Source organism: Paraburkholderia xenovorans, assembly GCF_046030735.1.
Lineage (GTDB): Bacteria > Pseudomonadota > Gammaproteobacteria > Burkholderiales > Burkholderiaceae > Paraburkholderia > Paraburkholderia xenovorans_A.
In genome coordinates this window covers 1-55,869 of the sequence record NZ_JAQQBV010000007.1, presented here as the reverse complement: position 1 = coordinate 55,869, position 55,869 = coordinate 1, and the positions used below count along the sequence as shown (strand labels likewise).

The 55,869-nt window shown below is 62.9% G+C and carries 51 protein-coding genes and 2 pseudogenes (1 of these 53 only partly in view); 30 read left to right on the top strand and 23 right to left on the bottom strand.

The genetic code is table 11. From position 1 onward, the window contains the following. Positions 1–496, bottom strand: the 5' portion of a protein-coding gene (locus PQQ51_RS08865; RefSeq protein WP_408496399.1) for an ABC transporter substrate-binding protein. Its footprint begins 287 nt before the window's first position; only the first 496 of its 783 coding nucleotides appear in the window; it begins with the start codon at positions 494–496; its stop codon lies beyond the left edge, outside the window. 320 nt (positions 497–816) lie between these two features. Next, a complete protein-coding gene (locus PQQ51_RS08860; RefSeq protein ID WP_408496398.1) occupies positions 817–1,038 on the bottom strand; it encodes a hypothetical protein in 222 nt (73 codons plus the stop codon). Positions 1,039–1,109: 71 nt separating this feature from the next. On the opposite strand from PQQ51_RS08860, the gene PQQ51_RS08855 reads away from it, so the two are divergent. The 3 genes from PQQ51_RS08855 (at position 1,110) to PQQ51_RS08845 (ending at position 4,456) form a co-directional block, all read left to right on the top strand. Then, positions 1,110–2,246, top strand: a complete 1,137-nt coding sequence (locus PQQ51_RS08855; protein ID WP_408496397.1) for an ABC transporter substrate-binding protein — start codon at positions 1,110–1,112, stop codon at positions 2,244–2,246. Further along, on the top strand, positions 2,246–4,057 hold the full coding sequence (locus PQQ51_RS08850; protein ID WP_408496396.1) for a diguanylate cyclase domain-containing protein: 1,812 nt from the start codon (positions 2,246–2,248) through the stop codon (positions 4,055–4,057). The genes PQQ51_RS08855 and PQQ51_RS08850 overlap by 1 nt, the downstream gene beginning before the upstream one ends. An 87-nt stretch (positions 4,058–4,144) precedes the next feature. Beyond that, positions 4,145–4,456: a hypothetical protein gene (locus tag PQQ51_RS08845; RefSeq protein ID WP_408496395.1), complete on the top strand. Its 312-nt coding sequence runs from the start codon at positions 4,145–4,147 to the stop codon at positions 4,454–4,456. Between the two features lie 16 nt (positions 4,457–4,472). Here PQQ51_RS08845 and PQQ51_RS08840 read toward each other — a convergent pair whose 3' ends face one another. The 7 genes from PQQ51_RS08840 to phnG are packed head-to-tail and all read right to left on the bottom strand — an operon-like array spanning position 4,473 to position 10,407. Further along, positions 4,473–5,606: an alpha-D-ribose 1-methylphosphonate 5-triphosphate diphosphatase gene (locus PQQ51_RS08840; protein WP_408496394.1), complete on the bottom strand. Its 1,134-nt coding sequence runs from the start codon at positions 5,604–5,606 to the stop codon at positions 4,473–4,475. A gap of 27 nt (positions 5,607–5,633) precedes the next feature. Next, complete coding sequence (gene phnL, locus PQQ51_RS08835; RefSeq protein WP_408496393.1) at positions 5,634–6,464, bottom strand: phosphonate C-P lyase system protein PhnL; 831 nt, start codon at positions 6,462–6,464, stop codon at positions 5,634–5,636. Positions 6,465–6,472: 8 nt separating this feature from the next. Then, positions 6,473–7,243, bottom strand: coding sequence for a phosphonate C-P lyase system protein PhnK (gene phnK / locus PQQ51_RS08830; RefSeq protein ID WP_408496392.1), 771 nt, complete (start codon positions 7,241–7,243; stop codon positions 6,473–6,475). Beyond that, entirely contained in the window at positions 7,240–8,163 is a 924-nt protein-coding gene (locus PQQ51_RS08825; protein ID WP_408496391.1) for an alpha-D-ribose 1-methylphosphonate 5-phosphate C-P-lyase PhnJ, read from the bottom strand. Before PQQ51_RS08825 ends, phnK begins: the two co-directional genes overlap by 4 nt. Then, positions 8,160–9,311, bottom strand: coding sequence for a carbon-phosphorus lyase complex subunit (locus PQQ51_RS08820; protein ID WP_408496390.1), 1,152 nt, complete (start codon positions 9,309–9,311; stop codon positions 8,160–8,162). The genes PQQ51_RS08825 and PQQ51_RS08820 overlap by 4 nt, the downstream gene beginning before the upstream one ends. Continuing rightward, positions 9,311–9,922, bottom strand: coding sequence for a phosphonate C-P lyase system protein PhnH (gene phnH / locus PQQ51_RS08815; protein ID WP_408496389.1), 612 nt, complete (start codon positions 9,920–9,922; stop codon positions 9,311–9,313). Before phnH ends, PQQ51_RS08820 begins: the two co-directional genes overlap by 1 nt. Next, entirely contained in the window at positions 9,922–10,407 is a 486-nt protein-coding gene (gene phnG / locus PQQ51_RS08810) for a phosphonate C-P lyase system protein PhnG (RefSeq protein WP_408496388.1), read from the bottom strand. The genes phnH and phnG overlap by 1 nt, the downstream gene beginning before the upstream one ends. A 185-nt stretch (positions 10,408–10,592) precedes the next feature. Here phnG and phnF point away from each other — a divergent pair, with 185 nt between their 5' ends. Genes phnF through phnN form a run of 3 tightly spaced genes read left to right on the top strand, consistent with a single transcriptional unit; the run spans position 10,593 to position 12,636 of the window. Next, a complete protein-coding gene (phnF, locus tag PQQ51_RS08805; RefSeq protein ID WP_408496387.1) occupies positions 10,593–11,351 on the top strand; it encodes a phosphonate metabolism transcriptional regulator PhnF in 759 nt (252 codons plus the stop codon). Next, positions 11,348–12,070, top strand: a complete 723-nt coding sequence (locus PQQ51_RS08800; protein ID WP_408496386.1) for a DUF1045 domain-containing protein — start codon at positions 11,348–11,350, stop codon at positions 12,068–12,070. The genes phnF and PQQ51_RS08800 overlap by 4 nt, the downstream gene beginning before the upstream one ends. Positions 12,071–12,072: 2 nt before the next feature. After that, a complete protein-coding gene (gene phnN, locus PQQ51_RS08795; RefSeq protein WP_408496385.1) occupies positions 12,073–12,636 on the top strand; it encodes a phosphonate metabolism protein/1,5-bisphosphokinase (PRPP-forming) PhnN in 564 nt (187 codons plus the stop codon). Between the two features lie 6 nt (positions 12,637–12,642). Here the strand turns inward: phnN and PQQ51_RS08790 are convergent, their stop codons facing one another. Next, on the bottom strand, positions 12,643–13,551 hold the full coding sequence (locus PQQ51_RS08790) for a LysR family transcriptional regulator (RefSeq protein ID WP_408496384.1): 909 nt from the start codon (positions 13,549–13,551) through the stop codon (positions 12,643–12,645). Between the two features lie 134 nt (positions 13,552–13,685). On the opposite strand from PQQ51_RS08790, the gene PQQ51_RS08785 reads away from it, so the two are divergent. The 3 genes from PQQ51_RS08785 (at position 13,686) to PQQ51_RS08775 (ending at position 17,594) form a co-directional block, all read left to right on the top strand. After that, on the top strand, positions 13,686–14,876 hold the full coding sequence (locus PQQ51_RS08785; protein WP_408496383.1) for a M20 aminoacylase family protein: 1,191 nt from the start codon (positions 13,686–13,688) through the stop codon (positions 14,874–14,876). A 106-nt stretch (positions 14,877–14,982) separates the two neighbouring features. After that, positions 14,983–16,281 (top strand): MFS transporter, encoded by a 1,299-nt coding sequence (locus PQQ51_RS08780; RefSeq protein WP_408496382.1) that lies wholly within the window; start codon positions 14,983–14,985, stop codon positions 16,279–16,281. A gap of 161 nt (positions 16,282–16,442) precedes the next feature. Beyond that, positions 16,443–17,594, top strand: coding sequence for a DUF3443 family protein (locus PQQ51_RS08775; protein WP_408496381.1), 1,152 nt, complete (start codon positions 16,443–16,445; stop codon positions 17,592–17,594). Between the two features lie 96 nt (positions 17,595–17,690). Here PQQ51_RS08775 and PQQ51_RS08770 read toward each other — a convergent pair whose 3' ends face one another. After that, on the bottom strand, positions 17,691–18,515 hold the full coding sequence (locus PQQ51_RS08770) for an IclR family transcriptional regulator (RefSeq protein ID WP_408496380.1): 825 nt from the start codon (positions 18,513–18,515) through the stop codon (positions 17,691–17,693). Between the two features lie 219 nt (positions 18,516–18,734). On the opposite strand from PQQ51_RS08770, the gene PQQ51_RS08765 reads away from it, so the two are divergent. From PQQ51_RS08765 to PQQ51_RS08730, 8 genes are all read left to right on the top strand, one after another. Continuing rightward, complete coding sequence (locus PQQ51_RS08765; protein ID WP_408496379.1) at positions 18,735–19,439, top strand: FadR/GntR family transcriptional regulator; 705 nt, start codon at positions 18,735–18,737, stop codon at positions 19,437–19,439. Between the two features lie 50 nt (positions 19,440–19,489). Further along, on the top strand, positions 19,490–20,380 hold the full coding sequence (ltnD, locus tag PQQ51_RS08760) for an L-threonate dehydrogenase (protein ID WP_408496378.1): 891 nt from the start codon (positions 19,490–19,492) through the stop codon (positions 20,378–20,380). 17 nt (positions 20,381–20,397) lie between these two features. After that, positions 20,398–21,720 (top strand): 3-oxo-tetronate kinase, encoded by a 1,323-nt coding sequence (otnK, locus tag PQQ51_RS08755; RefSeq protein WP_408496377.1) that lies wholly within the window; start codon positions 20,398–20,400, stop codon positions 21,718–21,720. After that, positions 21,717–22,379 carry a 3-oxo-tetronate 4-phosphate decarboxylase gene (otnC, locus tag PQQ51_RS08750; RefSeq protein WP_408496376.1) on the top strand — a complete coding sequence of 221 codons (663 nt, stop codon included), beginning with the start codon at positions 21,717–21,719 and terminating at the stop codon, positions 22,377–22,379. The genes otnK and otnC overlap by 4 nt, the downstream gene beginning before the upstream one ends. Positions 22,380–22,404: 25 nt before the next feature. After that, positions 22,405–23,205, top strand: coding sequence for a 2-oxo-tetronate isomerase (gene otnI, locus PQQ51_RS08745; protein WP_408496375.1), 801 nt, complete (start codon positions 22,405–22,407; stop codon positions 23,203–23,205). A 59-nt stretch (positions 23,206–23,264) separates the two neighbouring features. Beyond that, positions 23,265–24,245, top strand: coding sequence for a D-erythronate dehydrogenase (denD, locus tag PQQ51_RS08740; RefSeq protein ID WP_408496374.1), 981 nt, complete (start codon positions 23,265–23,267; stop codon positions 24,243–24,245). A gap of 310 nt (positions 24,246–24,555) precedes the next feature. Then, positions 24,556–25,758 carry a 3-oxoadipyl-CoA thiolase gene (gene pcaF / locus PQQ51_RS08735; RefSeq protein ID WP_408496373.1) on the top strand — a complete coding sequence of 401 codons (1,203 nt, stop codon included), beginning with the start codon at positions 24,556–24,558 and terminating at the stop codon, positions 25,756–25,758. Between the two features lie 546 nt (positions 25,759–26,304). Next, complete coding sequence (locus PQQ51_RS08730; protein ID WP_408496372.1) at positions 26,305–26,889, top strand: hypothetical protein; 585 nt, start codon at positions 26,305–26,307, stop codon at positions 26,887–26,889. Between the two features lie 210 nt (positions 26,890–27,099). Here the strand turns inward: PQQ51_RS08730 and PQQ51_RS08725 are convergent. Next, a pseudogene (locus tag PQQ51_RS08725) lies at positions 27,100–27,258 on the bottom strand (DUF2917 domain-containing protein); the annotation flags it as partial. A 68-nt stretch (positions 27,259–27,326) separates the two neighbouring features. Then, positions 27,327–28,331, bottom strand: a complete 1,005-nt coding sequence (locus PQQ51_RS08720; RefSeq protein ID WP_408496371.1) for a DUF535 family protein — start codon at positions 28,329–28,331, stop codon at positions 27,327–27,329. 292 nt (positions 28,332–28,623) lie between these two features. Between PQQ51_RS08720 and PQQ51_RS08715 the strand changes: the two genes are divergently transcribed. Further along, the gene (locus tag PQQ51_RS08715) at positions 28,624–29,328 is read left to right on the top strand and encodes a response regulator (protein WP_408496370.1); all 705 of its coding nucleotides are present in this window, start codon (positions 28,624–28,626) and stop codon (positions 29,326–29,328) included. 140 nt (positions 29,329–29,468) lie between these two features. Further along, positions 29,469–30,596 (top strand): ATP-binding protein, encoded by a 1,128-nt coding sequence (locus PQQ51_RS08710; protein ID WP_408496369.1) that lies wholly within the window; start codon positions 29,469–29,471, stop codon positions 30,594–30,596. A 24-nt stretch (positions 30,597–30,620) separates the two neighbouring features. On the opposite strand, the gene PQQ51_RS08705 is transcribed toward PQQ51_RS08710, so the two are convergent. Next, a complete protein-coding gene (locus tag PQQ51_RS08705) occupies positions 30,621–32,879 on the bottom strand; it encodes a patatin-like phospholipase family protein (RefSeq protein ID WP_408496368.1) in 2,259 nt (752 codons plus the stop codon). Positions 32,880–33,037: 158 nt separating this feature from the next. Beyond that, a complete protein-coding gene (locus tag PQQ51_RS08700) occupies positions 33,038–33,874 on the bottom strand; it encodes an EAL domain-containing protein (RefSeq protein ID WP_408496367.1) in 837 nt (278 codons plus the stop codon). A 933-nt stretch (positions 33,875–34,807) separates the two neighbouring features. On the opposite strand from PQQ51_RS08700, the gene PQQ51_RS08695 reads away from it, so the two are divergent. From PQQ51_RS08695 to PQQ51_RS08685, 3 genes are all read left to right on the top strand, one after another. Then, positions 34,808–35,722: a LysR substrate-binding domain-containing protein gene (locus PQQ51_RS08695; protein ID WP_408496366.1), complete on the top strand. Its 915-nt coding sequence runs from the start codon at positions 34,808–34,810 to the stop codon at positions 35,720–35,722. Between the two features lie 263 nt (positions 35,723–35,985). After that, positions 35,986–36,345, top strand: a complete 360-nt coding sequence (locus PQQ51_RS08690) for a response regulator (protein WP_408496365.1) — start codon at positions 35,986–35,988, stop codon at positions 36,343–36,345. After that, positions 36,329–37,696: an acyltransferase family protein gene (locus PQQ51_RS08685; RefSeq protein ID WP_408496364.1), complete on the top strand. Its 1,368-nt coding sequence runs from the start codon at positions 36,329–36,331 to the stop codon at positions 37,694–37,696. Before PQQ51_RS08690 ends, PQQ51_RS08685 begins: the two co-directional genes overlap by 17 nt. Here the strand turns inward: PQQ51_RS08685 and PQQ51_RS08680 are convergent. After that, a complete protein-coding gene (locus tag PQQ51_RS08680; RefSeq protein WP_408496363.1) occupies positions 37,683–38,576 on the bottom strand; it encodes a LysR family transcriptional regulator in 894 nt (297 codons plus the stop codon). The genes PQQ51_RS08685 and PQQ51_RS08680 overlap by 14 nt on opposite strands. An 85-nt stretch (positions 38,577–38,661) precedes the next feature. Between PQQ51_RS08680 and PQQ51_RS08675 the strand changes: the two genes are divergently transcribed. After that, entirely contained in the window at positions 38,662–39,444 is a 783-nt protein-coding gene (locus PQQ51_RS08675) for an NAD(P)H-dependent oxidoreductase (RefSeq protein WP_408496362.1), read from the top strand. A 148-nt stretch (positions 39,445–39,592) separates the two neighbouring features. Next, positions 39,593–40,435: an alpha/beta hydrolase gene (locus tag PQQ51_RS08670; RefSeq protein WP_408496361.1), complete on the top strand. Its 843-nt coding sequence runs from the start codon at positions 39,593–39,595 to the stop codon at positions 40,433–40,435. A 96-nt stretch (positions 40,436–40,531) separates the two neighbouring features. Here PQQ51_RS08670 and PQQ51_RS08665 read toward each other — a convergent pair whose 3' ends face one another. From PQQ51_RS08665 to PQQ51_RS08645, 5 genes are all read right to left on the bottom strand, one after another. Then, positions 40,532–41,500 carry an alpha/beta hydrolase gene (locus PQQ51_RS08665; protein WP_408496360.1) on the bottom strand — a complete coding sequence of 323 codons (969 nt, stop codon included), beginning with the start codon at positions 41,498–41,500 and terminating at the stop codon, positions 40,532–40,534. A 27-nt stretch (positions 41,501–41,527) separates the two neighbouring features. Beyond that, positions 41,528–42,013, bottom strand: a complete 486-nt coding sequence (locus PQQ51_RS08660; protein WP_408496359.1) for a thioesterase family protein — start codon at positions 42,011–42,013, stop codon at positions 41,528–41,530. Positions 42,014–42,068: 55 nt separating this feature from the next. Continuing rightward, a complete protein-coding gene (locus PQQ51_RS08655) occupies positions 42,069–43,034 on the bottom strand; it encodes an L-carnitine dehydrogenase (RefSeq protein ID WP_408496358.1) in 966 nt (321 codons plus the stop codon). Between the two features lie 66 nt (positions 43,035–43,100). Further along, on the bottom strand, positions 43,101–44,030 hold the full coding sequence (gene cdhC, locus PQQ51_RS08650) for a 3-dehydrocarnitine:acetyl-CoA trimethylamine transferase CdhC (RefSeq protein ID WP_408496357.1): 930 nt from the start codon (positions 44,028–44,030) through the stop codon (positions 43,101–43,103). A gap of 62 nt (positions 44,031–44,092) precedes the next feature. Continuing rightward, a complete protein-coding gene (locus PQQ51_RS08645; protein WP_408496356.1) occupies positions 44,093–45,046 on the bottom strand; it encodes a choline ABC transporter substrate-binding protein in 954 nt (317 codons plus the stop codon). Positions 45,047–45,379: 333 nt separating this feature from the next. Here PQQ51_RS08645 and PQQ51_RS08640 point away from each other — a divergent pair, with 333 nt between their 5' ends. Together PQQ51_RS08640 and PQQ51_RS08635 are read left to right on the top strand one after the other, a co-directional pair. Further along, positions 45,380–46,402: a GlxA family transcriptional regulator gene (locus PQQ51_RS08640; RefSeq protein ID WP_408496355.1), complete on the top strand. Its 1,023-nt coding sequence runs from the start codon at positions 45,380–45,382 to the stop codon at positions 46,400–46,402. Between the two features lie 124 nt (positions 46,403–46,526). Beyond that, positions 46,527–46,853, top strand: coding sequence for a DUF4148 domain-containing protein (locus PQQ51_RS08635; RefSeq protein WP_408496354.1), 327 nt, complete (start codon positions 46,527–46,529; stop codon positions 46,851–46,853). Between the two features lie 170 nt (positions 46,854–47,023). Here PQQ51_RS08635 and PQQ51_RS08630 read toward each other — a convergent pair. Further along, a pseudogene (locus tag PQQ51_RS08630) lies at positions 47,024–47,912 on the bottom strand (LysR substrate-binding domain-containing protein). A gap of 111 nt (positions 47,913–48,023) precedes the next feature. On the opposite strand from PQQ51_RS08630, the gene mdlC reads away from it, so the two are divergent. From mdlC to PQQ51_RS08610, 4 genes are all read left to right on the top strand, one after another. Continuing rightward, a complete protein-coding gene (mdlC, locus tag PQQ51_RS08625) occupies positions 48,024–49,646 on the top strand; it encodes a benzoylformate decarboxylase (RefSeq protein WP_408496353.1) in 1,623 nt (540 codons plus the stop codon). A gap of 51 nt (positions 49,647–49,697) precedes the next feature. Continuing rightward, a complete protein-coding gene (locus PQQ51_RS08620; protein ID WP_408496352.1) occupies positions 49,698–51,149 on the top strand; it encodes an aldehyde dehydrogenase in 1,452 nt (483 codons plus the stop codon). A gap of 431 nt (positions 51,150–51,580) precedes the next feature. Further along, a complete protein-coding gene (locus PQQ51_RS08615) occupies positions 51,581–52,852 on the top strand; it encodes an MFS transporter (protein WP_459252345.1) in 1,272 nt (423 codons plus the stop codon). Between the two features lie 172 nt (positions 52,853–53,024). Then, positions 53,025–54,161, top strand: coding sequence for a porin (locus PQQ51_RS08610; protein WP_408496350.1), 1,137 nt, complete (start codon positions 53,025–53,027; stop codon positions 54,159–54,161). A 129-nt stretch (positions 54,162–54,290) separates the two neighbouring features. Here the strand turns inward: PQQ51_RS08610 and PQQ51_RS08605 are convergent, their stop codons facing one another. After that, positions 54,291–55,745: an NAD-dependent succinate-semialdehyde dehydrogenase gene (locus tag PQQ51_RS08605; protein WP_408496349.1), complete on the bottom strand. Its 1,455-nt coding sequence runs from the start codon at positions 55,743–55,745 to the stop codon at positions 54,291–54,293. Between the last annotated feature and the right edge of the window lie 124 nt (positions 55,746–55,869).

Sequence of the window (55,869 nt, the reverse complement as noted above, 5' to 3'; positions counted from 1 at the left end):
CCTGGTTCTGATACGGGACGACCTTCGTGCCCTTCGCTTCCCAGTACGTCTTCGCGTAGGTTTCCTGGATCGTGCCCTGTTCGACGCCAACCGTCTTGCCCTTCAACGAATCGGCCGTCGGCAGGATGCCCGAACCCTTCTTCGCGACGAGGCGCGTCGGCGTGTTGAACAGTTTCGATGAGAACGCAACCTGTTCGGCGCGTTGCGGCGTCATGGACATCGACGACAGCACGCCGTCGAACTTCTTCGCCTTCAGGGCCGGGATCATGCCGTCGAAGTCGTTTTCGACCCACACGCACTTGGCCTTCAGGCGCGCGCAGATTTCATTGCCGAGGTCGATATCGAAGCCAACGAGCTTACCGTCCGAGCCCTTCGATTCGAACGGGGGGTAGCTGGCGTCAACGCCGAAACGGATGGTCGACCAATCTTTCGCGTGTGCGCCAATCGAGACGGTAGCAAGCAGAGCAACCGTCAAAGCCGCTAGCAGTTTTTTCACTGTTTAACTCCTCGGTGTAGTTCAAATACTCCCGTATGCGGTTGTACCGCTGCGGGACGCCCGGCGCGACTTACGGCCGGGCTTGGGGTCATGCTGCCGGCCGGGGCGGCCAGCAGCGCGCGCCAAGCTTATCAGTTCAAAAAGATTGGGTAGCTAGTGAAACACCGGATAGGCGGCGAGGATGGCTTCTAAAGCTCGAATATGGTGGAGATCGATATTTCTCGCGATGCCTCTTGCATAGTCACGTAACGGCGACGTAAAGAAGTTGACTAAGGGTGGTGGCGAGCCGGACGCTGCGAAACTACAGCCTCGGCACCGCTTCACATCTGTACCGTTTGGTTAAAGAATTCTGATGAATTACCGTTAATGCGACTGAGCGTATTTGTCGCATGCGCAAACCGGCGTAATCGACCGAACGGCGGCGAAGCCTGACCAAAAATGGTTTGCTTGGCGCTATCATCGACGCTCGGTTCGCTGCGCCACGCAGCGAAAATGCGCGTTTCTGTCTGAACAAAGTCATCGGGCAACACGTCCGCGGTCACAAGCCGCGAGCCTGTGCATGCTCGTCGTATTGGCCTTTCGCTAAGCGGTGTTGTATATGCACATGATTTCGATGGCAGATGAAAGGCGTGGTTGCAGGCCATCTCGCTCGCCGTCGCAAACAGCGGCTGCCGCGCGCGTGCAGGTTTCTCGCCGCGACGTTTTCCAGCACATTTTCACGGCCTTGCTGGCCGTCACCGTGTTCTTCCCGGCGTTCGTGCTGTCGACACCGGCCGCGGCTGCCGAAAAAGTGCTGCGTGTTCTCGCATGGCCCGGCTATGCAGACGCCGATGTCGTGAAGCGTTTCGAAGCACGCTACAACGCAAAAGTCGAAGTCACGCTGGTCGATTCCGACGAGGCGTTATGGGCGCAACTGCATGCCGCGCCGAAGCCGCCATTCGACGTACTCGCGGCCAATACCGCGGAAATCCAGCGTTATACCCATGCCGGCTTGCTGGCGCCGCTCGATCTCGCGAGCTTGCCGAATACGAAGAAGCAACTGCTGCGCTTTCAGGCGCGCGCATCGATCGTCGGATTGACTTCCGGCGGGCACGTGTACGCGATTCCGTTCACGTATTCGTCGATGGGACTGATTTACGATCGCAAGCAGTTCCCCGTCCCGCCGCATTCGATGCGCGAATTGTGGAATCCTGGCTATCAGGGCAAGGTGCTCGACTTCAACAGCGCGCAGCATAATTTTTCGTTCACGGCGCTCGCGCTCGGCTACCCGCATCCGTTCCAGCTCGACGCCGCGCAGATGCGCCAGATCGCGCACAAGCTCGTCGATCTGCGCCGCAATCTGTTGACGTACTACACGTTGCCTGAAGAGGCGACCGCCTTCTTCATCCGGCACAAAGTTGCGCTGATGTTCGGCAATTACGGCACCCAGCAGGTCGAATTGCTGCGCCGTGCCGGTGCGGACGTCGGCTACGTGATTCCCGACGAAGGCGCGCTCGCGTGGCTCGATTGCTGGTCGATGACGAGTTCGGCGGCCGATCGTCCGCTCGCGTTGGCCTGGATCAACTACATGCTCGAACCGGATGTCAGCGCATTGCTGACGCGACGCCAGGGGCTCGCCAATACGTTGACGGCGCCGGAGGACAACATCGAAAACGCGCACATCGTCTGGATCGAACCCGTGGAGGATATTCAACGGCGCGAGGCGCTGTGGAGCAAGATCGTGTCCGGCGACCGGTCGGAGCGCTTCTGATGATGCGCCAGGGGCTGACCTTCAAGCTATCCGTGCTGCTCACGTGCATGGGCGTGCTCGCGTCCGGCGCGACCGGCTACTACGCGTACCGGGCCAATCGCTCAATGCTCGTGAACGAGGCGGAACACAGCCTGCTGACCTCGACGGAACTGTTGGGCCAGCGCTTTTCCGTCGCCATCGACGATGTGGGCGCCGACGCACTCGTGCTCGCCAGCATGCCGACCACCGCGGACATCGCGCAGTCCGACGACGGTCTGCGCGCCAACGAAGCGCGCGAGCGGCTCGCGCAGGTGTATTCCAGCTTCATGATTCATCACCCGGAATACCTGCAGATCCGGCTGATTACCCGCAAACAGCACGGACTCGAGCTGATCCGTTTCGATCGCGACGGCGACGGGGTGGCGCGCGTCGAGGGCAACGATCTGCAGGAGAAAGGTCAGTTTGCCTATGTGTTCGATACGCTCGCATTTTCGCCGGGCCGTGTTTACACCTCGCCGATTTCGGTGAATCACGAGTACGGCGTGCATTCCGCCGAGGGCAAACCGACGCTGCGTCTCGGTACGCCGGTGGCGAGCGCGAGCGGCGCAGTGGTGGGCGTCGTCATCATCGACATCGATCTGGCCGGTTTGCTGCAACGCTTGCAGAGCGATTTGCCGAGCGACTATCAGGTCTATCTGGCGAACGAGTGGGGCGATTTTCTCGTGCATCCGGATGCGTCGAAAACCTTCGGTTTCGACAAGGGCCGCCGCGTGCTGATGCAGGATAGCTTCGCCGCCACGAAGTTCCTGTTCGCGCAGACGCAAAGCGAAATACTGCTGAACGGGCTGACCCGGCCGAGCGAGGCGCCCGGTCAGGTGCTCGCGTTCGTGCGCCGCACGTTCGGCGCGTCCGAAGGCAATCGCTTCATCGTGCTGGGTCTCGGCAAGCCGCTTTCCGACGTGCTGGCGGGCGCGCATCTGCTGGGCAACAGCATCGTCCGCATCGTGCTGACCTTCAGCGTGGTGGGATTCTTCCTCGCGATCCTGTTCGCGCGCGCATTGACCAAGCCGTTGCAGAGTCTCGCGCATGCGGCCACGCATCTGTTCGCCGAGCATGCGATGGAACCGCTGCCGCTCAAACGCACCGACGAAATCGGCGTGCTGGCGCGCTGCTTCGATCGCTTGCGCCGCGAAATCAAGGCGCAAATGGATGTGCTGCACAAGAAGCAGCATGAGCTCGCGCATCTCGCGACTCACGACGTATTGACCGGTTTGCCGAACCGCATGCTGTTCATGCAGAAGCTCGAATCGGCGATCGACGAGGCGACGCGTCGTCACGAACAGCTTGCGGTGCTGTTCGTCGATCTCGACCGCTTCAAGCAGATCAACGACCAGTTCGGGCATTCCGTCGGCGACAAGGTGCTGGTGACGGTGGCGCGCCGGCTGAAACAGGCGCTGTGCAGCGCGGATCTCGCGGCCCGGCTCGGCGGCGACGAGTTCATCGTGCTCATTGAAGGTCCGCGCTCCGCCGAAGCTGCACCGGGCATCGCGTCGCGCATCATGGACACCGTCAACGAAGAACTGGCGATCGACGGGCAGCGTATGACGGTGGGTGCGAGCATCGGCATCAGCCAGTTTCCGGTCGATAGCGCAAACGCGGAGGAGTTGCTGCTGCACGCCGACGCCGCGATGTACGCGGCGAAATCCGATGGACGTTGTGCGTATTTGCGTTATCAGGATCTGCTCGAGTTGCGCGAGGCTCAGCGGATACAGGCGCAAACCGGTGAGAGCGCGACAGAAGGGCGCGAGGCAGAGCCGACCGCCCCGAACTAGTGCATCGTCTGTAATGTTGCGGTGCAGCACGAAAGAGGTTTTTGCGTTATATTTCGGAGGTGCGGCTCATGTCCAGAGAGGTACAGAATGTACGACGCCGAAATCGCTGCCACTCTCCTGAATCGATGGGCTTCGCGCCCATCCACGCCTGACTTCGACGCCTTTCTCGACTTGCTGCGGGAAGGTAACCTCAATTTCACCTATCAATCCGGCCATGTGCGCGAAGCGGGGCTGGCCGAAGGGCGCGCGCTGACCATCGAATCGCTGGTGTTCAACGACGGCTCGCGCACGCTGCGCGTCGAGGCGCCCGACAAACACGTCGAAGCGCCCGACCGCACACCGCGCTGGACTCGCTGGGCCGCGGTCGAACCGTTGCTGCCCGTGCCCAGCGAGGCCTGACCCAAGTTTTCTTCTTTCAAACGATCCGCGCGCCGGCGCGATAGGTCGCGCGCGGCACCGGCAGCGTGTCGAGCATCGTCACGCGCACGAAATCGGCGCGCAGACCTGCTTCGATCGCGCCACGATCATGCAGGCCCGCGGTGCGCGCGGGTTCGGCCGATACGGTCGCCATCGCGCGCGGCAGGCTCCAACCGGCCTTGTCGACCAGTTCGAAAACCGCCGTCAGCAAACTGGACGGCACATAATCCGACGACAGAATATCCAGCAGGTCCGCCTTCGCCAGTTCGAGCGCCGACACATTGCCCGAGTGCGAACCGCCGCGCACGATGTTCGGCGCACCCATGATCGTCGAGATGCCATGCTCGCGCGCCGCTTCGGCGGCGATGCGAGTGGTCGGGAATTCGGCCAGCACGATGCCTTCTGCCTTCGCCTGTTCGACGTGCTCGATCAGCGTGTCGTCGTGGCTCGCCACCGGAATGCCGAGCCGGTTGCAGCGCTTCACGATCTCGTGGCGGTGCGCGTCGGCGTAACGTTCCTGTTCTGCCGACAACTCCACCAGTGCCGTCGCCACATGTTCGTCCGTGAGCTTGCCGTTGCGCTCCTGGAAGCGGCGCCACTGATCGCGGTCGTGCCATTGGCGCTGGCCGGGTGTGTGATCCATCACCGAAGCGAGCCGCAGCAACGGATGCGTGCATAGCGAATCGAATAGCTCCACCACGTCGGGCGTCGCGATTTCGCAGCGCAGATGCAGAAAGTGTTCGGAGCGCAGCAGCTTGCGCTCCGAGAACCGTTGCAGTGAAGCCGCGCATTGCGTCTGCATCTCGCGGCCGCGCAGCCCGACGTTCGAGCGCGAGCCGATCGCGAGCGCGTCGAACACCGTGGTGATGCCGGCCGCCGCGACTTGCGCGTCGTGGATCACGAACGCGGCGTCGGTGTTCCAATGAACGCCCGGACGCGGCACGAGATGCTTCTCGAGGTTGTCCGTGTGCAGTTCGATCAGACCGGGCAACAGATAGTCGCCGTCCCAATCTTCCGCGTCGGGCGCCGACGTGGTGCCGCGTTCGATATCGCGAATCACGCCGTCTTCGACGCGTACCACGCCGGTGAATACTTCGTCTCGCGTCACGACGCGAGCGTTTCTGATCAACATCGACTTGCTCCGTAGTCAGTCAGACTTTCAGTGTGTGTCAGTGTAGTGCCGTTTCGTGTCATCTGATTGCGCGCCGGTGGCGCTAGCTTGGTGACGCAACGGCGGCTGGAGTTCGAGGCGGCGCGTCGCCACCTTGTTACGCGTGTCTTCGTCATGGAAGATGCCGACGATCGCCGCGCCGCGCTCGCGGGCTTCGACGATCAGATCGGCGACCACGTCGCGGTTTTCCGCATCGAGTGAAGCGGTCGGTTCGTCGAGCAGCAGCAGCGGATGCTCAGCGATCAAACCGCGCGCGATGTTCACGCGTTGTTGTTCGCCGCCCGAGAACGTGGCGGGCGCGAGCGACCACAAGCGTTCCGGCACGTTTAGCCGCGCCAGCAGGGCCGCGGCCCGCGAGCGCGCTTCGTCTTCCGCCACGCCGCGCGACAGCAGCGGCTCGGCGACGAGCGTGAGCGTTGTCACACGGGGAATCACGCGCAAAAACTGGCTCACGTAGCCGACCACGCTGCGCCGCAGACGCAACACGTCGTGCGGTTCGGCGCCGGTGATCGACACCGCTCGTCCTTCTCCACCCGCCGTATCGCGAATCGCGATCGAGCCGGTGCTCGCGAGGTAATTGCCATACAGGCAACGCAACAGCGTGCTTTTTCCCGCGCCGGACGGACCGACCAGCACCACGCATTCGCCGCGCTCGACTTCGAGCGAGACGCCCGCGAGCGCTTCGATCCGCACGCCGCCCTGGCCGTGCAGCGTGAAGGTTTTGCGGATGTCGACGGCGCGCAGCATCAGCGCCGCGTTGTCCGTGAATGCGCGATCGGCGAATGCGTGCGAATCGGCGCCTGTTTCAATGGATCGCATAGTGAGCCTCAAACCGGCAGAACCGAGGAAACGAGTGTTTGCGTGTACGGATGCTGCGGATCGTCGAGCACCTGGTCGGTCAGACCCGACTCGACCACCGCGCCGCCTTGCATGACCATCAGACGATGCGCGAGCAGACGCGCCACGCCGATATCGTGCGTGACGATCAGCACCGACAGATGCAGCGTGGAAGTCAGCGTGCGCAGCAGATCGAGCAGACGCGCCTGCACGGAGACGTCGAGGCCGGCGGTCGGTTCGTCCATGAAGACGAGACGCGGACCGGTGACGAGATTGCGCGCGATCTGCAAACGTTGCTGCATGCCGCCGGAAAACGCCGCCGGAAATTCGTCGATACGCGAGGCGTCCAGTTCCACGCGCTCCATCCATTGCGTTGCCGCGTGCCGGATATCGCCGTAGTGGCGCGCGCCGACCGCCATCAGCGGCTCGCCGATGTTCGCGCCGGCGGACACGCCGCTGCGCAAGCCGTCGCGCGGATTCTGCTGCACGAAGCCCCACTCGGTGCGCATCAGCAAACGGCGGCGCGGTTCGGACAGTGCGAGCAGATCGAACTGGTCGCCATGCGTGGCCGTGTAATGCAGCGTGCCGCTATCGGCTTCGGTTTTCAGCGCGAGCGTATTCAACAGCGTGGTCTTGCCGGAGCCGGATTCGCCGACGATGCACAGCACCTCGCCCGGATACAGATCGAAGCTGACGTTCCTGCAGCCGTTACGGCCGCCATATTGTTTGGTGAGCGAGCGGGCGCTCAACAGCGGGGTCATGCCGTTTCTCCTTTGCGCGCTTCGTAGGCCGGTAGTTCGAGGTCCTGATCTCCGCGGCGTTCGTGGCAGTAATCGCTGTCCGAACAGACGAACATGCGCTTGCCTGCATCGTCGACGATCATTTCGTCGAGGAAGCTTTCCGTCGAGCCGCACAACGCGCACGCGTGCTGCCACTTCTGTATTTCGAACGGGTGATCGTCGAAGTCGAGGCTGCGCACCGGCGTGTACGGCGGAATCGCGTGGATGCGCCGTTCGCGGCCGGCGCCGAACAGTTGCAGCGCCGGGTTCATGTGCATCTTCGGATTGTCGAACTTCGGAATCGGCGACGGCGAACTCAGATAGCGGTTGTTGACGATCACCGGATAGTCGTACGTGGTGGCGATGCTGCCGTGATGGACGATGTCCTCGTACAGCTTCACGCTGATCAGCCCGTAATCGGCGAGCGCATGCAGCTTCTTGCATTCGGCGACGCGCGGTTCGAGCCGGTACAACGGTTCGGGCATCGGCACCTGGTAGACCAGAATCTGCCTGTCGGTGAGCGGTGCTTCCGGAATCCGGTGACGGGTCTGCACGATCGTCGCTTCGGTCGTGCGGCGCGTGGTCGCCACGCCGGTGGTGCGCGCGAAAAAGCGGCGGATGTTGACCGCGTTCGTGGTTTCGTCGGAGCCCTGATCGATCACCTTCAGCGTATCGTTGCGGCCGATGATCGCCGCCGTCACCTGAATGCCGCCTGTGCCCCAGCCGTACGGCAACGGCATTTCGCGCGACGCGAACGGCACCTGATAACCGGGCACGGCGACCGCTTTCAGCAGCGCGCGGCGCAGCATGCGCTTGGTTTGCTCGTCGAGGTAGGCGAAGTTGTAGCCGTCCGCCGCGCTGTCGTACGAAGCGGGGGCGAGGGATGTGTCGGGCGCGTTCATGCTGCCTGCTCCTGTTGATCGCTGCCGTGGTCTTCAGCTTGCTCGGGGCGCTGTGCAGCGTGCTGTTCCCGCAAGCGCCGCACGAGTTCGAGTTCGGACTGGAAGTCGACGTAGTGCGGCAGCTTCAGATGCTGGACGAAGCCGGATGCTTCCACGCTATCGCTATGCGACAGCATGAATTCGATGTCCTGCGTCGGCGACGCGAGCGTTTCGCCGAGTTCCTCGGCGCGCAGCGCGCGGTCCACCAGCGCCATCGCCATCGTCTTGCGTTCCGAGTGGCCGAACGCGAGGCCGTAGCCTTGCGTGAAGGTCGGCGGCACGTCGCCGCTGCCGGCGAACTGGTTGATCATCTGGCATTCGGTGATGTCGATGTCGCCGATTTCCACCGCTTCGCCCAACTCGTCGAGCTCCATTTCCACGGTCACTGTGCCGAAGCGGATTTCGCCGGCAAACGGATGCGTGTGCGAGTAGCCGCGTTGCGTCGCGTAGCCCATCGCGAGCAGAAAGCCTTCGTCGCCGCGTGCGAGATTCTGTAGACGCGTGCTGCGGTTCGCGGGAAAGGCGAGCGGTTCGCGCGACAGGTCGCCGGGTTCCGCCGCGTTCGGCGTGGGGCGTTCCTGTTCGATCAGACCTTCCTTGTCGAGCAGCGAGACCACGCGCGGCATGGCTTCGCCCTCATGCGGCGCGCTGCGTTGCGGCGCTGCGTACGACGCGCGACTCGCACTCATATCTGCGTCGCCTTCGGCGAGCAACGCAAAATCCAGCAGACGTTGCGTGTAATCGTAAGTCGCGCCGAGCAACTGGCCGCCCGGCACGTCTTTAAACGTCGCCGAGATGCGGCGCTGCACCTGCATCGCTTCAGTGTCGATTGCCTGCGTGTAGCCGAAACGCGGCAACGTGGTGCGATAGGCGCGCAGCAAAAAGATCGCTTCGACCAGATCGCCCGCGGCCTGTTTGATCGCGAGCGCGGCGAGTTCTTCGTCGTAGACCGAGCCTTCGGTCATCACGCGCGCGACCGCGAGACGCATCTGCTCGCGAATCTGCGCGACGCTGAGCTCGGGCAGCCGCGTATCGCCGCGGCGCGCCTTGTCGAGCAGACGCCACGACGCTTCGATCGCGCGTTCTCCACCCTTGACGGCAACGTACATCAGTTCACCTTCGCTTGAGTTGTGCGCGGCAAGCCGACCAGCTTGTTGCCGCAGACGAGGTAGCAATCGATGCCGCACGGAAAGAGCGGCGCGAGGGCGGCGCGTTCACGCCAGAAATGCTCGGGCAGGCCGACGGGGGCGATCGTGGCAGTGTGCTGGATGCCAGGGCCGCTCAGCTCGACAGGTGCGCCGCCGCTCATCGCGTCCACACGGATCAGCAACGTGACCGAGTGTTCCGGCGACTCCGCTTCGCCCAGCGCAAAACGCTCGAGGGACGGCAGTGCGTTCGCGTCGTGAATATAGGCAAACGCGGCCTGTTCGGGTTCGTCGACGAGCGGCGCGCCGGTGTGAAAGCGCAGCGCGGAGCCGAGCGCGGTGTCCGGCTGCGCGAGCCACACCGGCGTCGCGTAGTCGCACAGCGTGAGCAGCGCGGCGAACGCAGCCAGTTCGGCGCGCGTGGCGCGCACTTCGGGCAGCACGTTCTCGACGACGCCGACCGTGCCCGGCCGCGACAACGCGTCGAGCAGCGTGCGAAATACCGCTTGAGTGTCGTGCACCGGGTCGGCAAAACCCGGCGTCAATGTCGACAATGCAATCTGTGAGTTTTCCATCAGTCGCCCCGGACCATCGTAAAGAATTCGACGCGCGTGGTGGCCGCGTCCTGCTGCCGTTCGGCGCGCCGAGCGGCCTGTTGCGCGGCGAACGGTTCGATCAGCTCGCCATACAGTTCCGCGTGACGCTCGGGCATTTGCAGCAGCGCGTCTGCCAGCGCAGCCAATTCGGCGCGGCGGCGATCGCGGCCCAGGTGGCACGCCACGCCGACCGCGGGCGAACCGGAACCTGCGCCGCGCAAGCGCAGCGTGGCCCGCGTGACGGTGGCTTCGCCGAGATTGAACGGGTCGCCGCTGCCGCCGATGCGGCCGCGCACCATTGCGAGGCCGATTTCAGGCGGCCGGAGCCACTCATAGACCGGCGGCGGGGAGCCTTGCAGCGCGCGTTCCAGCGCGGCTTCCAGATCGGCGCGCGGCGTGCGCGCCAGCACGGCCATCCATGCGCGCCGCAAGGCGGAGGACGGCGAGGCGGAGGTAGCACTCATCGAAGTTCCTGTTGGTCCAGCAAGGCGGTCATTTGAGCATCTATTCGTCTAAACGTCTAGACGTTTAGAGGTAGACTTGTGCCGCGTCATAGCACGTGGCTGCCGTTTCACATTTTCATCACGGCTTGCGCACTACAATGCAGCACGAAACAGCGATTATTTGAACTCAAGGGAATGACAGCACCATGACATCGAACGACAACGCGACGCCGGGCACGTTGCTCGAACGCGGCGCGGGCGTTGCCGTCTGGCGGCAGATCGAGCAGATTCTGGCGGCGGAAATCGCGGCTAGCGGCTTCGGCGAAGAGGGGCGCTTGCCGAGTGAAGGCGAACTGGCCAAACGCTTCGACGTGAACCGGCATACCGTGCGCCGCGCGATGCTCGGGCTCGCGGCATTGGGCCTCGTCAGCGTGGAGCAGGGGCGCGGCACGTTCGTGCAACCGGGCGCCATCGACTATACGATCGGCCGCCGCACGCGCTTTACAGAAAACTTGCGGCAACAGCATCACGCGGCGGCCGGCAAGATCCTGTCGTCCGCGCGCGTGAAGGCCGAGCCGAATGTATCGAAGACACTCGGCCTGCGGGCCGGCGCGCCGGTTTATCGGATCGAAACGCTGCACGAGTCGGACGGCGTGCCGCTGACCTTCGCGCGTAACTGGTACCCGGCCGTGCGTTTCGCGGAGCTGCCTGACGTGATGGCGCGCACCGGCAGCTTCACGACCGCGATGGCTGAATTCGGTGTGACCGATTATCTGCGCAAGTGGAGCCGTATCGGCAGCGTGTTGCCGGAGCCGGAAGTTGCGCGGCGGCTGAACATCAACCGGCAGCAGCCGGTGCTGTGGGTCGAAAACGTCGACGTGGATCTGGAAGGCACGCCGGTCAAATATGGCGTCACGCATTTCGCGGCGGACCGTGTGCAACTGATGGTGGAGCACGAGGTATGAGCGGCGGCGTATGGGGTGACGACGCACGGTTTGCGCTGTACTACGCGCCTGCGCGCGAGTCGGCGTGGTGGGAAGCCGGGTCGACGTGGCTCGGCCGCGATGCACAGAGCGGCGAGTCGCGTGTGGCGCCGCAGCCGGACGGCTTGACGAGGCCGCTTGCACAACTCACCGGAGCACCGCGCCGTTATGGCTGGCACGGCACGCTGGTCGCGCCGTTCCGGCTTGTCGAAAGCGTGGCGCAGCAAGACGTGTTGAATGCGACGCGGCAATGGGCGCACAGGCAAAAGCCGTTTGCGCTGCCCGTGGAAGCGGCTACGCTCGGCGATTTCGTCGCGCTGCGTCCGGCCGGTCAGCAAGCGGAAGACGCCATGCGCACGCTGGCCGGCAGCGCGTTGCAAACGCTGGATGTGCTGCGTGCGAGGCCGTCGGCTGACGATCTCGCGCGTCGTCTCGCCGCGCCGTTGACCGTGCGGCAACGGGAGTTGCTGGTCGAATGGGGCTACCCGTACGTGCTCGACGAATTCCGTTTTCACATGACGTTGTCGAACTCGCTCGCCGATGCGCACGAACGCGCGACGCTGCTCGCATGGTGGCAGCGCGAGGCGCCCGCGCTCGGGCCGCTCGTCGTCGATCATGTTGCGCTGTTCGTCGAGCCGGCTCCTGGCGAGCCGTTCGTCGTGTGGGAACGCGTGCCGTTTCAGATCAACGAGGTGAACTAAGCATGGCAGGTCGCTTGATTTATGTAATGGGGCCTTCCGGAGCGGGTAAAGATTCGCTGCTGGGTTTCGCACGCAAACATCTGATGGGCGAGCCGGTTCTGTTCGCGCATCGTTACATCACACGGCCTAGCGGCCATGGCGAAGAGCATGTCGCGTTGAGCGTCGAGGAATTCGCAGCGCGCTCGGTGCTGGGTCTGTTCGCGCTCGAATGGTCGAGCCACTCGCTGCGCTATGGCATCGGAATCGAACTGGATGCGTGGCTCGCGCGCGGCTGCACGGTGGTCATCAACGGTTCGCGCCAGCATTTGCAGCACACGCTCGCACGCTATCCATCCACGGAAGTCGTGCACGTGGATGCCGCGCCGCATATTCTCGAAGCGCGGCTCGGCGCCCGCGCGCGCGAATCGGCGGAACAGGTCGCGGCAAGACTCGCGCGCCGCGCGCCGTTTTCGCTGCCGGACGGCGTTCGCTGTACGACGATCGATAACTCCGGCACGCTGGAGGAGGCGGGGCACGCGTTGATCGACTTCCTCAAGGCCACGAGCGACGTGCAGCACGCCCGCTAGCAACCGCTACGCGGGCGTTGCCATCCTTTCCCGTGTCGCGTCCTGCAAGCAAGCGATGAAATGCAGCACCGCGGGCGTGGGCAGCAGATCGCGCCGCGAAATGATGCTGATGTCGTAACTCGGCAGCGCCTCCTCGATCGGCGCGACCTGGATGCCGAGCGGCGCGACCCGCTGCGCGAGCGGCAGCGTGAAGCAGCCGATCACGTCGGTTTGCGACACGAGGCCGAGCGTCACCGCGAACGACGACGGCGCGCGCAACAACCGCTTCGGCACCGGCAAGCCGTGCGTGCCGAACATCGTCATCATCACGCTATGCGGGAATTGATCGGCGCCGACGGTCAGGATCCATTCGGCGTCGACCAGTTCATGCAGCCGCGTGCATGTCGCGAGCGGATGGCCGTTACGCATCGCGATTACGAACTGCGTCGAAATCAACGGTGTCTGCACGAGGTCGCTATCGAGCGTTTGCAGATGATGGATCGCCGCGAGATCCAGCGTGCCGTTGCGCAACTGCGCCAACGCTTCCGGCACCGTCACTTCTTGCAGATGCAGATTGACGAGCGGCATCGCATTACGGAACTTCGACACCGCATGCGGCAACGCGGTCAGCGCGATCGACGGCATCGTGCCGACGCTCACCTTGCCGGCCAGTTCCCCCTTCACCTGCCCGACCGCCTCGACGGTGCGGCGCATATCGCCCAGCAACTGCTCGGCGCGCGGCAGCAGCGCCAGCCCGCAGGCCGTCAATTCGATGCCGCGCACGCTGCGCACCATCAACTCCGCATTCAACGCGCTTTCCAGTTCACGAATCGTATGCGTGACGGCCGGCTGCGTGACGCCGAGTTCGCGCGCGGCGGCGCGCAAGCTGCGGTGATGCGCGGCGGCAACGAACGCCTGCAAGTGCTGCAACTTCATGAGGGTATTCCCGTATATAAAGCTTGTTAATCACGGTGAAAAAAACAGCATCTTATTCGAACAAAACGGCGTGGCTATAGTGCTCGCCTGTTTGCCGCGTTTCTGGTGCGGCACGAACCTTATGGAGCCTGAAGATGAGCGAAACCGCGCGTTTTACCGAAGTGTCCGACCTGGTGCCCGCCGCCGAGAGCCTGCGCGAGATTCGCCACCACATTCACCATCATCCGGAACTGGCTTACGAGGAAGTGCAAACCGGCGCGCTGGTCGCGGAAAAACTCGAACAATGGGGCTGGCAGGTGACGCGCGGCGTCGGTAAGACCGGCGTGGTGGGCACGCTGACAGTGGGCGACGGCACGCGCCGCATCGGCATTCGCGCCGATATGGACGCGCTGCCGATCATCGAGCAAACCGGCCTGCCGTATGCGAGCGGCACGCACGGCAAGATGCACGCGTGCGGTCACGACGGCCACACGACGATGCTGCTCGGCGCCGCGCAACACCTCGCGAAAACGCGCAATTTTTCAGGCACCGTGCATCTGTATTTCCAGCCGGCCGAGGAAAGCGGGATCGACAGCGGCGCGGTGAAGATGATCGAAGACGGCCTGTTCGAGCGCTTTCCGTGCGACGCCGTGTTCGGCGTGCACAACCATCCGGGCGCGGAGCCGGGCGTGTTGTTGTTCCGCAAGGGACCGTTCATGTCGGCGGGCGACAAGGCGATCATCACGATCGAAGGGGTTGGCGGCCATGCGGCGCGTCCGCATCTGACGGTCGATCCGGTGGTTATCGCGGCGAGCATCGTGATGGCGTTGCAGACCATCGTCGCGCGCAACGTCGATCCGTCGCAACCGGCGGTGGTGACGGTCGGTTCGATGCATGCGGGCACCGCCAACAACGTGATCTCGAGCAGCGCGAAACTGGAACTGAGCGTGCGTTCGTTCAGCCCGGAAGTGCGTACGCTGCTGAAAAAACGCATCACCGAACTGGCCGAAGGGCAGGCTGCGAGCTATGGCGGCAAGGCGGTGGTCGAGTATATTGAGGGCTATCCGGTAGTAATTAATTCGGATGCCGAAACGGATTTCGCGGTTGAAGTGGCGCGCGAACTGGTGGGCGACGACAAGGTGGTCGCGCAAACCGACATCCTGATGGGCAGTGAGGATTTCGCGTTCATGCTGCAAAAGCGGCCCGGTACGTTCCTGCGGATCGGCAATGGCGCCGGTGAGGACGGCTGCATGGTGCACAACCCGCACTACGATTTCAACGACCGCAATCTGCCGGTCGGCGCGGCGTTCTGGACGCGGCTCGTCGAGCGTTATCTGGCGCAGTGAATCAGGTAGTGAGTCAGGCAGTCAAGCCCGCAGCGGAGCTGTGCGGCGCGTGGTGAACCCGCGCCGCGGCCACGCCCTATAACCATAACGACAAGGAAGACCATCCATGAGTACCACGACCGGAACGAGTGCCGCCGCCGGTGTAACCCGAACCAGCCGCGGCGCGATCGCCGCGGCGGTGATCGGCAACTGGCTCGAGTTCTTCGACTTCACCGTGTACGGTTTTTTTGCCGTGATCATCGGCAAGCTGTTCTTCCCTTCGGCGGATCCGACCACGTCGCTGCTTTTGTCCGTCGCGACCTTCGCGGCCGGCTTCATCACGCGCCCGCTCGGCAGCGTGATGCTCGGCGTCTACGCGGACCGCAAAGGCCGCAAGGCGGCGCTGAATCTGACCATCATGCTGATGGCGGTCAGCACCGGTCTGATCGCCATTGCGCCGACCTACGCGCAGATCGGTCTGGCAGCGCCGCTGCTGGTCGTGTTCGCGCGTCTCGTGCAGGGTTTCTCGCAGGGCGGCGAGTTTGGCGCGGCTACCTCGACGTTGCTGGAACAGGGCGGCGGCACGCGGCGCGGGTTTCGCGCGAGCTGGCAACTGGCTACGCAAGGCGGCGCGGCGCTGATGGGCTCGGGCATCGCGGCGGCGCTGTCGGGCGCGCTGCCGAAGGAGTCGCTGGAAAGCTGGGGCTGGCGCATTCCGTTTCTGCTCGGCGTGCTGATCGCGCCGGTCGGCATCTATCTGCGCCGCCGTCTCGCCGACGATTCGTCGAGCGCGCATAGCCACGCGATCGAGCGCGGCGTGCTGCACGAACTTTTCACCGAGCATTTGCGTCCGCTCGTGCTGATTACGCTGACGGTAATGGGCGGCACGGTTTCGACCTACATCCTCACGTTCTACATGCCGACGTACGCGATCCACACGCTCGGCCTGCCGATGTCGTTGTCGATGCTGGTCGGCGTGGCGGCGGGTCTGGTGATGTTGATCACGTGTCCGCTGTTCGGCATGTTGTCGGACCGCATCGGCAGCCGTAAGCGGCCGATTCTGTTCGGGCGCGGCGTGCTGGTCTTGCTGCTGTTTCCGGCTTTCATGCTGATCAACCGCTTTCCGCAATTGCCCGTCATCATGTCGCTGACCGCGCTGATGCTGCTGTTCTACTCGATGGGTTCGGCGTCGGAATTCGCGTTGATGTGCGAATCGTTTCCGCGGCGCGTGCGGGCCACCGGCATTTCGATCGCTTATGCGGCGAGCGTGTGCCTGTTCGGCGGCACCGCGCAACTGGTCGCGACGTGGCTGATCAAGTTGACCGGCAGCAAGCTCGCGCCGGCGGGTTACGTCGCCGCGTGTGTGGTGTTGTCGCTGATCGCGGTGTCGATGTTGAAAGAGACGGCGGACCAGGCAGTGGACTGATAACGTGCGCCGGACACCGTCCGCTATGGCGGGAACGTGCGTGTGCTGCGAAATAAGTCTATGACTTTGCACAATTTAGTACGGATATCTACATATTTGCACAGACCTCGCTGCAGAAACTCGCGATACTGATTTTTGGGCAATCAGACGCGAGACCTCGGATGAAGGCAGGGATAGTTGTGGCATTCAGCGTGGCACTGTTGTTAAGTGCCTGTGGTGACGATCTTTCTAGTACGCCAGCCGTTGAGAAAGTGAATAACGTCGTACCCGTGACAGTGGGTAAGGGCGATGGAACGGCGGGCGGAAACCTGCCAACGACGACCGTCACGATTTGTGTGCCTGGTACATCGCAATGTCAGTCGATCGACAATGTGCTGATCGATACCGGTTCATCCGGATTACGGCTTTTCGCGAGAGATGTTTCTTTGTCTTTACCAGCCGTTACTTTGAACGGCAGTTCATTGAGCGCGCAGGCAGGCTTCCTTGACGGTACTTTGTTGCGCGGAGACGTCAAACGGGCCGACATCAAGCTCGCGGGCGAAATCGCGACGAGTGTTCCTATTCACGTCGTGACGGATCGTTCGTTGCCGGGCGATCCCGCCGCGGCTCAGGCGAAATTGGGATCCCCTACCAATGGGATTCTGGGCGTCAGTCATGCTATCCAGGATTGCGGCGACAAATGTTCCGGTGACGCCACTCAATACGAGACGTACTATGTTTCTGAGCAAGGGAAGACCAGATTTGTGCCGGTACCTCTGGCTGATCAGGTGACAAACCCGATTGCCTTGTTTCCTGTCCATAACAATGGGTTCTTGCTGGATTTACCGCCCTTGACGGATGGACGTCCCGACAAATTGACCGGGACCATGGTGTTCGGAATCGGCACGGCGTCGAACAATCAACTGGGCAGTGCGAGTGTCCTGACCTTGGACGCGTCGGGAAATATATCCACCGTATTCAACGGCCGAAGCTTGCCGAATAGTTTCATCGACAGTGGCACGCAGATACTGATTTTTCCGTTCGAGGGCGGGCCTGTCTGTGCGAGCGAACCTGATTTTTATTGTCCCACGAGTACCCAAACGCTATCGGCGGAAATGGTTGGAGCCAACGGCGTGCATAAACTGGTCAGTTTCCAGATTGAGTCGCCGGAATCTGTGGATCCAAACAGGTCAGCGGCGAATATAGGGAAATCATCCGATCTGGCTCAAGGATCGTTCCTTTGGGGAATGCCGTTCTTCTTTGGTAGAAAAGTGTTTGTTGCGCTTGACGGAAAGGCAACGCCCGGTGGCGTCGGTCCTTACAACGCGTTTTGACGTGTGGGTGGCAAGCGAGGTGGGGGTGAAGTTGCCACGCCGCCGCGGCCCCGTGGTAACCCGTGCGCCGCAGGTGGGATTTCCGCGGCAGCCCGCTCACCCGCGCCGCGCCACCATCTCCGACACCGTTTGCGCCGCATGTTGCAGCGGTTCGAGAAACGCCTTCACCATCTGTTTTGCCGAATTGCGCTGCGCATTGCCGCTGATGTTCATCGCCGCGATCACGCGGCCCTGGCGATTGCGAATCGGCGCGGACAACGAAATCAGTCCGCCTTCCAGTTCCTGATCGACGATCGCCCACCCCTGGCGGCGCACCTGCGCGATCACTTTCTTCAGCTCTTCCTTGTCGGTGACGGTGCGCGGCGTGTGCGCGTAAAGCGGCGCCGAGTTCAGCGTGGCGTCGAGCGTCGCGTCGTCGAGCGCGGACAGCAACACGCGGCCCATCGACGTGCAATAAGCCGGCAAGCGGCTGCCGATCGACAGGTTGATCGTCATGATCTTGTGAGTCGGCACGCGCAGCACGTAGACGATCTCGGTGCGATCGAGCACGGCCGCCGAACAGCTTTCGTGCACCTGCGCGACCAGCGCTTCCATCACCGGCTCGGCGAGGTTCCAGAACGGCATCGAGGTCAGATACGCGAAGCCGAGATCGAGGATCTTCGGCGTCAGGCGAAACAGGCGGCCTTCGGCTTCGACGTAGCCGAGCGTTTGCAGCGTCAGCAAAATGCGCCGTGCGCCCGCGCGGGTGAGGCCGGTGGCGGCGGCGACGTCGGTGAGGGTCTGTTCCGGGCGCGACGCGTCGAACGCGCGAATCACCGCGAGGCCGCGCGCGAACGACTGCACATACGAATCGCCCGGTTTGTCCGGGGCCGGTTCGGCGCTGGCAGGAACGGCGGAAGACGGCGGCAGGGCTTTGCTCATGGGCCTTGAAAGCTCGGTTCGAAGTGTGCGGATGCCGGGCGCGCCGATCCTGGCGCGACACCCCGGAAAGCCGTGACGATAGCTCAAGCGTTCTGTTTCGCCAACTTCACGCAGGTGTGACCACCCATCTCAGGGTTTGCCGCGATGCCCAGGCGGGTCGCAAATTTGTATGATGACCCGACAACTTCGCAACTCAACCGCCGAGCGGCCAGGACACCCATGTTCGAAAAGATTCCTGCGCGCGCGCTGAGCGACACCGTCGCGCAGCAACTGCTCAAGCAGATCGACAAAGGCGCGTTCGAGCGCGGCGGCAAACTGCCGACCGAAGCCGTGCTGGCGCAGCAGTTCGGCGTCAGCCGCACGGTGATCCGCGAGGCGATCTCGCGGCTGAAGAACGAAGGCGTGGTCGAGCCGCGTCAGGGCAGCGGCGTGTTCATCGCGGCGCACGGCGCGATCCGGCCGCTGCGGATCGATTACGCGGAAGCGGTCGAGCCCGGTTCGGTCGTGCAGATTCTCGCGCTGCGGCGGGCCATCGAGGCGGAAGTCGCCGCTGAAGCCGCGCTGCATCGCAGCGATGCCGACATGGAGTCGATCGACACCGCGCTCGCGAAGATCGACGCGGCGGTGGCTGAAGGCGAAGACGGCGTCGCGGAAGACGTCGGGTTTCATCGCACGATCGCAGCGGTGACCGGCAATCCGTATTTCCTCAAGACGCTCACGTTCCTGAATCAGTATCTTGAAGCCGGCACGCTCGTCACGCGTCGCAACGAGGCGTTGCGCGAGGACTTTTCGCGGCAGGTGCGCGAAGAGCACGCAGCCATTGCCGCAGCGATTCGGGCCGGCGATCCGCTGGCCGCACGCAACGCGGCGCAAACCCATCTGTACAACGCGGCGCGTCGGCTCGCGGCGGCGGGGATCGGTTGAGGCGTCAGGGGCTCGAGCGAAAGCACGTCATTCATTCAACGAGGTCGGGCATGTCCAGAAATGTCGGTGTCATCGGACTAGGCGCAATGGGGTTGGGTGTCGCCCGTTCGTTGCTGCGCGCGGGTTTTCACGTTCACGCGTGCGACTTGCGTCGCGAGGTTCTGCAGGCTTTCGTCGCGGAAGGCGGCGTGGGTTGCGCAACGCCGGCCGAACTCGGCGCGCAGTGCGACGTGGTTATCACGCTGGTGGTGAACGCCGCGCAGACCGAAGCGGTGCTGTTCGGCGACCAGGGCGCGGCCGCGGCAATGAAGAGCGGCAGCGTGGTGATCGCGAGCGCCACCGTCGCGCCGGATTTCGCGGCCGAACTCGGCAAACGCATCGAGGCGGTGGGTTTGCAGATGCTCGATGCGCCGGTGTCGGGCGGCGCCGCGCGCGCCGCGTCCGGCGAAATGACGATGATGACCTCCGGCCCGGCCGCCGCGTACGCCGCCTGCGAACACGTACTCGCTGCGATGGCCGGCAAGGTGTATCGCCTCGGCGACGCGCATGGTGCCGGGTCGAAAGTGAAGATCATCAACCAGTTGCTGGCCGGTGTGCATATCGCCGTGGCGGCCGAGGCGATGGCACTTGGTTTGCGCGAAGGCGTCGACCCCGACGCGCTGTACGACGTGATCACGCACAGTGCGGGCAATTCGTGGATGTTCGAGAATCGCGTGCCGCACATTCTGAACGGCGACTACACGCCGCTTTCGGCGGTCGATATCTTCGTGAAAGACCTCGGCCTCGTGCTCGATACCGCGCGGCGTTCGAAGTTTCCGCTGCCGTTGTCGGCGGCTGCACATCAGATGTTCATGATGGCGTCGACAGCCGGCCACGGCGGTGAAGACGACTCGGCGGTGATCAGGATTTTTCCCGGCATCGACTTGCCGGCGGCGAAATAAGCGAGGCTCTATCCGTTATGGCAACTTTAATCAACGCTGCGCAACAACGTCCGCTGCTCGGTTGCATCGCCGACGATTTCACCGGCGCCACCGATCTCGCCAACATGCTCGTGCGCGGCGGGATGCGTACGGTGCAGACGATCGGTGTGCCCGACTCCGATGCGGCAGTCGAGGCCGACGCGCTGGTCGTCGCGCTGAAGTCGCGCACGATTGCCGCCGCCGACGCGCTCGCGCAATCGCTCGCCGCGCTCGACTGGTTGCGCGCGCAGGGATGCCGCCAGTTCTTCTTCAAATACTGTTCGACATTCGATTCGACCGACGCGGGCAACATCGGTCCGGTGACGGACGCATTGCTCGATGCTCTGTCTTCGCAACACGGCGCGGGTGCTTTTACGATCGCATGCCCGGCGTTTCCGGAGAACGGCCGCACGATTTTTCGCGGCCATCTGTTCGTCGGCGACGCGTTGCTCAACGAGTCGGGGATGGAAAATCATCCGCTTACGCCGATGCGCGATGCAAACCTCGTGCGCGTGTTGCAACGTCAGACGCGCTCGAAAGTGGGCCTGGTGCGTTATGACGCGGTGGCCCCAGGCGTTGCCCAGGTGCGCGAATCGTTCGACGCGTTGTGCCACGAAGGCGTGCGCATCGCGATTGCCGACGCGGTGTCCGACGCCGATCTCCATGTGCTCGGCGAGGCCTGTGCGGACCTCACGCTGATCACGGGCGGCTCCGGGATCGCGCTCGGTTTGCCGGGCAATTTCCGGCGCGCGGGTCTGCTCGCGGAACAAACCGATGCCGCGCGTTTGCCGCGAGTCGAAGGATTGTCGGCGGTGCTGGCCGGGAGTGCTTCGAAAGCGACCAACGCGCAGGTGGCGGCATGGCGTTCTTCGCGGCCCGCGTTTCGCATCGATCCGCTCGCCGTGGCGCGCGGCGAGCCGGTGGTCGATCAGGCATTGGCCTTCGCGCAGCCGCATCTCGACAAAGCGGAACCCGTGCTGATTTACGCGACCGCCACGCCTGAAGAAGTCAAAGCAGTGCAGCGCGAGTTAGGCGGGAGCGAAGCCGGGCAACTGGTCGAGGCGACGCTGGCGTCGATCGCCCGCGGTTTGCGCGAGCGCGGCGTGCGCCGCTTCGTGGTGGCGGGTGGCGAAACCTCGGGCGCGGTAGTCCAGGCGCTCGACGTGCGCTCGTTGCGGATCGGCGCGCAGATCGATCCAGGTGTGCCGGCCACCGCTACGATCGAAGGCGAACCGCTGGCGCTCGCGCTGAAATCCGGCAACTTCGGCAGCGTGGATTTCTTCGACAAAGCGCTGCGTCATCTCGACGGAACCGCACCATGACCGGTACGCCCGCACGCCACACGACGCACGAAGCCCGGGTCCGCGAAGAAATCTGCGTGACCGGTGCGAGTCTGTATGAACGAGGCTATACGGTAGGCACGGCCGGCAACATCAGCGCGCGGCTCGACGACGGTTGGCTGATCACGCCCACCGACGCGTGTCTCGGCCGGCTCGATCCCGCCGACATCGCCAAAGTCGATTTCGACGGCAACACGGTGTCGGGCGGCAAGCCGTCGAAGACATTGACGTTGCATCGCGGCATCTACGCAAACAACGGTGAAGCGCGCGGTATCGTACATACCCATTCGACACACCTTGTCGCGCTGACACTGGCGGGCGTGTGGAGCGAGCACGACGTGCTGCCGCCGGTCACGCCGTACTACGTGATGAAAGTGGGACACGTACCGCTGATTCGCTATCGGCGCCCAGGCGACCCGCAAGTGGCCGCGGAGATCGCCGCGCTGGCCGATAGCGTCCGCGCGGTTTTACTCGAGCGTCTGGGTCCGGTAGTGTGGGCGCGCTCGGTGACGCACGCGTCCCACGTGCTGGAAGAACTCGAGGAAACGGCCCGCTTATGGCTGATGACGAACCCACGGCCCGCGCCGCTTGACGACGCGGCCATCGAAGAACTGCGCGCCGTATTCGGCGCGCGCTGGTAGAACCCGAATTCAAGGAGTTGTTGCGATGCCTCGCTTTGCCGCCAATCTGACGATGATGTACAACGAGCACGCGTTTCTCGACCGTTTCGCCGCTGCGGCGAAGGACGGTTTCAACGCGGTCGAATTCCTCTTTCCCTACGACTTTCGTGCCGGTGAAATCAAGGCGCGGCTCGACGCCGCCGGTCTGACTCAGGCGCTCTTCAACGCACCGCCGGGCGATTGGGCCGCGGGCGAACGGGGCATCGCATCGCTGCCGGGTCGCGAAGATGAATTTCGCCGCAGCGTGGAGACCGCGCTCGAGTACACGCGCGTGATCGGCAATCGCAAACTGCACGTGATGGCCGGGTTGATCGGCGCGGACCAATCGCGCGCGCAGCATCGCGACGTGTACCTGCAAAACCTCGCCTATGCGGCGAATGCGGCGCAAGCCGAGGACATCACGGTCGTGATCGAGCCGATCAACCCGCGCGACATACCGGGCTTCTTCCTGAACCGTCAGGACGACGCACAGGCGATTTGCGCCGAAGTCGGCGCGCCGAATCTGAAGGTGCAGTTCGATTGCTATCACTGCCAGATCGTCGAAGGCGATCTCGCCATGAAACTCAGGCGCGACATCGCCGGTATCGGTCACATCCAGATTGCAGGGGTGCCCGAGCGGCACGAGCCGGATATCGGCGAACTGAACTATCCGTATCTATTCGATCTGATCGACACGCTCGGTTACGACGGCTACATCGGTTGCGAATACCGGCCGCGGGCGGGCACTTCGGCGGGTTTGGGCTGGCTGAAACCGTATCTGGACGCCGCGCGACGCCAAGCCGACTAACAAGCCGGCCGCTTCATCCGCACATCTCGCCGGCCCACGCTTAAAGGAAGACGTTCATCATGAAAGTACTGATTACCGGCGGCGCGGGTTTTCTCGGTCAGCGTCTCGCGCGCGAACTGCTGGCGCGTGGCACGCTAAAAGACGCGAACGGCACGCCGCAAACGATCACCGAACTCGTGCTGTTCGATGTCGTGCGCGCGGACGATTTCGGCGACAGGCGCGTACGCGTGGAAGTGGGCGATATCGCGGAGCACAGTGTGCTCGAACGCGTGATCGACGCGCAGACTTCGTCGATCTTCCATCTGGCCGCGATCGTGAGCGGGCAGGCCGAAGCGGATTTCGATCTGGGCATGCGCATCAATCTGGACGCGGCGCGTCTGCTGCTGGAGACGTGCCGGCAGCGCGGCCACGCTCCCCGCGTGCTGTTCACGAGTTCGGTCGCGGTTTACGGCGGCGATCTGCCTGACGTGGTGCGCAACGATACGGCGTTGAACCCGCAGTCGTCGTATGGCGCGCAGAAGGCGATCGCCGAGTTACTGCTGAACGATTACTCGCGGCGCGGTTTCGTCGACGGTCGCGTCTTGCGGCTGCCCACCATCAGCGTGAGGCCGGGCAAGCCGAACGCGGCGGCCTCCTCGTTCGCGAGCGGCATCGTGCGCGAACCGCTGAACGGCGAAGCGGCGATATGCCCGGTGGCGGGTAGCACGCGTTTGTGGCTGCTGTCGCCGCGCAAGGCGATCGAAAGTCTGATCGCCGGTCTCGAACTCGATGCTGGCGTGCTCGGCAACCAGCGCGTGCTGAATCTGCCCGGCATTTCTGTGAGCGTCGACGAAATGGTGGCGGCGCTGCGCGACGTCGCCGGCGACACGGTCGCCGCGCGGATCGTGTGGGCGCCGGATGCGCGGGTGGAGAAGATTGTCGGCAGTTGGCCGGGGCGGTGGGATACGTCGCGCGCCGAACAACTCGGCCTCAGCGCCGAGCGCAGCTTTGCCGACGTGATTCGCGGCTATATCGAAGACGAGCGGATTCAGATCCGCTAAAAACTCGCCCATGCGGCGTGTCGGTCGCGATTTGCTTTACTGCGCGCTTACGGACACGAACGCGCGATTCGTCCTGCGATGTCTGTTTGACTCGTCGAAGCAAAGCCCCACGCCGCGTGCTTTTCCTGAGCGTCGCCCGGCTTTGCTTGACATGCTTTCCGACCCACGCCTATCATCGAGCCTAGTTGTTCGATACATGACCGTCTGTTCGTATATAGAACATTTACCATGATGTCGGACTCGCCGTTCCGTTCGCGGATCGAGCCGTCGGCGGCGCGGCGCACGCAGCACATTCAACTGGAGACATCACATGACCGAAGCATTCCTGTGCGACGCCATTCGCACCCCAATCGGCCGCTATGCGGGTTCGCTGTCGTCGGTTCGCGCTGACGACCTGGGCGCGGTGCCGCTCAAAGCGCTGATGGAGCGTAACAAGGACGTCGACTGGAGCGCGATCGACGACGTGATCTACGGCTGCGCGAACCAGGCCGGTGAAGACAACCGCAACGTCGCGCGCATGTCGTTGCTGCTCGCGGGCTTGCCGCTGGACGTGCCGGGCTCCACGGTGAATCGCCTGTGCGGGTCGGGCATGGACGCGGTCGGCATTGCCGCGCGCGCGATCAAATCGGGCGAGGCGGCGTTGATGGTCGCGGGTGGGGTCGAAAGCATGAGCCGCGCGCCGTTCGTGACCGGCAAGGCCACCAGCGCGTTTTCGCGTCAGGCCGAAATCTACGACACGACGATCGGCTGGCGCTTCGTCAATCCGTTGATGAAGAAGTTGTACGGCGTCGATTCGATGCCGGAGACGGGCGAAAACGTCGCCACCGACTACAACATCAGCCGCGCCGACCAGGATGCATTCGCGCTGCGCAGCCAGCAGAAAGCAGCGCGAGCGCAACGCGACGGCACGCTGGCGCAGGAAATCGTCGGCGTGACGATCGCGCAGAAGAAGGGCGATCCGATCACGGTGCTGCAAGACGAACACCCGCGCGAAACCAGCCTGGAAACGCTCGCCAAACTGAAGGGCGTGGTGCGCCCGGACGGCACGGTGACGGCCGGCAACGCGTCGGGCGTGAACGATGGCGCCGCGGCTTTGCTGCTCGCCAACGAAGCCACCGCCAAACGCTTCGGCCTCACGCCGCGCGCGCGCGTGCTGGGTATCGCCACGGCAGGCGTGGCGCCACGCGTGATGGGCATCGGCCCGGCGCCTGCCACGCAAAAACTGTTGGCGCGTCTCGGCATGACCATCGGCCAGTTCGACGTGATCGAGCTGAACGAAGCATTCGCGTCGCAAGGTCTCGCGGTGCTGCGCGCACTCGGCATCGCGGATGACGACGCCCGCGTGAATCCGAACGGCGGCGCAATCGCGCTCGGCCACCCGCTCGGCATGAGCGGCGCGCGCCTCGTCACCACGGCGATGTATCAACTGCATCGCACGCAGGGGCGCTTTGCGTTGTGCACGATGTGCATCGGCGTCGGCCAGGGGATCGCGATCGCTATCGAACGCGTGTAATCGATTCGACGAACGAAGAGCGACCGCCCGGCGCCAGGCCGGCATGAAACGTTCGCGTGTCGCTGCATGATGAACAGCCCTTTCGCTTCGGCGACAGGGCTGTTTTATTTGCTGCGCGGTATCGAATCGGCGTGTATTGGATAGGCGTACGTTAGTCGTTAATCGCCATTCAGTTTCACGTTGTCGCGAATAGGCTGTTGACGGCGATAATCACCATCCTGTGTTGACATTCAGTATGTATTTAATGCTTCTCGCATATTCGCAATTGCCGTTTCATATAAAACCGTCTCATGCAGATCGTCTCGTCCGCGATGCTTCAGTGAGGCGCGACGCCATGCCGCATTAATTCGGCGCGTATCGAATTGCGAAATCCAAATCACAATTTAAAAGAGTGGGCATCTTGTAAGGCATGTACAATCGTTTCGCTGTAAGCCTTTCGATAAGTGTCATCCTGAATAGTTAATGCATTCGTCGTATTGAGAATCGGTATTCGCGGTTCGGGAATGCCATCCCAGCAGATCGAACATTTTTGCAAGGAGAGCGTGGATGAAAGTAGCGACGATTGGAGCAGCTTTGTTGGTGGCGGCCGCGGCCGCCGCACAACCGGTTTGGGCACAAGATGCGTTGGCAAGCGCCGCTCAGGGTATCGTCAGCGCCGTGCCGCCGGTGCATGTGAAGGCGCAGATCGTCGGCATCGATCCGGGCAGCCGCACGCTCACGCTCAAAGGGCCGGGCGGAAACGCGGTGGTCGTGCTGGTGAGTCAGCAGGTCGAAGGTTTCGATAAGCTCAAAGTCGGCGACCGCGTGGATGTGCTGTACAAGAACGCGTTGCTCGTGAAGGCGGACAAGGTCACAGGCAAGGACAAGGGGATTCGCGCACGGGTCGATACGCAGGTTTACGCACCGGCCTCCGGCGGCTTCGAATCGGCGCGTCAGGTGGAAGTACTGGCCACCGTGCAGAAGATCGACCGCAAGAAACGCCTCGTCACGCTGCGCGGCGCCACTCAGACGCAAACGCTGCAGGTCGGACCGGACGTCGAGCTGCACGACATCAAGGTCGGCGATACGATTCATGCGGTGTTCGTTTCGGCTGCCGCGGTACAGGTGACGCCGCAGGAAGCGGTGCAATAAACTGCGTGCGGGTTCGTCCGCGCATGTGATGAGCGCTACACACCGCATACAGTGAAAACACAACACGGCAAACGGTCTTCCTGAAGCCTGCCTGCATGATCCGCAAACGCCCCTCGTAGCAGGGGCGTTTGCGTTTCCCAACCAGCCGCGGTGCGTGGGCAGCGCGCAATTCAGCGAAACACGTGCGGCAATGTCGCTATCCGTGCTGAGCCACACGTGTTCGTTACGTTGCAGACGGAATTCGTGGTCTGGAGCGATCCAGTAATCGTCAATGGAGTTGATGCGTGTGAGCCAGACACGCGCATCGTACACGCGCAGCACGCTATCGGCGTCGACACTGCCTGGTACTACGGAAAAATGTACGACCAGTAGCGGCTGTCTATCGTCCGGCCGTTCCGTTTTGTCGCGCGGCTTGTCAATGAAAAAATGCGTCGAATTCAGGCCGCCATACGCACAACGTTAAGCGTTGGCGTTTGGCTCGCGCCGACACTCAGGCGAATCTGTTCGGCGAGCGTCCTTCGCAATGCGTAGCGCTTGCGACGTGTGGCGTCGCCGCCGTCGGCGGTTTGCCGCTCGGCCAGATAGCGTGCCGGAGGCGCCAGCACGAACCAGCCGTTCCAGCGCGCGAGCGCGCCGCACTCGATCGAGAGGCGATCGTAGTCCGCCGCCACACGGCGCTTTCTCAGGCAGTAACGCCAGTTCGCGGAGATGTGCGCCTGCTGCGAAACGATGAATGTGCCGCTGACATCGAGCGACGCGGCGACGCACTGCGCGAGATAGATCACCAGTACTTTCGGTCGCAATCCGTACCATCGACGGGTCAGCGCGCGAAACAGCTCACGCCCGTTCACCGAGCTGTCCGGACCTTGCACGGCGCCGACGCAAAGGCGCGCGCGCCGCAGCTTGCCGCCGAGATGCGCAAGACTGAATGTGCAGGACACGATACGCTGACCGCGCACGTCGCGGATGCAGAGGGTCCAGTCGCCTTCCCGTTGAAACTGTTCGCTCGACTCCAGCGAGACGTTCCAGCGCTCCTCGCCCACCGTGAACGACGCGATCCGCGCCGAGCCGACGGCGTCGATGCGCGCGGCCACATGGGGCACGCGCTGGTGGGTCAGCAAATGATGGTCGAGGCTGGCGGTAAGACGTTCGCGCGCGTTGAAGCTCGAATGCAGAAACGGCCGATGGATGCGTTCGAGCGCGCCGGGATGACGCCGCACCAGATCGTGCAGCGACGACTGCGTGCAGCGTTCCAGCCAGACCCGGGTCGAATGCCAGCACGCGAGCGCACGCAACCACAGGCGAATGCGCCGCCATTGATGGAATCGGTTGTTGCCGGGGTACACGGCGCGAGCCGCATGCCGGATCGCGGCAAGCGGTTGTGTGAGCGTGCTAAGCCAATGCGATCTGGCGCGAGTCTCTGCGTCGTTCACAGGCGTCATGGCAGCTCCCTTCGGCAGTTTCGAGTGAACGAATGTTAGGGCCACGCATCTCGCGGATTTGTTGAAATGTTTGCGAGTTTGTCGAGTTTTGTATAAGTTGCTGCACGATATACGAGGCGCCCAGTATGCCGTGTGCGCACTTTTGCGTTCATCCGGGTGTGTCGAAGCCGATGTACCTCTGTCGTACGAACTATGTGCGGCGTCCCGCGTCAGCGTATTTTTGCGGATAGCGCGCGGTATAATTCCAGTACTTTGCCGCTATCGAAACAGTCAATCTGGAACGGTTCGCCTCATGCCATCCCGCATCCTGCTAGTTGAAGACGACGATCGTTTGTCCGCGCTGGTTGCCGCCTATCTGCGCAAAAATGGTTATGAAGTCGAGACCGTGCTGCACGGCAACGATGCGGTAGCGGCCATCCTCTTGCAGCGCCCGGACCTCGTGATTCTCGACGTGAACCTGCCGGGCAAAGATGGTTTTCAGATCTGCCGCGAGGCGCGCGAGCAATTCGACGGTGTGATCATCATGGTGACCGCGCGCGACGAGCAGTTCGACGAAGTGCTCGGGCTGGAATTCGGCGCGGACGACTACGTGCATAAGCCGGTCGAACCACGCATACTGCTGGCGCGCGTCAAGGCGCAACTGCGCCGGTCGGTCCCGCGCGCGCCGGAGGCCGGTCAACCCGAGAGCTACGCGTTCGGCAAGTTCGAGATCAGCCGGGGGAGCCGCACCGTGAAGCTGCCGGATGGCAGCGTGCCCCTGTTGACGTCGGCGGAATTCGATCTGCTGTGGGCGCTGGTGAGTTGCGCGGGCGAGGTAGTGAGCCGCGACGACCTGATGCGCCAATTGCGCGGGATCGAATTCGACGGGCTCGACCGCACGATCGACGGCGGCATTTCCAAGCTGCGCCGCAAGCTGCAGGACGACAGCACCACGCCGCAGCGTATCAAGACGGTACGCGGCAAGGGTTATCAGTTCAGCAAGCTCGCGTGGGATTGACGGTTGCGTATACTGCTTCTATCGCTGCGGTGAGGAACACGCGGCCGGTTATGCCGCGAAATGTTTGTCGACAAAACTCCACATGGCAATCGCTGGCGTTTCTTCAAAAGGTCTAATCGGCGAGCAGGAGAAAAAAGAACGTGCCGTCCGCAGCGGAGCAACACTCGCTCACTCCCTACCGTTATCTGAAGTGGCGCTGGCTGCGTTTCCGCCGCTCATGGACCGACACGCGTGCGGACCGGATTCCGAGCTGGTCGATGCTTTATCTGCGCGTCTATACGCGTCTGCTGATCCTGACCGTACTGGTACTGGCTGCCGCCATCGTAACGCTCAGTTTTACGCTGCCCACGCCGGAGCCGCTCTGGCAGAGCTTGCTGGCGGCGCGGCGCGGCCTTCCGGTCGCGTTGGCCACGCTGCTGCTTCCGGCCATCTCCGCTTACCGGTGGATGCGTCCGGTGTGGCTGGATCTCGTGATGGTTCGCGAGCGCGCGATCGACTTCACCGGCGGCCGTTTCAATACCCGAGCCCGCGAGTCGCACAGCGTGATCATCGGGCCGCTCGCGCGCACGCTGAACGCGCTGGCCGAGCGGATGGAACGTCTGATCGCCGCGCAGCGCGAGCTGACCAACGGTATTTCCCACGAACTGCGCACGCCGTTGGCGCGTGTGCGCTTCGCGGTGGAGAGTCTGCGCGAACCCGCGTCGGCCGCCGAATATCAAGGCGCATTGGCGAGTATCGACCAGGACGTCACCGAACTCGACGAACTCATTGACATGAGCCTGACCTATGCGCGGCTCGAGTACAGCTCGCTGCAATCGAATCTCGAGTCGACCTCGCTCGTCGCATGGTTCGACGCTCAGATCGTCGACGCCACGCTGCTCTATCAGGACAAACAGATCGTCTCGCGCACGGAGGCGGCCCCGGCGCTACGCGTGGTGATGGACAAGCGCCTGATGTCCTACGCGATGCGCAACCTGCTGCGCAACGCCAGCAGGTATGCGAGGTCGCGGATCGTGGTTGGGCTCGAGCTCAGGCATGGCAATGTCGAAATCTATGTGGAAGACGACGGCGCCGGTGTGCCCCCCGAGCAGCGCGAGCACATTTTCAATGCGTTCGTACGGCTCGATCGTCAGACGCGCGGCTATGGTCTCGGGCTCGCGATCTCGCAACAGGTGTTGCGCGCGCATCACGGCCGGATCGCCGTTACCGATCCGGTGACGCTCACTGGTGCGCGCTTCGAAATCAGCTGGCCTGCCGGGTCTGTTTGAAACGCAGGCGCTTTTTGTTCACAGTCAATAGGTGTGTCCTAGCTGGAAGAAGAAGTTGCTGCGGCCACGCGGTGCGAAGGAGACGCCGAGATACATCGGCCCGAACGAACTGGTCAGCGCGGTGAAGAACGTGATGTTCTTTTTGAGTGGGCCACTGCCGGAACCCGGACCCTGATCCGGGCTCCAGACGTTGCCGGCTTCGAGGCTCAAACCGACGAACATCCCCCGAATTGGAGAAGCATTGAAGCTGGCAAGCTGATTCATGTAAGTCACCTGAGCGTACAGCATCGAGTCACCGGTCAGTTGGTCTACCGCATAGGCCGACAAATGCTGGAACCCGCCTAGCGTGAAGCCGAGCGGGTTCGCCGGGTCAGAACTGCCGAAATCGCTACCCGCTTCGAAACTTGCATTGATACTGTGCCGTCCATAGCTGGCGGCGACGATGCCTTTGCCGTACACCTCGGTAAATTGGTCGCTGCTCGCGAATATCGAACGTTTGACACGCAATTCGCCAAAGTACCCTTTGCGCGCGAACAGCGGATCGTCCAGTTGATCGACTACGAGGCGCGCGTGTACGTTCAGTTCTTTTCCACTCGTGTCTTCAAATGCTAGTGGCCCATTCGGGCCCTCCGTTATCGGGATGTTGTATTGTGCCGTTCCGGTGTCGTGCTCATAGCCTACGCCGATGCGGAAATCTCCAAGCCGCGCGAGCGGCAGTCCGAAATCAAGGCCTGCGCGTTCATTCTGAAAACGATATTGCGTAATGTTGACGTCGAAGTAGTCGCTGTAGACTTTGGCATAGCGGCGCTCGAATTCTACGTAGGGCGCGATGTAATACCCGAACGAGTTCGACAAGGGCTGCCGCAACTCCGCATGCAGATTGACGAGATCGCTGCCGACGGTAGCGTCGACCCGGCCTTCGAGTCCGGATGAGGTGAGCCACGGGCGGCGATAACCGAGATGCATCCGGAAGCCGCCTTCGTCCGTCGAGCTGGTCGACAAGCCGAGTCCGAACAGCAGAAAATTTGGCCCCCATGTTTTCTGCTGCGCGTTGATCACGAGCGTGTGCTGATCGCCATTGTCGACAAGTTGCTGGCTTACGTTGTCAAAGTCGCCGGCGGTGGACAGTGCGAGCAGGTCCGAGTTGAGGGTCGACGGATCGTAGACGTCGCCGGGCTTGACGTGCAGCGCGGCGCGGATGCGCGCCTCCGGCACCGGGCCAGGCGATGCAATTTCGATTCGGGTAATCCGCACCGGCTGCGCCGCAGGCGCAAGGTGGCGCGCTCGCCATGCGGCGTAGTCCGCGGGCGACAGTGCCAGGTGCTGCAACTGCGGCAGCGCGGCACGCGCAGCCGCGGCGCCCGCGGCAATGGCCTGATTGGCGTTGGCGAAGTCCGTAAAGCTGAGCGAGCCGAGCGCGGGCTCGATCAGCACGTCGCCGGCTTGCAACCGGTCGCGCTGCCGTGCGACATTCTGGCGAATCAGGATGCCGATCATCTGCTGCATCACGTCCGCAGGCGAGGCCAGTGCGTTCAGCGGCCGCAACGGCGAGCCGATATCGACTGCGATCACCGTGCTCGCGCCCATGTCGCGCGCGGTTTCGATCGGCAGATTGCTGACGATGCCGCCGTCGATGAGCGTGCGTCCGTCGATGTCAGCCGGCGCGAACAAACCCGGCAGCGCCATGCTGGCGCGAATCGCCTGCGGCAGCGAGCCATGCTCGAGCACGACTTTGTCGCCGGTGCTCAGATCTGTGGCGATCGCCCGATAGGGAATCGGCAGGCGGTCGAACGAAATATTGCCGGGTACCGCCGAAGTCCAGTCCTGCAGCAACGCCTGCAGACGGTTGCCCTGTACGAGCCCAACCGGCAGGCGGAAACCTTTGGAGCCGAAGCCGAGCGAGAAGCTGTTCACATACAGCCGCTCGTCTTCGCGACGGGACTGCGGCAAATCCTCGCGCGCGGTCACGTCGAACGCGATATCCGCGAGATTGATGCCGGTGAGGCGCTTTTGCATGTCCTCTGCCGTCATGCCGCTTGCGTACAGGCCGCCGACGACCGCACCCATGCTGGTGGCCGCGATGCAATCGACAGGAATGCGATTCTCCTCGAGCACCTTCAGCACGCCGATGTGGGCGTAACCGCGGGCGCCGCCGCCCGACAGAACCAGACCGACCGCGGGGCGGTTCGTGCCGTCTGCCGGCGTGCAGGCCTGAGTGTCGGCGTGAGCGGGACTTGCCAGAGAAGTGAGGCCCGCTACCAGAAACGCGATAGCGCAACGCATGCGAGGTTCGCGGTGCCGAGCATCAGGAGGGGGAGCCGTGGTCCGGTTTATTTGAGTGGCGAACGCTCGAATCATGCAGTTCACGGCGTGGGAGAAACCGGAAGATTACCTGTTTTGCGGCTCCGATTACAAGTTTTCGAAGGAGCTTGAGGCCAGCTTCACCGATGTCGCGGTAGCGATCCGTTCTCTTGGCCGAGGCAGGACTCCAAATGGAGGATCGGCGCAATACTTTGCACAGCTTCCAGAAGATCGACGACTGGACGGCGAAAGAAGAATCCCTGCATACGGATGTCCGGAAACTGGCGCAACCATATCGCCTGTTCGAGGGTTTCCACGCCTTCGACGATAATTTCGACCTGTAGGTCGTTCAGCAGATTGATCACGCCGGCAATCAGCATGCGCGAGCGGTGGGACGACGGCACACCGCACAGCAGTTCACGCGCCAGCTTGACTGTGTCGATCGGAAGGCCGGCGAGGCGCGCCAGCGACGAGAAGCCGGTTCCGAAGTCATCCAGCGCCAGCCGTACGCCCAACTGTTGCAGCGACGCAATGGCGTCGTTCAGCTTGCAGACCGTCAGCAGGTTTTCGCTTTCGAGTACTTCCAGCATCAGCATCGACGGATCGATCTGGTACTGTTCGCATCGCTTACTAATTTTCTGTGCAAAAAAATCGCCATGCAGAAGGCACGGGTCGATGTTGATGGAGACATAGCGATCGGCCGGCCACGGCTCGCCGAGTTCGGCGATATCGTGGCAAACACGATCCAGCACGAAGCAGGTCACTTTTTCCGTGGTGACCGGATCGTCGAGCGCATCGGCGAAAGCTCCGGGCAACAGCAGTCCGTATTCAGGATGTTGCCAGCGCAACAGTGCTTCGGCGCCACGCACATTGCCTGCAGCGCTGCCTACGATAGGCTGGTAGGCAATCCGGAATTCGCCCGCCTGAACGCCGCGACGAACCTCGGAGGTGAGTCGACGCAGTGAGCCCGCCGTCACTCGTGGCGATTCGCTGTGGAAGAAGGGGACCAGATTTTCTGGAGTACATATTCGCTATCGCACTTTGGTTGCTCGACTGACGCATCCAGGTGGGATCGCCATCTTTTTATACCTTCAGGTGTGAGATGCCGGAAACGGTTGAATCGACAGGTTGGATCCTCCTCGCTGTACTTCGAAGAAGATCGATGCGCGTTGAATGTGCATGGAACACAGGGCCGTGTCGACATGAAGTCCTTCAACGTGCACTGCGAGGAGAAAGGCGCACGATAGCGCCGGTGAACAGAACGTGGAAGGTCGAGAAACGGCAATGGAATGTCCTTGTTCGCAGGACATTGACGAAACCGGATCACTGAAAAGAGACGGGGCGTTCCAAATAATTCGCCTGGTTCCCCGGCTGATATGGCGCGCCCGGATCGAGCCAATTGTTAATTTCGATTTAAACCTTTATCGTATTAAGTTTTTAGAGGATAAGAAAATAAAAATAACTCGACATGAATTGACGATTATTTTGTTGCATGACTGTCGGGGCGACTTTAGTATGCGGATACTGATTATCCAGTCTCGGTGAACCGGGAGATTCCGCCAGGAATTTCGCCGCCACGGGCCAGAATGACAAACGTTCTGCGCCAACGACACTGTTCATAGAAAACGTAGTTTCCCGGCGCGCATGCGTCGCCAGGCGAAGCACACCTATCCCGAGAAAAAAGCACGTCCGTGAGGTTCGCGCTATGTCTGCCATGGTCGTTCGAAAGATTTCGACGGCTTGGAACACGGCACGATCACGCTGTTTTGTCGAGTTGAGTCGATAAAGCGGGTGATTGGAGCGAATACGATTCGATCGCGGATTTAATAGTATCGGCAAGCAACACTGCGATGCGCATTGTTTGATTGAGTTATGGCGCGGTCGCGGTGATGAATTGGGGAATGCGGGATATGGAAAGGCTCGATGATTTATTTTTGTTCGCGGAGGTTGTTCAACAAACCGGTTTTGCGGCGGCTGCGCGCAGCCTCGGCATGCAGCGATCCAAACTGAGCAGACGCGTTGCGGAACTCGAAGAACGTATGGGCGTGCGGCTGCTGCAACGCAATACCCGGCGGGTTTCGCTCACCACGGCGGGCGAGCAGATTTATGGCCACGCGTGCTCGCTGGTCCATGAAGCACGTGCCGCGTTCAACGTGGCGGCGGAGATCAACGGCGAACCGCGTGGCGTGCTGCGGCTCACCTGTCCTGCCTCGTTTGCCGCCGCTGCGCTGATGCCGGTGGTTGCCGAGTTTTGCAGCCAGCATCCGCATCTCGACGTGCTGGTCGACACAAAATATTGCCAGCCCGATCTCATTGCCGGTGGATTCGAGCTTGCCTTTCGCGTCCAGACCGGCCCGCTCCAAGATTCCAGCCTGGTGGCGCGAGTCGTGACCGACGTTCCGATGATGGTCGCGGCGAGCCCCGACTTGCTACTGGTGGAGCAGCGTGCAACGCATCCGGACCAGTTCGCCGGTCAGCGGATATTGGCGCAGTCAGACCAGAGTGGCGCGAAGGTGCTCCGTTTCCTTCACGACGAGGAGGGTGAGCGTAGTCTGGAGTACTCACCGCGTCTCGTGAGCGGCAACATTGCGGTTTTGCAGGCGGCGGCTATCGCGGGAATCGGCATTGCATGCATGCCGCGTTACCTGTGCGAGGACGCGCTCGCGGCAGGGAAACTCGTCGATGCGATGGCAGAGCAGTCGGGCTGGCGGCCGGAGCCCGCGAAAATGTACGCGATCATGCCCGCGCGACAAGGTGTGACGCTGGCAACGCGGATGTTTCTGGAGTTCGCGCTTCCCAAGCTCGCAGTTGCGTTACGGGTTTGAAGCATGGCGTTTTCTACAACTTGCGTACGCTCGTACCACACCGGACACGGCTGCACGGAGGGTCAGCAAGCCTGATGTGAGAAACATGCGTGTACGTGGAATGATTGGGAGGCCCGATGCAGGCTGTCGGCGTGGAGCGGGCTTCCAGAAATGTGCCGTCGCGGCAACCGGTTCGCATCACTATCGTCGAATTCGCAGATTGTGGAACATCTCTTGCGTGGGCTTGAAATAACGATAAATAGCGATTTGACCGGCGGCTCCAGATGCACTCAATCTTACTGGTGGATGACGAGCCGGAGATTCTGGCGGCGTGGTGCCTGATCCTTGAAAACGAAGGCTACGAAGTGAGTTGTGCGAGCAACGGCCGGGAAGCGGTTGCTCGTCTCGCTCATGTGCTTCCTCGTCTCATCATTACCGACTGGATGATGCCGATCATGGACGGCGCGGAACTGTGCCGCCGTCTGAAGGCGATGCCCGAACTCGCACGCGTGCCCATTCTGATTCATACGTCGGTCCCGCCGCCTGAGGGCGGTAAGAAGAACTGGGACGTGTGCTTGCGCAAGCCGGTGGGCGCACAACTTTTTCTGACGACGGTGGCCGCGCTGTGTGAGGGACGGCATTAGCCGTAGACCTGGCACTAACCCAACCCCTTTCGCGCTGGCCATTCCCGCCAAATTACCCGAGCCTTCCGCCATCGCCGGTAGAAGTGCCGCCGAGCCCACAGTTCCACTTTTTGCGGATGATAGATTCACGTCATACCTAAAGTTGGGGGCGGTACTCATGGCCACGGGACTAAATCAATCGGGCGGCGGCTTTCCCGCGTTGACGAGTATCCGGTTTATCGCCGCATTCGCGGTCGTCATCTCGCACTACTCTGAAAACGGCCTGCTGCGGCTGCCGTCGTCGATTTTCAATTTCATCGACGGGGGCCGCACCGCCGTATCGCTGTTCTTCGTATTGTCGGGTTTTATCCTCACGTTCACCTACCGCGACAAGATCGCGCGTGACGGCGCTCGCCCGTTTTACGAAGCGCGGATCGCCCGCATCTATCCAATGATCCTGCTCGGCCTGCTGCTGTGCGTGCCGGTAGTGGTCTATCTGCTGTACACAGGCAATGCCGCGTTGATGCTGAAGTGGTTCGCGCTGAAGAGTTCGGTGTATCTGTCGCTCGTTGCCAGCCTGATTTGTCAGTTGCTATTGATCAACGGATGGTTTCCGTTCTCGGCGATCAATCAGCCGTGGAATGGTCCATCGGACAGCATCTCGTGCGAGATCTTCTTTTACCTGCTGTTCCCGTTCCTGTTGCGCCGGATGATGAGGATGAAAGCCACACGCCTGGTTCTGGTGTGTGCCACGCTTTGGATCGCGACCGGCATCTGGATCGTATTCCTCAATACCTATCTACCGATCTCGCGCAGCGGCTCCATGATTTATTCGCTGCCCATCACGCGGCTCTCGGAGTTCATGATGGGCATTGCTTCGGCAATCACATTCCTGCGTCTGAGCGCGACCGGCGTGTCGTATCACACGCGGGGCAAGTGGCTGGTCGGCGTGGCGCTCGTCGGTGTCGTGATACTGAGCCTCTGGCGGCCTGTTTCGCCGGATTTCTATTTGCAAGGCCCGTTTTTTGCCGTGCTGATTCTGGGCCTGTCGCTGCTCGAGCGGCCTGTGATTTTCGGCTTCCTGAGTTCGCGGCCGATGGTGCGCTTAGGCGAGGCCAGTTACTCGCTTTACCTGACCCATTTGCCGATTGCGTTAATCGCGCTGATGCTCGGATTCGGCGAGTCGACGGGATGGATCGTGATCATCTTCAGCGTGCTCGCCAGCCTGGTGTTCTTCAAGTTTTATGAGGAGCCGATGCGCCGGCACATCAAGGCGCGTTTCGCCGAAATGGACAAGCGCAAGGCCCGCGGCGAATCCGGACAACCGGCGGTGTCGCTACCTAATCAGGGCGCCAGCATCACACCGAATTAGCAATGTGCTCCCGCAGCCATTGATGCGCCGGGTCGCGATGCGAGCGCTCGTGCCACAGCATCGCCATTTCGTAGCCGGGGATGGCTACCGGCGGCTCGACCACCCGCAATTCGCTCGCGTCCCGAACCAGCCGCTCGGGCAGCATCGCGACGAGGTCGGTGTTCGCGAGTACCGACTTCACGAACAGAAAGTGCGGAACGGACAGCACGACTCGCCGCGTAAGCCCGGCTTGCGATAGCACGTCGTCCGTCACGCCGCTGAAGCCACCGCCATCCGGCGACACGATCACGTGGTCGAGCTTGCAGAATTGCGCAAGCGTAGGCCGCCGTTTCAGACGCGGATGGTTGGCGCGGCCGGCCAGTACATAGCGTTCCGCAAAGAGCACGCGCCGGCGCAGACCTGGTGGCGAGTCTTCGGCGGTATGGAGCGCCAGATCGATGTCCCCTTGTTCCGCCTGCTTCGAGATGCGCGACGGCACCGCTGCCAGTACGGCGACGCGCGTGCCGGGCGCCGCCGTGCGCAAGCCCGCAAGAGCGGGCAGCAGGATGGTGGCTTCGGCATAGTCGGCGGCGGCCACGCGCCATGTGTCGACTGCCTCAGCGGGATCGAACGCGCTGGCCGGTGCGATTGCCCGTTCCAACGCTTCGAGTGCTTGCCGCAGCGGCTCGCGCAATGCTTCGGCGCGTGCAGTAGCGCGCATGCCGCGCGGGCCTGGCAGCAACAACGGGTCGCCTAAAAGATCGCGCAGTTTGGCGAGGTGGACGCTCACCGAAGGTTGCGAAAAATTCAGACGCTCCGCCGCGCGCGTCACGTTGTGTTCGGAGAGCAGCACATCGAGCGTGAGCAGCAGGTTCAGATCGACACGTCTGAGATTATTCATGGCTATACCTGTTATTTCCGTAATTCATTTCTAATATACCGGGTCAGAGCCTATCGTGTCTGCTTTCGGATACGGAGGTCGGCTCATGAATGTTCTTATCGTCTATGCGCATCCCGAACCCAGGTCGTTGAATGGCTCGCTGCGGGATTTTTCGGTCAAGCGTCTCGAAGATGCCGGCCACAACGTACAGGTGTCCGATCTGTATGCGATGAAATGGAAGGCGTCGCTGGACGCGGACGACAGCCTCGTCCAGCGGACCGGTGCGCGCTTCGACCCGGCGCTCGACTCGCAACATGCGTTCGAGCACGGACTTCAGCGCGAAGACATCGCGCGGGAACAGCAAAAACTGATAGAGGCCGATGCGCTCATCCTGCAGTTTCCGATGTGGTGGTTTTCCATGCCGGCGATCCTGAAGGGCTGGGTCGAACGCGTTTATGCGTATGGCTTCGCGTATGGCGTCGGCGAGCATTCCGATAGTCGCTGGGGCGACCGTTACGGCGAAGGCACGCTGACCGGCAAGCGCGCGATGCTGGTCGTCACGGCGGGCGGCTGGGAATCGCATTACAGCGCACGTGGCATCAATGGTCCGATCGACGATCTGCTGTTCCCGATCCAGCACGGCATTCTGTATTACCCCGGCTTCGACGTGCTGCCGCCGTTCGTCGTCTATCGAACCGGCCGTGTCGACGAAGCGAAGTACCCGCAGGTCCGCGACGCGCTCGGCGCACGGCTCGATCGTCTTTGGGAAACGGAACCGCTCGCTTTCCGGCGGCAAAACGGCGGCGCGTACGACATTCCGGACTGCACGTTGAAGCCCGATATCGCGCCGGGGCAGACGGGCTTCGCTGCCCATATCGCCTATAAATGACGTCGAATGGCTGCACGAAGCTGACGAGATCGTATGCTTAGCTGAAATTTGGTTGTAAGTCGCCGTTGCTAGAGTCGTTCGCAGCATTTTTCCGCCGGATGCCCGATCGTGTTCTGCTGAACACGCGGAAAGTGGGAGAGCGACAACCATGAATACAGCTCGTGCCTGTTGGCTCATTCTGACGCTGCTTTTCGCGACCCCGGTCTGGGCTTTCCAGGCGCGGGTCGTGACGATACCCAGCGCCGCGATGCACAAGTCGTTCGAAGCCACCGTGGTGGTGCCCGATCAATACATGCACGGCAAACCGGACGATCGCTTTCCGGTGGTGTATCTGCTGCACGGGTCCGGTGGCGACTACACCGACTGGACCTCGAATTCGCAGATCGGCAAGCTGGCGGACCGCTACCACATGATTCTCGTGATGCCCGATGGCGGTCACGAGAGCTGGTACATCGACAGCCCGGTCGATCCGCGCAGCCGCTATGAAACCTACGTGGGGACGGAAGTCGTCGCGTATATCGACATGCATTTCCGCACGATTGCCGCACGCGAGGCGCGCGCGATCACCGGTTTGAGCATGGGCGGCTTCGGCGCGTTGCATCTCGCGGTCGACCGGCCCGACGTGTTCGGCGCCGCGGGCAGCATCAGCGGCGCGGTCGACCCGCGCGGTTGCGAAGACGAACCCGGCATCGACGACGTATTCGGCGATCCCGCTCGCCATGCCGCGTTCTGGAACAACGAAGCCATCGTCGAAAACGCGCGCACTTTCGGCAATGCGCATATCGCGCTGACGATCGATTGCGGGGTGAACGACTCGCTGGTTCAGGCGAACCGCATGCTGCACGAACGGCTCGTCGAGCTGGGCGTGCCGCATGACTATGCGGAGCGCCCAGGCGGCCATACGTGGAAATATTGGGCGAATGCCGTGCAGTATCAGGTGCTGTTCTTCGCCAGCTCGTTCAAGCGCAATGGCGCGTATGCGCAGACCTGATCGGGTGCGCGCGTTCCGTTCGGCCATCTCGCGACGCCGTGGGGCGCGCCGCTGTTCCGCCGGACGTAGAACTGCGCGTGGGGTTGGCGAACCCGTTCAGGTCGCGTGACTCGAATGGGCTCGTAAAAACTGACAGACCTCGCGATGCAATGCCTGTGCGCCGGGGCTCGACTCCAGCGCGCGCAGGCAGCCGTGCACGAGGCCCGCGCCGATCCACAAGCGGCCCGCGCCGCCCGCCGCATTCACGCGGTCGATGAAGACGCGGGCGTCGTCGCGCAACGGGTCATGTTCGACCGCGGCAGCCAGCGTCGGCGGTAATCCGTTGAAGCGCGTGGCGTCGAGCGGGATCGTCCAGGCGGGATACGGCGGCTCCTTGCCCCAATAGAAATCGCGGAATGCATGCACGTCGGCGAGCGTGAGCATCGGCGCGTGCGCTTCGGTGTCGCGCGCGGGCATTTGGGGTTCGGTGCCGAGCATCGGATAGATCAGCGCGAGTCCGTGAATGCCTTCTACGCGATCGTCGCGTAGCCGCATCGCGACGCTTGCGGCCAGTGTCGCGCCGGCGCTGTCGCCGGCCAGTTGCAGCGGGTTGTGGGGGGGCTGGCCGAAAGTGTTGAACGGTTTGAATGGCAGCCTGCCGTTCAACGCCGCCAGCGTGACGTCGAGACAATCGTCATGAGCGGCCGGCGCCGGGTGTTCCGGCGCAAGCCGGTAGTCGACCGCGATCACGTCGAGGCCGGTATCCGCGGCGATGCGCGCCGTCACGAGTTGATGACTGTCCAGCGAACCGAGCACGAAGCCGCCGCCATGAAAGTAGAGGACGGTGCCGCGAACGGCGCTGCCGGGTTGCGCGTCGTTGCGATAAAGCCGAAGTTTGATCAGATGCCCTGCCTTCGCTTCGAACACCGCGTCTTGCGTGACGATACCGGCCGGCAACGGCGGCGTGAAAGCCGCGGCGTAACGGTCGTACATCTCGCGTTGCTCGCGCGGCGACGACGCGCTCTGGTGCGCCGGATACAGCGTGGTGCTTCGTTCGATGAACGCGGCCATCTCGGGTTCGAGCATGTTCGTCTCCTTTACGACGGGGTTTCGTCAGGTTTTGACGGGCAGGCCGATCGTGCGTCCCGCAAATTTCGCCGCCGGCAAACTGGCCTGGGCTTCGGCCAACGCTCGCAGGTTAGCCGTAATGTCCGGATCGAACGCCGCGCCGCGCGGTCCGTCGGTATCGACGTGCAACAGCATCTGTTCGCCGGCCGCCACGGGTTCGGCGCCGTCGTCGGCGAACATTTCGAGGTACAGATGAAACCGCTTCGCGTCATGCGCGATCACTCGCATATCGACACGGACCTGTGAGCCTTCCTTGATCTCGTGCAGATAGTTCAGATGCGCTTCGAGTGTGTAGATCGACCGGTGGCGTGCTTTGCGCACCGCGTCGGGTAAGCCGATCTGATCGATCAACGAGTCGGTGGCGAAGCTGAAGATCAGCATGTAGAACGCGTCGCGCAGATGACCGTTGTAATCGACCCAGTCGGCACGCACGGTGTCGCGATAGCAGGGTAGCGAAGCGTGATGCGGCACGGGTAAACGTCTCCTTCTGATGAAGTGCAGCGGCGGCTGCCGCTGCACTCAGCGATTACTCTGCGGCGAGCAACCCGTGCCGTGCCTTGGCTTCGCCGATCGCGGCCAGCACGCTCGTGATGCAATCGTCACGGTAGCGTTCGAGTTGTTTGATCGAACGCTCGCCGACCTGCTCGGCGGTGCCGTCCACGACGCGATCGATCAACTCGTCGGTGAGTGTCGGCGCTACCAGTTTAGTCCACGGCAGTTCGAGCGCGGGGCCGAATTGCTGCATGAAGTGACGCATGCCCGCGTCGCCGCCCGCCAGCGTATAGGTCAGGAACGTGCCCATGAACGACCAGCGAATGCCCGCGCCGAAGCGGATCGCGTCGTCGATTTCGCCGGTGGTCGCCACGCCTTCGTTGACCAGATGCAAGGCTTCGCGCCACAGCGCTTCGAGCAGCCGGTCGGCGATGAAGCCGGGCACTTCCTTGCGCACGCGCAGCGGCCGCATCGAAAGCGATCGATAGATGCCGAGCGCCGCATCTATCGTCTCAGGCGCGGTCTGCTCGCCGCCGAGCACTTCGACGAGCGGCAGCAGATACACCGGATTGAACGGATGCCCGACGATGCAGCGCTGCGGATGCAGCGCGCGCGCATAGAAGTCGCTCGGCAGCAGCCCCGATGTGGACGAAGCGATGATCGCGTCCGGTTTCGCCGCGCGACTGATCTGCTCGTGCAGTGCGAGCTTCAATTCTTCCCGCTCGGGCGCGCTTTCCTGAATGAAGTCCGCGTCCTTCACGCAGGCTTCGATCGTATCGACGAAGCGTAGCCGCGCGGGTGACGCGCCCTCGGCGAGCCCGACGCGTTCCAGCGCCGGCCACGCGTTCGCGATGTTCTCGCGCAATTGCCGCTCTGCGTCGGGCGCGGGGTCCCATGCGATCACATCGAGGCCGTGAGCGAGCGCGCGCGCCACCCAGCCGCTACCGATCACACCCGCGCCGATCGCGGCAAACGTTTTGATATCGACGATTACTGCCATTGCTGACGGTCCTTTTGCCTAAGCGATGAATTCAGGTTGAGAAGAGGGCGGAGCCGTGTTCGATAATCACGCGTACTGCGCGAGCGTACGGCGCTCCAGTTGCCGTTCGCCGCGCGCGGGCAAGCCGAGTTTCTTGCGCCCTTCAGCGGGAGTGAGCGCGCGCGCGCCGAGCCGCTCGATGATCTCCACCGCGCGCTGCACCAGCGTGCCGTTCGTTGCATGCACACCTTTGTCGAGCCAGATGTTGTCTTCGAGACCGACGCGCACGTGGCCGCCCAGCAGCATCGCCTGCGCGACCATCGGCATCTGCATGCGGCCGATCCCGAAGCCGGCCCACTGCGCGCCGGGCGGCAGGTTGTCGGCCATCGCTTTCATCGTCGTGGTATCGGCGGGTGCGCCCCACGGAATGCCGAGGCAGATCTGGAACAGCGGCGGTGCGTCGAGCAAACCCTCCTTCAGCAATTGCTTCGCGAACCACAGGTGGCCGGTGTCGAAAATTTCCAGCTCCGGTTTCACGCCGAGTTCCTGAATGCGTTTGGCGCCTGCGCGCAATTGCGCGGGTGTCGATACGTAGATGTAGTCGCCGTCGCCGAAATTGAGCGTGCCGCAATCGAGCGTGCAGATTTCCGGCAGCAGTTCTTCCACATGCGCAAGCCGCGTCAAGCCGCCGACCAGGTCCGTATTCGCACCGAAGCGCAGCGGGTCTTCGCCGGGTCCGATCTCCAGATCGCCGCCCATGCCGGCGGTCAGATTGATGATCACGTCGACGTCCGCCGAACGGATCCGGTCGACCACCTCGCGGTACAGATTCGGATCGCGGCTGCCGCGTCCGGTTTTCGGATCGCGCACGTGGCAGTGCGCGACGGTCGCGCCGGCTTTCGCGGCCTCGATCGCGGCTTCGGCGATCTGTTTCGGCGTGACGGGAATGGCCGGATGCTTGCCGACCGTATCGCCCGCGCCGGTCACGGCGCAGGTCACGATGACTTCGTGGTTCATTGCGGATCAGTTCCTGTGTGTTGAAACGCGAGTGCGTGTGTTCGACCGCGACGACGCTGCGCTCAAAGCCCGAGATAAGCCTTGACCGCGGGCAAGCCGTCTTTGCCGTCGTAGGTCTTCACGCCGGCGAGCCATGCATCCAGCAGTTGCGGGTTCTTCTTCAGATACGCTTTCGCGGCGTCGGCGGGTTTTTCCTTGTTCATCACCGATTGCATCACCACGTTTTCGACTTGCGTCGTGAAGCGCAGATTGCTCACGAGCTTGCCGGCGTTCGGGCAACGTGTCAGAAAGTCGGGGGACGTCAGCGTGTACACGCGTGCTTCGCCGTCGTTCGGACCGAACACGCCGTCGCTGCCCGTGAGGTATTTCATGTCGATCGTGATGTTCATCGGATGCGGTTCCCAGCCGAGAAACACGACCCACTTCTTCTCGCGGATCGCGCGATCCACCGACACCAGCATGCCCGCCTCGCTCGATTCGACCAGCTTGAAACCGCCGAGGCCGAACTGGTTGCTGGCGATCATCTTCTGAATCGCCGCGTTCGCGCTGCTGCCGGGTTCGATCCCGTAGATCTTGCCGTCGAGTTCGTCGCGATGTTTGGCGATGTCGGCGAAGGTCTTCAACCCCGCGTCGTACGCATAGCTGGGCACCGCGAAAGTGGCTTTCGCGCCGGTGAGATTGGGCGGTTGCAACACCTGGATCGATTTCGTTTCGACGAACGGCGTGATCGCTTTCTCCTGCACCGGCCACCAGTAGCCAAGCGACACGTCGAGCTGCTTGCTCTTCAGCCCCGCGAACGAAATCGGCACCGACGCGACGGTCGTCACCGGCTGATAGCCGAGCCCTTCGAACACGGTCGAAGCCAGCGCGGTGGTCGACGTGATGTCGGTCCAGCCGATGTCGGCGAAATGCACGGCTTTGCAGGTGGACGGATCCTGCGCGAATGCGGGCATCGCAGTGAGCGCGGCCGCGAGGCACGCGAGATGGGCAAGCAAGGCTTTGACACTCGACTTCATGACGTTCCCCTTTCGGACACGTTTGACTGCGTGTTTCGAAGCGGCCGCTTTCGGGCGGCCCCGGACCTGCTGGATAAGGCGTGAAGCGTGTACTGCAGCAATGACCTAACGTTAATGCCCCATATTTCGCCCAAAGCGACCGCGAGCGACCCGTTCTTGCTTGCCTGCGACAAGCAGGCGGCCATGAGGGAAAACCAGCAGCGTGCCGCGATGCATTGCAGCACCGTCGCGCGACGATTTTTGGTGCGCCTTGCCGCCGCGCGGCGCGCTTGCTACGCTCGCCGGCATTGCCGCGTGCGCCTGCGTTTTCGCCACCAATCGAGTCCCGATACGATGCCCGAAGATATGTCGTTCCTGCTGTTGCCCGGCTACTCGGCGATCGGTTTCATGTCGGCGGTCGAGCCGTTGCGGGTCGCCAATCGCTTTCGCGGCGAGCTTTACCGGTGGCGCATTCTGAGCGTCGACGGCGCGCCGGTGGCGGCCAGCAACGGCATTTCGATCAACGCGGACGCAGCGATCGGCGATGTCGAATCGAGCCAGACGGTGTTCGTCGTCGCGGGCTTCGAGCCGCTTGCCTGCTATACCCGCGGACTCGGCGAGTGCCTGAAGCGGCTGAGCCGCGCGGGCGCGACGCTCGGGGGGATCGACACGGGCAGCTTTATCCTCGCGGAAGCGGGACTTCTGAGCGCATCGGACAGTGTCACCGTGCATTGGGAAGCGCTGTCCGCGTTTCGCGAGCGCTATCCGGCGCTGGACGCGAGCCAGGAATTATTCGAAATCGGCGAGCGGCGAATTACCTGCGCGGGTGGCACCGCGTCGATCGACATGATGCTCGACCTGATCGGCCGCAAGCACGGCGCGGCGCTGGCCTCGGCGGTATCGGAACAGTTCGTGGTGAGCCGGATCCGGCAACGCTCGGACCACCAGCGCATGGAGATCGCAGCGCGCTACGGCGTCCACAATCGCAAGCTGATTCAGGTGATCGGCGTGATGGAACAGCATATGGAGGAGCCGCTTGCGCCGGACCGGCTTGCGCAGGAGATCGGCGTGACGCGGCGGCAGCTCGAACGCCTGTTCTGCGCATCGCTGAAGGACACGCCGACGCATTTCTACCTGCAATTGCGCCTTACCCGCGCGCGCGAACTCCTGCAACAAACCGACATGTCGATCACGTCGATCTGCGTGGCCTGCGGGTTCGAATCGCCGTCGCATTTTTCGCGGACGTACCGCGCGCGCTTCGGCGCCAGTCCGAGAAGCGACCGCCGCGCGAGCGCCGGCAAAAATGCGGGAGATATCTTGAAAACACAGGTAACAGAAAGCCAGCGGGCCGCACCGGCCGCCGCATTATCTCGTTAATAGCAATGGTGAATTCGTGGATTAGGGGTTTTCCCTAACCATTTCGCCTCCTAGACTGTCTACATTCGCTGCGGAAAGAACGTTTCGGCAGCGTCTCGAAAAACAATCTTTGGAGGTAAGAATCATGAAATCGCTGATCGAAGCTGCCGTTATCGCTGCTCTCATTGCCGCTCCGCTGGCCGCCTTTGCGCAATCCAGCCAGCCCGTGACCCGCGCTCAGGTGCGCGCCGAGCTGATTCAACTGGAACAGGTCGGCTACTATCCGGGCACCGCGAACCCTGAGGACTATCCGGCCAACATTCAGGCTGCTGAAGCCCGCGTTGCCGCACAACGCGGCGCGGCTCAAACGGGCGGTTACGGTTCGTCGACGAATGGTTCGTCGCAAGCTGGCAGCCGTTCGGATACGGCGGTTAGCTCGTACTCGGCGCCGGTTGTTTCAGTCGGTAATTGATAGCGTATCGGTAGATCGTCCATCGCCACGAAGGGGTCTTCAGGTAGGCGCGGCGTGATGGCTTGTTGGCCGTGCCTGGCGAGTAGTCGTAGAGCGGGCCTGCTTTCACTGCATGGTGAAAGCAGGCCCGTTTTGCATTTCAGTCGCGAAATCGGACGAAATCCCGGCGTTCAGCGAGGTGCGGCGGTCAGTTGCCTGAGCTGGTCCAGCAACTTCACCGTCGGGCTCGGCAAAATCCCCTGACGCCGCCGGAACGCCGTCAACGTACGGCGTGCCACGAGGCCCGCAACCGGCAGCGTATCGAACACACCGGCGGCGGCTTCGGTGTCGTACATCGGTGTGGCCATCCAGCTGAGGAATCCCGCCCGCGTCACGAGGCTTTTGAGCACGGTGATCGAACGGGTCTCGACCGCGATCGGCGGCATGCCGAGCCCGTGCTCCGCGAACACGTGCTGCATGTGCTCGAACGGCCCCGTGCCGCGCGGCGGCACGCACCACTGCTGATCGAGTGTATCGGCGAGGCGCAGATCGGCTTTGCCGCGCAGCGGATGATCGAGCGCGGCGACCACATAGCTCGTGTCTTCCCAGCGGCAATCGGCGATCGCCGTGATCTCGTCGGTGTCCGGCACGGCCATGCTGAGCGCGAGGTCGATTTCGTGCTTCATCAGGCTATCGGCGAGCCGGTCCCACACGCCTTCCATGATCTCCACGCGCAGATTCGGCCAGCGCGCCAGCACGCCGCTCACCGCGAGCGGCAGCACGAGTGTGGCGATGCTCGCCACCGCGCCGACGCGTATCGTGCCTTTGGCGAGACCGCGCATCGCGTCGATTTCCTCGCGCGCGTGTTCTGCCTCGCGTTGCAGCAGCGTGGCGTGCGGCAACAGCGCGCTACCGATCGCAGTGAGCTGCATGCCTTTCGAGTGCCGTTCGAATAGCGGCGCGCCGACCTGATCCTCGAGGCGTTTGATGGTGCGGCTGCAGCACCTCGGCCGCGCGGCCGAGACTGCCGCTCGTCACGATGGTGGCGAACGCATGTAATTGCTGGAGATTGAAAGTCATGCTGAAAAGTAATGTCTTTTCTCAAAAAAGGCAATTTCCAATCAATCTCGTGCTTCGGATAATGCTCCATCGAGAAACGGCGCACATCGCCAGCATCGCCAGGAGACAAGCATGACCCATCACGCGCCTCGTTCAGATGCACCGGACGCCTCCCAATCCGCCACGCCGCACACGGTGCGCCACGCGGTGATCGATCTCATGCGCCGGCTCGGCATGACGTCGGTGTTCGCGAATCCAGGGTCGACCGAATTGCCGCTGTTCCGCGATTTCCCGGACGATTTCCGCTACGTGCTGGGCCTTCAGGAAGCCGTCGTGGTCGGGATGGCCGACGGCTATGCGCAGGCAAGCCGCAACGCGTCGTTCGTCAATCTGCATTCGGCGGCAGGCGTCGGCAATGCGATGGGCAACATCTTCACTGCGTTCCGCAATCGCACGCCGATCGTCATCACCGCTGGCCAGCAGGCTCGCTCGATTCTGCCGTTCGACCCGTTCCTCGCGTCGACGCAAGCCACCGAATTGCCGAAGCCGTACGTCAAATGGAGCATCGAACCGGCGCGTGCCGAAGACGTGCCGCTCGCGATCGCGCGCGCTTATCACGTGGCGATGCAGGAACCGCGCGGGCCGGTGCTGGTGTCGATTCCCGTCGACGACTGGGACCGGCCCGCCGAGCCGGTGCCGGCACGCGTGGTCAGCACGCAAACGCGGCCCGAGCCGTTCGTGCTGGCGCAGATCGGCGACGCGCTCGATGCGTGCGAACGCCCGGTCTTCGTGGTGGGCGGCGCGGTCGATCGCGCCGGCGGCTGGGACGACGTGGTCGTGCTCGCCGAACGCCACCACGCCCGCGTGTTCGTCGCGCCGATGACAGGCCGCAGCGCGTTCCCCGAAAACCATCGCCTGTTCGCCGGTTTTCTGCCGGCGATGCGCGAGAAGATCGTCGAATTGCTCGGCGGCCATGATCTGATCTTCGTGATCGGTGCGCCGGCGTTCACGTATCACGTCGAAGGGCATGGGCCGCATCTGCCGGCAGGCGCCACGCTGTGCCAGTTGATCGACGATCCGGCGATCGCCGCATGGGCGCCGGTCGGCACGGCGGCGGTCGGCAATATCCGGCTCGGCGTGGCCGATCTGCTGGCGCGGCCCACGCCGAAGTCTCGCCCGCTGCCGGCGCCTCGTCCGGCGAGGCCGCGCGCCGAGCCTTCGCCGGTGATCTCGGTTGCGTTCGCGTTGCAGACGCTCGCCGAAGTGCGCGACGCGAGCGACGTCGTGGTCGAGGAAGCGCCGAGCTCACGACCGGTGATGCAGCACTATCTGCCGTTCACGCAGAGCGGCACTTTCTACACGATGGACAGCGGCGGTCTCGGCTACGGGATGCCGGCGGCCGTCGGCGTCGCGTTGGCGAAACCCGGCGTGCGTGTGATCGGCCTGATCGGCGACGGCTCCAGCATGTACTCGATCCAGGCGATCTATAGCGCGGTGCAGATGAAGCTGCCGATCACCTTCGTGATCCTGAACAATTCGCGCTACGCCGCGTTGCAGGATTTCGCGCCGGAATTCGGCTTCGGTCCCGACGATCCGGTGCAAGGCACCGATCTGCCCGGACTCGACTTCGTCGCGCTGGCTGCGGGCATGGGCTGCCAGGGCGTGCGCGTGACCGAGGCGGCGCGCTTGCACGATGCGCTGCGCGACGCGTTGGCAGCATCGTCGCCGAGGCTGATCGAAATCGTGGTGGCCTGATTCCGGCCGAATCGCGTACGCACTGATAAAACTTTTCGCAGGAGACAAACGATGCAAAGCATTTCGATGCTGATCAACGGCGCGGCCGTGCAAGCAAGCAACGGCGCGACTTTCGAACGTCGCAATCCACTCGATGGCGAAGTGGCGACGCGTGCGCCGGCGGCAACCGTCGCCGATGCCGTGGCGGCCGCCGACGCCGCGGCGGCCGCGTTCCCGGCCTGGTCGGCACTGGGGCCCGGCGAGCGCCGCGCTTTGCTGATGAAGGCCGCGCATGCGCTGGAAGCGCGCAGCGACGCATTCGCCCGCGTGATGGCGGCGGAGACCGGCGCGTCGGCGATGTGGGCTGCCTTCAACGTGCATCTCGCGGCCGGCGGTTTGATGGAAGCCGCGGCGTTGACCACGCAGATCAGCGGCGAACTGATTCCATCGGACGTGCCCGGCAGTCTCGCGATGGGGGTGCGCCAGCCGGCCGGCGTCGTGCTCGGCATCGCGCCGTGGAATGCGCCCGTGATCCTCGCGGTGCGCGCGATCGCGTTGCCGCTTGCGTGCGGCAATACGGTGGTGTTGAAGGGCTCTGAAGTTTGTCCGGGCACGCACGGTCTGATCGTCGAAGTGTTGCAGGAGGCGGGCTTGCCGAAGGGCGTGGTGAACTTCGTGACCAATGCGCCGGCCGACGCGGGCGCGGTGGTCGAAGCGTTGATCGCGCATCCGAAAGTGCGGCGCGTGAATTTCACCGGCTCGACGCATGTCGGCAAGATCATTGCGGCGACGTGCGCGCGTTATCTGAAACCCTCGGTGCTGGAGTTGGGCGGCAAGGCGCCGTTGATCGTGCTCGACGACGCCGACCTCGACGCCGCGGTCAATGCCGCCGCGTTCGGCGCGTTCGCCAACTCGGGGCAGATCTGCATGTCGACGGAGCGCATCATCGTCGACGAGCGGATTGCCGATCGGTTCGTCGCGCAACTCGCGCAGAAAGCACGTGGACTGCCGCTCGGCGATCCGCGCAACGGGCCGGTCGTGCTGGGTTCGGTGGTCGACATGAGTACCGTCGCGCGCTGCAATGCATTGATCGACGACGCGCTCGCCAAAGGCGCGACGCTCGTTTGCGGCGGCAAGGCCGATAGCACGCTGATGCCCGCCACGCTGCTCGACCACGTGACGCCCGCCATGCGTATCTATACCGACGAGTCGTTCGGGCCGGTGAAGGGCATCGTGCGAGTGAACGGCGAAGACGAGGCCGTAGCCTGCGCGAACGACAACGAGTACGGGTTGTCGTCGGCGGTATTCAGCCTCGACGTGGCGCGTGCGATGAACGTCGCGCGGCGCATCGAATCGGGCATCTGCCACGTCAATGGGCCGACCGTTCACGACGAAGCACAGATGCCGTTCGGCGGTGTGAAGGGCAGTGGCTTCGGGCGCTTTGGCGGCCAGGCCGGCATCGCTGAATTCACCGATCTGCGCTGGATCACGGTGCAGACCACGCCGCGGCATTATCCGTTTTGACGCGCGAGATGCGAGACGTCGCGTTGAAAAGTCATGCATGTACGTCATGAGTTTTGCGCGAAACGGCAATGTCGAAAGCCGTGTGCGTAATCCCATACTGACGATCACAACGTTTGAAAAAGCGCGGCCCTCAGACCGCGGGTACAAGAGCTTTGCATGGGACCTCAGTAAGCGCTGAAGCGCCAACTCGGGTCGACAGCTTTGCATGGGACCTGAGTAAGCGCTAAAGCGCTAACTCAGGTCGACAGCTTTGCATGGGACCTGAGTAAGCGCTAAAGCGCTAACTCAGGTCGACAGGAGACAAATTCATGACGGGTTACGCATCACAGGCCGGCGCCTCGGCGCCGCTCGCCGGGCATCACGCACGCAGCGAAGAAAGCGCGCGTTCGGTCGACATAGGCCGCACGCTCGACGAAGGCCCCTACACCGCGATGCAGAAGATCGTGGTGTTTCTCGCCGCGTTGTCGATCGTGCTGGACGGCTTCGACAGTCAGTTGATCGGCTTCGCGATTCCGGTGTTGATCAAGGAGTGGGGCGTCACGCGCGCCGCATTTGCGCCCGTGGTGGCAGCCGGTTTGATCGGCATGGGAATCGGCAGCGCGTGCGCCGGTCTGCTCGCCGATCGTTTCGGACGCCGCTGGGCGATCATCGGCAGCGTGCTGCTGTTCGGCGCCGCGACTTGCGGGATCTGCTTCGCACCGGACATCGTGACGATTGCGATTCTGCGCTTCGTCGCGGGCCTCGGCATCGGCGGCGCGTTGCCCACCTCGACGACAATGACCGCCGAATTCACGCCGGCTCGACGCCGCACGCTGGCGGTTACCGCGACGATCGTATGCGTGCCGCTCGGCGGCATGGTGGCCGGGCTGTTCGCGCACGAGATTCTGCCGGCCTACGGCTGGCGCGGGCTATTCCTCGTCGGCGGCATCATGCCGTTGGTGCTCGGCGCGCTGTTGCTGTTCACATTGCCCGAGTCGCCGCGCTTTCTCGTGCGCCGGCCGCAACGCTGGCCCGAGCTGGAACGCCTGCTTGGCCGGATGTCGCGGCCGGTGACGAACGGTTGCGTGTTCACCGATTCGCGCGAACAGGCCGCTGAAAAGCACACCGGTTTCACCGCGTTGTTCCGCGACGGCCTCGCGCTCGACACGGTCGCGATCTGGGCCGCGTTCTGCCTGTGCCTGCTCGCCGTCTACAGCGCATTCAGCTGGCTGCCGACGATGCTCAGCACACAAGGGCTGTCCGTCTCCGTCGCGGGTTCGGGGCTCACCGCCTACAACCTGGGCGGCGTCGTGGGTGCGCTGTTGTGCGCGGTCGTGATCGCGCGCAACGGCTCGCGCTGGCCGCTGATTCTATGCAGCGCCGGCGGCGCGGCGAGCGCGTTGTTGCTGCTCGGCGTGAATATCGCCGGGCACACGGGCTGGCTGATCTTCGGACTTGGCGTACACGGCCTGTTCGTCAACGCGGTTCAGTCGACGCTGTTCGCGCTGTGCGCATACGTTTATCCGACCCGCGTGCGGGCAACCGGCACCGCGTCGGCGCTCGCGTTCGGCCGGCTCGGTGCGATCGCGAGCGCATTCGCCGGCGCGGTGGTGATCACGGCCGGCGGCGCATCGTCGTATCTGTGGATGCTCGGCATCGCGATGGCGATCGTGATGATCGCGTTGATGGTAGTCAAGCGTCATATCCCGAAGCCCGGCGGTTGACCAGGCCGGTGTCCCGATGACTGTGAGCACGCGCGACGCGTGGCTCGCGGCCTTCTGAAGCAGTTCATCTTTTGACGATCCTGGGTGGCTTGCACGGCGCCCGGTGTCGTCGCGCGTGTACGGACTCGCGCGCGGACTCATACAAAACACTTGTCAAGGAGACACGGAGACCATGAAATACCCACTCGCATTGGGCGGCATGCTGCTTGGCATCAGCGCTTCGTCGTTCGCACAAAGCAGCGTGACGTTGTACGGAATCATCGATACGGGCATCGAACTGGTGACCCACTCGAACGCGGCGGGCGATAGCGTCGTACGGATGCCTGGCATTACTGGAGAATTTCCGTCGCGTTGGGGGATTCGCGGCAAGGAGGGATTGGGCGGCGGCGTGTCTGCGGTATTCGTGCTGGAAAGCGGTTTCAATACGAAGGGCGGCACGCTCAATCAGGGCGGCCGCCTGTTCGGCCGGCAAGCCTACGTGGGGCTGGAAAGTCCGTATGGCACGCTGACGTTCGGGCGTCAGTACACGATGACTTACTGGGCGATACTGGATTCCGATCTGCTCGGCCCGGATATTTACGGCGGCACGGGATCGTTCGATCAGTACATGCCGAGCGCCCGCAGCGACAATACGATTGCGTATAAAGGCACGTTCTCCGGCGTTACATTCGGCGCGACATATTCGTTCGGACGCGATTCCGCGGGGACCGGCAACTCGCCGGGGCAGGGCACCTGTGTCGGCTCGATTCCCGGCAGTGCGCAAAGCTGCCGCGAGTGGTCGACCATGCTGCGCTACGACATGAACGGTTATGGCGTAGCGGGCGCTTACGACGAACAACGCGGCGGTCCGGGCGCGGCCGCGAACCTGTACGACGGCACGGCGCCTTTCGCGGTGACGGATTCCGGCGACAAGGACGTGCGGATGCAACTCAATGGCTATGGCCACATCGGCCCCGTGAAGATCGGCGCGGGCTGGCTCGGACGGCACGTCGAAACGGTGTCGCCCGCATTGCCGGACGTGCGCTCGAATCTGTACTACGTGACGGCGGCGTACAACGTGACGCCTGCTTTTCTCGTCGACGGCGGCGTGTACCGCATCGTCAATCGCGCGGACGATACGCGCGGCACGATCGCCGCGCTACGCACCACCTATTTGCTGTCGAAGCGTTCGGCGGTTTATCTGCAGGGCGCGTATCTGTTCAATAGCGCGCACGCCGCTTATACGGTGAGCCAGGGCGGCGGGGGTACGACGCCTGCGCCAGGCATGGGACAGCTCGGCGTGATGGCGGGCATACGTCACTCGTTCTGAGGGGCGCGTCGAATGCGACGAGGGTGGTGAAGTCAGCGTGAATGCATTCAGGCGTCGAATGCAAAACGGCCACGTCGGGCATGCCGGCGTGGCCGTTTTTACGTGGATCTTCGTGGTCGTGATGCCGCGTCAGATCCCGCCGATACACAGGTACTTGATGACGACGTAATCGTCGATACCGTAATGCGAGCCTTCGCGGCCGAGGCCCGATTGCTTGACGCCGCCGAACGGTGCGACTTCGTTCGAGATGAGGCCGGTGTTGATGCCCACCATGCCGTATTCGAGCGCTTCGGCGACGCGCCATACGCGGCCGATATCGCGGCTATAGAAATACGACGCGAGGCCGAACTCCGTATCGTTCGCGAGGCGGATGACTTCGTCGTCCGATGAGAAGCGGAACAGCGGCGCGAGCGGCCCAAAGGTTTCGTCGCGCGCGACTTTCATGGCCGGCGTGACGTCCGCGAGCACGGTCGGTTCGAAGAAGCCGTGACCGAGCGCGTGACGCTTGCCGCCGGTGACGATGCGCGCGCCTTTGGCGAGTGCGTCTTCGATATGCGATTCGACCTTGAGCACAGCGGCTTCGTTGATGAGCGGACCTTGCGTGACGCCGTCATCGGTGCCGCGACCGACCTTGAGTTGTTCGACGGCGACGCGCAGTTTCTCGGCGAACGCGTCATAGACTTTATCGTGCACATAGAAGCGATTCGTGCACACGCAGGTCTGACCGCTGTTGCGGTATTTCGACGCGATGGCGCCTGCGACGGCCGCATCCAGGTCTGCGTCGTCGAAGACGATGAACGGCGCGTTGCCGCCGAGTTCGAGCGACACTTTCTTGACGGTCGGCGCGCACTGCGCCATCAGCAGACGGCCGACTGGCGTCGAGCCGGTGAACGACAATTTGCGGACGATCGGATTACTGGTCATTTCCGCGCCGATTGCTTTCGGATCGCCGGTGATGACGTTGAATACGCCGGGGGGCACGCCGGCGCGTTCGGCGAGCACGGCGAGTGCGAGCGCGGTGAGCGGGGTGGCTTCGGCCGGTTTGACGATGATCGGGCAACCGGCCGCGAGCGCCGGGCCGACCTTACGCGTGATCATGGCTGCGGGGAAATTCCACGGCGTGATGGCGGCACAGACGCCGATCGGTTCTTTTGTGACGACGATGCGTTTGTCGCCCGATGGCGTGGGGATGGTGTCGCCGTTGATGCGTTTGCCTTCTTCTGCGAACCACTCCAGGAATGACGCGGCGTACTGGATTTCGCCTTTGGCTTCGGCGAGGGGTTTGCCTTGTTCGGTGGTGAGGATGGTCGCCAGGTCGTCGGCGTTTTCCAGCATCAGGTCATGCCATTTTTTGAGAATCGCTGCGCGGTGTTTGGCTGTTGTTGCTCGCCATGCTGGCCAGGCCGCGTTGGCCTGGTCGATCGCCCGGCGGGTTTCTGGTTGGCCCATCCGGGGGACTGTTGCGATTTTTTCGCCTGTGGCGGGGTTGCTCACTTCGAAAGTGATGCCGGTTTCGGCGGATTGCCATTCGCCTGCTATGTAGGATTTTGTTTTTAGAAGTGTTGGGTTTTTTAGGGTTTTCATTTTTTGGGGTTCTCGTTGTCTGGTATTGGGGTTTGTTGCCTGTGGTGTTGGGGGTTTTCTTTTTTTTTTGTGGTCTATTAGTGTTGCCCCTGTGCGGGGCGGCACTTACTTTCTTTGCCGCGGC

Bases quoted from the DNA above. Each gene is read 5' to 3' on its own strand.
- PQQ51_RS08610 (WP_408496350.1), top strand. From the start codon at position 53,025: ATGAAATACCCACTCGCATTGGGCGGCATGCTGCTTGGCATCAGCGCT.
- PQQ51_RS08620 (WP_408496352.1), top strand. From the start codon at position 49,698: ATGCAAAGCATTTCGATGCTGATCAACGGCGCGGCCGTGCAAGCAAGC.
- PQQ51_RS08680 (WP_408496363.1), bottom strand. From the start codon at position 38,576: ATGAATAATCTCAGACGTGTCGATCTGAACCTGCTGCTCACGCTCGAT.
- PQQ51_RS08720 (WP_408496371.1), bottom strand. From the start codon at position 28,331: ATGACGCCTGTGAACGACGCAGAGACTCGCGCCAGATCGCATTGGCTT.
- PQQ51_RS08645 (WP_408496356.1), bottom strand. From the start codon at position 45,046: ATGAAGTCGAGTGTCAAAGCCTTGCTTGCCCATCTCGCGTGCCTCGCG.
- otnC (WP_408496376.1), top strand. From the start codon at position 21,717: ATGACCGGTACGCCCGCACGCCACACGACGCACGAAGCCCGGGTCCGC.
- PQQ51_RS08850 (WP_408496396.1), top strand. From the start codon at position 2,246: ATGATGCGCCAGGGGCTGACCTTCAAGCTATCCGTGCTGCTCACGTGC.
- mdlC (WP_408496353.1), top strand. From the start codon at position 48,024: ATGACCCATCACGCGCCTCGTTCAGATGCACCGGACGCCTCCCAATCC.
- PQQ51_RS08655 (WP_408496358.1), bottom strand. From the start codon at position 43,034: ATGGCAGTAATCGTCGATATCAAAACGTTTGCCGCGATCGGCGCGGGT.
- PQQ51_RS08605 (WP_408496349.1), bottom strand. From the start codon at position 55,745: ATGAAAACCCTAAAAAACCCAACACTTCTAAAAACAAAATCCTACATA.
- phnF (WP_408496387.1), top strand. From the start codon at position 10,593: ATGACATCGAACGACAACGCGACGCCGGGCACGTTGCTCGAACGCGGC.
- PQQ51_RS08640 (WP_408496355.1), top strand. From the start codon at position 45,380: ATGCCCGAAGATATGTCGTTCCTGCTGTTGCCCGGCTACTCGGCGATC.
- phnG (WP_408496388.1), bottom strand. From the start codon at position 10,407: ATGAGTGCTACCTCCGCCTCGCCGTCCTCCGCCTTGCGGCGCGCATGG.
- otnI (WP_408496375.1), top strand. From the start codon at position 22,405: ATGCCTCGCTTTGCCGCCAATCTGACGATGATGTACAACGAGCACGCG.
- PQQ51_RS08695 (WP_408496366.1), top strand. From the start codon at position 34,808: ATGGAAAGGCTCGATGATTTATTTTTGTTCGCGGAGGTTGTTCAACAA.
- PQQ51_RS08715 (WP_408496370.1), top strand. From the start codon at position 28,624: ATGCCATCCCGCATCCTGCTAGTTGAAGACGACGATCGTTTGTCCGCG.
- PQQ51_RS08855 (WP_408496397.1), top strand. From the start codon at position 1,110: ATGGCAGATGAAAGGCGTGGTTGCAGGCCATCTCGCTCGCCGTCGCAA.
- PQQ51_RS08820 (WP_408496390.1), bottom strand. From the start codon at position 9,311: ATGTACGTTGCCGTCAAGGGTGGAGAACGCGCGATCGAAGCGTCGTGG.
- PQQ51_RS08770 (WP_408496380.1), bottom strand. From the start codon at position 18,515: ATGAGCAAAGCCCTGCCGCCGTCTTCCGCCGTTCCTGCCAGCGCCGAA.
- phnL (WP_408496393.1), bottom strand. From the start codon at position 6,464: ATGCGATCCATTGAAACAGGCGCCGATTCGCACGCATTCGCCGATCGC.
- phnN (WP_408496385.1), top strand. From the start codon at position 12,073: ATGGCAGGTCGCTTGATTTATGTAATGGGGCCTTCCGGAGCGGGTAAA.
- PQQ51_RS08670 (WP_408496361.1), top strand. From the start codon at position 39,593: ATGAATACAGCTCGTGCCTGTTGGCTCATTCTGACGCTGCTTTTCGCG.
- PQQ51_RS08635 (WP_408496354.1), top strand. From the start codon at position 46,527: ATGAAATCGCTGATCGAAGCTGCCGTTATCGCTGCTCTCATTGCCGCT.
- PQQ51_RS08775 (WP_408496381.1), top strand. From the start codon at position 16,443: ATGAAGGCAGGGATAGTTGTGGCATTCAGCGTGGCACTGTTGTTAAGT.
- PQQ51_RS08800 (WP_408496386.1), top strand. From the start codon at position 11,348: ATGAGCGGCGGCGTATGGGGTGACGACGCACGGTTTGCGCTGTACTAC.
- otnK (WP_408496377.1), top strand. From the start codon at position 20,398: ATGGCAACTTTAATCAACGCTGCGCAACAACGTCCGCTGCTCGGTTGC.
- PQQ51_RS08615 (WP_459252345.1), top strand. From the start codon at position 51,581: ATGCAGAAGATCGTGGTGTTTCTCGCCGCGTTGTCGATCGTGCTGGAC.
- PQQ51_RS08785 (WP_408496383.1), top strand. From the start codon at position 13,686: ATGAGCGAAACCGCGCGTTTTACCGAAGTGTCCGACCTGGTGCCCGCC.
- PQQ51_RS08790 (WP_408496384.1), bottom strand. From the start codon at position 13,551: ATGAAGTTGCAGCACTTGCAGGCGTTCGTTGCCGCCGCGCATCACCGC.
- denD (WP_408496374.1), top strand. From the start codon at position 23,265: ATGAAAGTACTGATTACCGGCGGCGCGGGTTTTCTCGGTCAGCGTCTC.
- PQQ51_RS08675 (WP_408496362.1), top strand. From the start codon at position 38,662: ATGAATGTTCTTATCGTCTATGCGCATCCCGAACCCAGGTCGTTGAAT.
- PQQ51_RS08690 (WP_408496365.1), top strand. From the start codon at position 35,986: ATGCACTCAATCTTACTGGTGGATGACGAGCCGGAGATTCTGGCGGCG.
- pcaF (WP_408496373.1), top strand. From the start codon at position 24,556: ATGACCGAAGCATTCCTGTGCGACGCCATTCGCACCCCAATCGGCCGC.
- PQQ51_RS08840 (WP_408496394.1), bottom strand. From the start codon at position 5,606: ATGTTGATCAGAAACGCTCGCGTCGTGACGCGAGACGAAGTATTCACC.
- PQQ51_RS08825 (WP_408496391.1), bottom strand. From the start codon at position 8,163: ATGAACGCGCCCGACACATCCCTCGCCCCCGCTTCGTACGACAGCGCG.
- PQQ51_RS08845 (WP_408496395.1), top strand. From the start codon at position 4,145: ATGTACGACGCCGAAATCGCTGCCACTCTCCTGAATCGATGGGCTTCG.
- PQQ51_RS08765 (WP_408496379.1), top strand. From the start codon at position 18,735: ATGTTCGAAAAGATTCCTGCGCGCGCGCTGAGCGACACCGTCGCGCAG.
- PQQ51_RS08780 (WP_408496382.1), top strand. From the start codon at position 14,983: ATGAGTACCACGACCGGAACGAGTGCCGCCGCCGGTGTAACCCGAACC.
- PQQ51_RS08730 (WP_408496372.1), top strand. From the start codon at position 26,305: ATGAAAGTAGCGACGATTGGAGCAGCTTTGTTGGTGGCGGCCGCGGCC.
- ltnD (WP_408496378.1), top strand. From the start codon at position 19,490: ATGTCCAGAAATGTCGGTGTCATCGGACTAGGCGCAATGGGGTTGGGT.
- PQQ51_RS08705 (WP_408496368.1), bottom strand. From the start codon at position 32,879: ATGCGTTGCGCTATCGCGTTTCTGGTAGCGGGCCTCACTTCTCTGGCA.
- PQQ51_RS08665 (WP_408496360.1), bottom strand. From the start codon at position 41,500: ATGCTCGAACCCGAGATGGCCGCGTTCATCGAACGAAGCACCACGCTG.
- cdhC (WP_408496357.1), bottom strand. From the start codon at position 44,030: ATGAACCACGAAGTCATCGTGACCTGCGCCGTGACCGGCGCGGGCGAT.
- phnK (WP_408496392.1), bottom strand. From the start codon at position 7,243: ATGACCCCGCTGTTGAGCGCCCGCTCGCTCACCAAACAATATGGCGGC.
- phnH (WP_408496389.1), bottom strand. From the start codon at position 9,922: ATGGAAAACTCACAGATTGCATTGTCGACATTGACGCCGGGTTTTGCC.